Source organism: Cyanobacteria bacterium GSL.Bin1 (assembly GCA_009909085.1).
Taxonomy (GTDB): domain Bacteria; phylum Cyanobacteriota; class Cyanobacteriia; order Cyanobacteriales; family Rubidibacteraceae; genus Halothece.
This window is the reverse complement of the sequence record JAAANX010000093.1, coordinates 1-57671: the sequence shown is the minus strand read 5'-3', so window position 1 is coordinate 57671 and position 57671 is coordinate 1. Positions and strand designations below refer to the sequence as shown.

The following is a 57671-nucleotide window of genomic DNA, read 5'->3' as shown; positions in this document are numbered from 1 at the left end:
GACCTAAATTTTTCAAGACAGCCTACAGTCGGCTGAAAGTGCTACAAAAGCGTCTGTCGAGAAAGATGAAACGGGGGAAAAATTACGAGAAAGCTCGAATCAAAGTAGCTAAACAACATAACCACATAGCATTCAAGCGCACTGATTATCAATTCAAACTCGCTCATAAGCTTTGTGACATGGCAGACACAATCTATATAGAAGACTGCGACTTCCGTATTATGGCAAAAGGGATGCTGGGTAAACATACAGTTGATGCTGCTTTTGGAAAGCAACGAGACATCTTAGAGTATGTAGCCAAGAGAAGAGATGTCTTTGTTGGGCGCGTTGACCATCGTGGGACGAGTCAAGTATGTCCTAATTGCCGTGCTGAAGTTAGAAAAGATTTGAGCGTTCGGCTGAGCGAATGTCATGAGTGTGGGTATGTTGTAGATAGAGATATAGCCTCTGGTCAAGAAATATGTAATAGAGGCGAAGAAACGTATCGCGGGACTCGCGAAAAGCAAGAAATTGGCTCTCAAGTCGTACTGTCGGGCAACTTTGTTGTAGATAAGTGGCGCAATCTATCTTCGGGTAGGGTAGGAGAGCAAGATTCCATTGGCGACAGTGGAAGCCCGCTCTCTATCCGCTAGGATGAGAGTCGGGAGGAAGTCACTTCAATATCAACCTCACGGATCAGGAGTTAATTTTATGCCACGCACCCCAGATGAGTATGCCGTCTATTTATTTTTAACGGGTGGTCATCGCGAAGAAGTCCGTTTTCCCACGATTCAAGATTTCCAAAAATGGTACACCGGAGAACTGAAGCCTAAGGGAGAGTCAAATGACTTTATCAGTGTTCCGATTAAAAATATTCAGGGGGAATATATGGTGCTGCGCCCATCGAGTGTGTTGGCAATTCGAGTGGAACCCTTATTTGCGGGTAGTGTAGAACGGTTTTAATGATGAAATCTTTACTGGTGAGTCTGTCTGTCGGGTTGGGGGTTGCATTCTCGGCATTACCCGCCATGAGTTTCCCCTTAGAAAAAGTCTCATCCCAACAACTGCCGTCAGAATTGAACCTAGAGGCAAAATGGGAAGATAAAGCGGGTCTTTTAAGAGCCATTAACCACAGTTTGCAGTATCTGGAGCAGCCCAGTGCCGCCGAAGCTTATGCCGAGTATCCTGTTGCTGGCATTACGCGCGATCGCGCTTATCGCTCTTTAATTCGCTTTCGGCAACTCCTGCGCACGTCTCCCAGCCCAGAAGCCTTTGCCCATGCCGTTAAACAAGAATTTGCGTTGTATCAAGCCGTGGGACAGGATCAACAGGGAACGGTTCACTTTACCGGCTATTTTGAACCGGTTTATGCCGCAAGTCGCGTTCCCACTGCTGAATATCGTTATCCGATTTATCAACGACCGACGAACTTTGAACAGTGGTCTTCTCCCCATCCCACCCGCAGCGAACTTGAAGGGAGGCACGGAGAAGGGAAAAATAGTCCCCTAGCGGGTTTAGAAATTGCTTGGTTGCGCGATCGCCTAGAAGCCTTTTTAATCCACGTTCAAGGCTCAGCACGGCTGCAGTTAGGAGATGGCAGCATTTTAGCAATTGGCTATGCGGGAAAAACTGAGCATCCTTACACCAGCATTGGCGGTGAATTAGTTAAAGCTGGGATTTTTGAGCGGGATGAACTCTCTCTTCCCCGTTTAATGCAATATTTTGAGCAACACCCCGAACAACTCAGCACTTACCTACCGCGCAATAAAAGTTTTGTCTTCTTTCGAGAAACCCAAGGCGCACCGGCAACGGGCAGTTTAGGCGTTCCTGTCACAGCACAACGCAGCATTGCCACTGATAAATCTTTGATGCCACCAGGGGCATTAGCGCTACTGCATACCCAATTTCCTGAGATTACTGCTAACAATGAAATTCAAACGCCACTGGTCAGTCATTACGTTTTAGATCAAGATACGGGGAGCGCGATTCAAGGGGCAGGACGAGTGGATATCTTTATGGGCACGGGCGAAAATGCCGGACGGAAAGCAGGCATCGTGGATTGGACAGGGCAACTGTATTATCTATTCTTGAAAGAGTGAAATTTGTCATTCGTCATTCGTCATTCGTGAGTCGGGAATTAAATCTTCTCCTTGTCTTCCTTGTCTCTCCCCTCTCCCCATCTCCCCTTCACCACTAACCCCCCTCCCCAGCATTTCTACTTATTGGAAAATCCGTTAAGATAGCAAGGCGCTTACAACTCGCCTACAATCGAACTAGCGAGCAAGGAGTTTTGATTTTGACCCAAATCGTTTATTCACCATCAACCCAAAAAACGAAGATTGAACTACCCCCTTTACTGAAACAGCGTCCCTTGCTGTTAATTGGTCATGGCACGAAAGACGAACAAGGGCGACAAACTTTTATTGATTTCGCTGACGCTTATCAGCAGCTTGATCATTCTCGTCCTGTGATTCCTTGTTTCTTGGAATTAACCACGCCAACCATTGCCGAAGGTGTGGAAAAGGCTGTCCAACAAGGCTACACTGACTTTTCCGCATTACCGATTTTGTTATTCGCAGCAAGGCATAACAAATTTGATGTCACCAATGAATTAGACCGCGCCCGAGAAAATCATCCTGGCATTACCTTTAATTATGGGCGACACTTTGGCATTACCCCCAGCATTTTAGATCTGTGGCGCGATCGGCTTGCGGAACTCGATTCACCGGAAAACAATCCTCACAATATCCCTCGATCTGAAACCGTTTTACTGTTTGTCGGACGGGGTTCGAGTGACCCTGATGCCAATGGCGATGTTTGTAAACTCGCCCGTATGGTATGGGAAGGAAGTGGTTATAAAACAGTCGAAACCTGTTTCATTGGCATTACCCATCCCCGCCTCGAAGAAGGATTTAATCGCGCTCGTTTTTATCAACCGAAACGGATTATTGTCTTGCCTTATTTCTTGTTTACGGGGGTTTTAGTGAAGAAAATCTTTAATATCACTGCCCAGCAACAAGAACAGTATCCTGATATTTCCATGACTTGTTTACCGGAAATGGGAATTCATTCCAACCTCTTACAAGTCTTGAGAGAACGGGAAATTGAAACCCAAACCGGTGAAGTTAAAATGAACTGTGAAATGTGTAAGTTCCGCCTGGCAGCAGGGAATGGACATAGCCATGATCATGGACATCATCATCACCATCATCATGACCATAGCCATGAAGCGGTTGATCCCTACGCAGATGTCGAACAATATCATCATAAAATTTGGCAAGCCCCTTAGACAGTAGTAATCAGTGACCAGTGATGAGTAACCCGTATTTACTAGTCACTGGTTACTGTTTGCTACAAATTTAGTTAAGGTTATTAGTGACTAATGACGAAGGACAAATGACCAATGACAACTGACAAAACCTTTTCTGTGGGCGATAAAGTAAAACTCATTGAATCTCCCCCTTATATTAAAACGGCGGAACCGATGCCGATGTTACGCCCGCCGAATGTGGTAAAAGTGGGAGAAGAAGGGACGATTTTAGACCGTCGTCCGGGGGATTATTGGGCAGTTCGGTTTAATAAAGGAGCATTTTTATTAGAAAGTCGTTACTTACAATCTGTCAATGCAGATGAAGGATCATCTCATGTGGAGTCTCATGTTGATACCGATTGATTCTGTTCCCGTCGCCACCACGCCCGGACTAATTTAATCTGTTCGTAACTATATTCTTGTCCTAATGCTTCTCGAATGGTTTTTAAGGAATCATCTCCCACTTGGCTAATCGCTTGCCAAATGATTTTTTGCTCAGCGTCAGGAACAAATTGTTCTAATTTGACGGGTTGATTCATTTCAATTAATTCGCACAAATGATCATTAATCGTTCTGGTTCTCATCCCTCTGGTTTGAGCAATATCTTCAATACTATACCCTTGTTGAGCAAGACGGAGGGTTTTCATTTTGGTTTGGGAAGGAACGGGAATGGGTAATCGTTTTTCATGTAAAAAGGCTTGAATTTCTGAAATAAACGCTTCTCCATATTGATTTAATTTATGATCGGTTACGCCAGAACAATTAGCCAATTGATCGAGATGTTTGGGCTTGACTTGTGCCATTTCCCGAAGGGTTTGATCGGAAAAGATCATATAAGGGGCTGTACTTTGTGCATCTGCCAGCCATTTCCGTTTTTTACGCAGTCGAATCAATAATTGTTGCGTTTCAATATCAAGATTATTCTGACTTGTTCTTTTTTGTGAGGAGGAGGGAAGAACAGCAATATAAACCGTGCGTTTTTGCCGTAAAATTTCCCAACTGCGCTGATTGAGTTTCAAGACGCGATAGCCATCTGTGGTTTCCGTGAGGAACCCTTGATGCAGTAACGATCGCGCTAAGTTTCGCCATTCTTCTACGGGTTTGTCTTTGCCAATGCCATAAGTCGAGAGTAAATGGTGTCCGTTTTGCTCAATTTTTTTGTTCTTAGATTCCCGCAAAATGTCAATAATATGACTCATGCCAAATCGTTCTCGACAACGGGCAACACAAGATAAAAATTTTTGGGCTTCAATGGTCCAATCTTCAATGGGCTTCGGATTTAAACAGTTGTCACAGTTGCCACAATTCCCCGCAAAATGTTCCCCAAAATAACTCAGTTGAATAGTGCGCCGACAGTCGGTTCCTTCCGCATAATCAACCACTTTTCGCAGTTGTTGTCGCGCTAACCGTTGCGATTGTTCGTCTTCTTTTTGCGAGATTAAATATTCAATGGTATGGATATCTTTTGCCCCAAATAACAGCAAACATTGGGCGGGTTCACTATCTCTGCCAGCGCGTCCCGCTTCTTGATAGTAATTCTCTAAATTCCGGGGTAAATCATAATGAACCACAAAGCGAATATCCGGTTTATCAATTCCCATTCCAAAAGCAATGGTTGCTACCATTACCTGCACATCATCTCTTAAGAAACGGGTTTGATAATCACTGCGATTGCCATCACTCATTCCGGCATGATAAGGAAGTGCCGAAATTCCATCTTTTTTGAGGCGAAAGGCAACTTCTTCTACCCGACGACGACTGAGACAATAGACAATTCCAGAACCGGTTTGATGACGAATAAATTTGAAGAGTTGATTATAATGTTGTCGTTGTTTGGGTTGGACTTCGTAATATAAATTCGGGCGATCAAAGCTGGTAATTTGAACTTTGGGTTGGGTTAAAGTAAGCTGATGAATAATATCGCTACGAACACGCTCAGTTGCGGTTGCCGTCAGCGCGATCATCGGTACATTTGGAAAAAGAGACCGTAAGGTTTTTAACTGCCGATATTCAGGGCGAAAGTCGTGTCCCCACTCGGAAATACAGTGGGCTTCATCAATGGCAAAAAGGGATAATCCTTGCTTGTCTTGAACCGATTGGAGAAAGGTTTTACTGGCGGAACTCACTAGTTTTTCCGGGGCAAGATAGAGGAGTTTGATTTGTCCATCGAGAATGGCAAGACGGCGCGATCGCGCTTCCTCTGCAGTTAAACTACTATTTAAAAAGGTGGCAGGAATGCCATTTTTCTGTAAGGTTTCCACTTGATCCTGCATCAGTGCAATCAACGGCGAAACCACCACTGCTAACCCCGGTTTCAGCAAAGCCGGAAGCTGATAACACAAGGATTTTCCGCCACCTGTGGGCATCACCGCTAAAACATCTCGCTGTTGATCAACTGCCTCGATAATCGCCTTTTGTCCAGGGCGAAATGTTTCATAACCAAAGTATTGTTTTAAGGCAGTTTCCAATTCAGACATTACAGTTACCAGTGACCAAAGAACGAATGACTAATGACTAATGTAAAACAGTTTTACAAAGTTTTTTGTTATTAATCATTAAGGAAAAAAGCAGTTTGAATTAAATCAACTTCTTTAGCTTCAAAAACCACTTCTCCACAGTTTTCGCAAACCCATGCGGGAATGGCATTCCAAGTCATATGATAACCATTGCACTCAATGGAAAAGGGAGCCGTTTTCCATTGCATTTTTCCTTGACAAGATGGACATTCCATTAGTTCTTTCTCCTCCGAATTTAAAAAATAGCGCTTACCTTGTAGGGTGGGCAATGCCCACCCTACGACTAATGTAGAGATGTTCCATGGAACGTCTCTACCCAATGTTATGATCAATAGCATGAAATGTCATAGCTAGCGCGATCGCGAAAGAATAAAATGCAAGTGATACATAACAAATCTAAACGCTGGACCACTGCCGATCTCGAAGCATTAGAGTATGACGAATGGCATCGCTATGAGATTATTAATGGAGAATTATTTGTGACCAGAGCGCCCCATTGGAAACATCAGAAAACCTGTACTAATCTTGCCATTTGCCTCGGAAATTGGTCTAACACAACTGGCTTAGGCGAAGTTGTCACTACTCCTGGTATTATCTTCTCTGATGCTGATAATGTGATTCCTGATCTGGTTTGGGCGAGCACAGAAACCTTGGAAAACTATCTCGATGAAAAAGGTCATCTTGTCTCCGCACCTGAATTAATTATCGAAGTTCTTTCTGAAGGGAAAAGTAATGAAAAACGAGATAACAAAATTAAATTAGACTTGTATTCTGATCGCGGAGTTCGTGAATATTGGATTTGCGACTGGCGCGATCGAACAATCACGATTTATCGACAAGAAGAAAATATCCTCAAACCAGTGAAAACTTTGTCAGAAGAAGACACCTTAACCAGTCCATTATTACCAAGTTTTAGCGCAAATGTATCAGAGCTATTAGCAAGATAGCATCGTGTTGATCGCGCTAGAGAAGAGAAGGGTTACATCCCTTTAAGACTTAACTATTACTCAACTCTTGCTTCAACCGATAAATAATCGTATCCCCATCCACTTGCGCGAGAATATCTTTAATGACAGTACTCGGACCCAAGGGACCCCAACTACAGCCTTGTTTCAAGTATTCTTGGGCGGCTTGCCCGACCGTATAAGCCCCATAGCCCGCGATCGCGCCCTGAGTAGCAGCTAACCCCGCATAAGATAAAATTGCGCTGGGACTGCCCCAACTTGCGCCAATTAAAGCTGTACTTTTGCCTAAGCCAAATAAGGCACTGGTGCCAATTTCCCCAAATAACAGTGTTCCTGAACTAATCAATATTCGTCGCCAGAGTTTCCCCGCTTCATAACTGGTCATGGGTAAGCCATAAAGTCGTGCTAAACCCCGAATTAAAGCCAAATCGGCAAAGGTTCCGCCAATCAGGTCAAAAATGGCAATGGGATTAACGGCAACTGCAATTGCTTTATATTTAGCGTAATCCCAAATTAAAGTTTCGGCGTCCTCTTGACGCAAGCGGATGGTCTCTTCTGCCAAATGATTCTCTGCCGTTTGCGCTTGCACAAGGGCATTTAAAGCCAGCAGCGATCGTCCTTCCCGATTTAAAATATCTAAAATCCCTTCTTTGAGGGCTTCAATTTGCGGCGGTTGTTCTTCCCATTCGTAGGTAATTTCCCCGTCGGCTTGTTCGACACGCACCTGCATTGGTGCAGGTTCTGCGCAAACCATGACAATTTCTCGGGGCGATAAGAGTTCTTCTAAGGCTTCCTCTTCTTTGCCGGTTCCCAGTTGGCGCAGTTGTTCGTAAATGGTTTGTCGGTCTTTTTCCGGATAGAGATCCACCTTGTTGAACACCAATAAAATGGGTTTTTTCGCCTGTCTCAATTCACAGAGGGCTTGATATTCAGTGCGCGTGATATCTCCTGCGACAACAAAGAGAATTAAATCCGCTTGTTGCGCGATCGTTTCCGCCATTTGTGCCCGTTCTTCCCCTTCTACTTCATCTAAACCGGGCGTATCAATTAACTCAATTTGCACTTTACCACTCGATGGTGTCCAACGGATGGTTTGGGGCCACCGGGTCACACCATGAACGGGACCGGTGGTCATGACTTTTTTGCCAACTAACGCATTAATGACGGCTGACTTCCCGCGACTCACTAAGCCAAAAGTTGCAATCCGAATCACTGTTTCATCCAGCTTATCGTAGGCGGCTTTGATACTTTGTAAGTCTGCTTTCACCGCAGCTTGCAATTCACTATTGGGAGGAGACGAACCATGACGACGGACGTTACCATACCAAGATAGCGCTTGCGAAAGACTGGCTCGGGCTTGATTCAAATGAGTTTGTTGAGAAGAAGAATTTGCTGTCATTAGCAACAACGAATATCGTTAAATTTTAAAGATCGAAACGACGCTTTGAGAATGAACGTAAATAGCGAATTACTCTATTTTTGTAAGATTCAGCTTTAATTGTAACCAACTAGGAAAGCGCGGATAAGTGAGATTAAACCCAGACCGCTTGCGATGGGCTAGAGTGAGAAGTGTTCTGTCAACTTTGATGTTTCTCAACTTTAGCAAACGCGATCGCGCCGTTTGTCTCTATCCAGCAGCACGCTAATATATAGATATCTCAATTAATGTAACCGTTTCTATGACGGCCTTAACGTTAAATCTTTCCTCTCTGGTCGATAAGATTAGCGATCGCCAGTTAGAACATCTTTCCCGCGATAATCCTGATGCTCGATTGGAAACCAACTCAAGGGGGCAGTTAATTTTTATGTCTCCTACCGGTGGTGAAACGAGCGAAAAAAACTCTGAACTGATCTTTCAAGTTCAGTCTTGGAATAAACAAAGCAAGCTTGGCAAAGTTTTTGACTCTTCAGGAGGTTTTAAACTTTCTAATGAAGCCATTCGTTCTCCTGATGTCAGTTGGATCTCTATTTCTAAATGGAACACTCTGAGTCACAGATTACGCCTCCCTAAACGGGAGGCGCCTGCTGTAACCGTTGGTAAAGAACAAAGAAAAACTTTTCTTCCGGTTGAGCCCGATTTTGTGATTGAATTAATGTCTCCTACAGATGTTTTTAGTCAGCTACAGCAGAAGATGAAAGAATACATTAATTGTGGAGTCAAATTGGGTTGGTTGATTAATCCTGACGCTCGACAAGTGGAAATTTACCATCAGGGTAAGGAAAAAGAAGTTCTCGATCATCCTCAAACTCTATCTGGAGAAGATATTCTGCCTGGATTAGTTGTCGATCTAACAGAAATTTTTGATTGATTTTATTTTAGATACTTTCCTGCAAAATCTCCGTTCTCAACAACAAATAGTGGAAATTGAGCGGGCTGATCAACCCATAAAAAGGGTCATACTGTCAGCCCGTTAATCAGGGGGGAAGCGTCTGACCAGAGTTGATTTTAGCTTTCTAGAAATGACAACCAAAAACAAATTACTAATCTGCTTTTGATTTGAGTAACACTCCCTGAGCATCTTTAAGTTCAAAGCAACTGAGATCAGCAATGTCTAATCCGGGAGACGCGATCGCGCACTCCCATTGACTTAAGTCTAACTGTAACCAATCTCCAAGGGTAACTGTAATTGGGTCACCACCCATGTGAGTCACCATTGCAATTTGTTCCTCGTGGTGATTTGGGTTTGTGCGCAGTCCGTAAAATACCGTATGCGTCTCTTCACTAACTTTATTGAAGCGGTCGGTTCCTGGCACGAGATTATCATGCAACCAGCGATGTTGTTCTCGGAAACGCCGTAACCCCAGATTAAAGGCTGTTTTTTCTGGATTTAGGTCCTTCTCATAATGAGCAACATTACAAACGTCATAGCAATCTTCCATAAACCGCAACGCAAACTGCTTCAACTTGGGAATATCGAGTTCTCGTAAAAACGTGACCATTCCCGGACGATTAAGACGCATGAGTAAAGGGAACTCACAGCGATCTGTATTATCTCCTAAACAAGAATGACAAGCTTCGATGACAAAATTCAAGTCATAATCTTGTTCAATCATTGTTATTTGCAGTGCTTTCCCAAACTCGCGCAATTGTTCTAAGGTTTCAAATCCAAGGGACTTGAGACGGCGGAAAGACTGTTCCTGATTGTAGATATCTTCTGTAATTTGCCAATCTAAAAAACCAACTTCTTCCGAAACTACTTTCACACCATAGCGTTCATCGGTATTGCGGAAAAACATCCAAGGGGCGTGCATCAGGGAGTTAATAAAATCCATGGGAATGCCAGGACTAAAGCCATATACCCAAAGCGTTGTTGCCGGGTTATCGTAGGCATTTTTTAGCACTTCCGAGAGGGTATTGCCTAAGTTCCAATTAATTTTTTCTTCGGGGTCAATTTGATTGCCTCGGCGAACGGTGTCATGATTCGCACAGCCTGTAATCCAGCGCTCACCTTGATACATCACTTCCGAAACCCGTCGCCATTTCCGTTCCCAAAATCCGGCTAAAGTTGGCGTATTGTGGGCAAAAATCAGGGGTCCCCATTGGTAAGATTCGGGTTTAAGTTCAACTAAATCGCGATAGGTCGAAATTTCTTCCCACCCTTCAGCCGGCCAAGGACGACCATCTTCAAAGATCGTGAACATCAGGCGTTTATACTCGCCAATTTCCTGGATCACATTACTCATTTCCAACAGGTAAGCATCATCCTGTTCCACTCGCCCAGTTAAGGGGTTAAAGAAGCGAAAATCTTGTCCGCCATCAACCCGAATGCCATCAGCACCGGTATTCAGTTTCCGCCGTTGCATTTCTAAGAAAATTGCCCGAACCGTCGGGAGTTGGTGGTTTAAGTCTTGTCCATACATATTGGGTCCCTTGAGGAACTGGCGGTTAATGAGGAATTCCGCTTGGTTATCCGCATGACCATAAACCAAATCGTAAATAATTTGAATCGGACCTGTGGCAAAGTTATGGAGGGTGGCGACAAAATCAATCACTTCATCAGGGCGTAAACTGCCTAAAATCGCTGGATTTGTCGCACTTGAGCCTAAAATCGGCACATCATAGCCCCAATCTTGCGTACTCGGCTTTTTAAGGTGAATGTTAACTTCATCTGTAAGGGGAATGCTCGTGGAGTCAGGATGTTCGCTTTCGTTGTCGTCAAAATCAAAGAATTCGCTAATGGGGCTATAATCATCCCGATATTCAATCGTGGGTTCAACAGGAAGCAATTGCACTGCATCGTAACCAATATAGTTTTCTTCCCTGGGCGTCAGGGGTTCCCCTTGAGCCAGTTTATGGGAAATTGTTTGATAAATCCGGGTCAAGCCTTCAAATGTTCCTTCTGCTGAGGCGGTTCCCACATGTAGTTGCAAGATATTCTGGGGAGGAGGAACGCGAGGAATATTACCATCTGCATCGGGTTGTGAAGTTTGTTGGAAATAGGAGAAATCGGATCGCTGTTGCTGTAAATGATTGAAGTCGTAAACTTCTGCTGGACCAAATACGCCAAAGGGGAGAGAATAGGCAACGACATCGCGAACCGTTTGCAATTCTTCGCGAGGATCGACGTAGCGTAACCAGTAGAGGCTTCCCATTTGGTGGCGGGTTCCCGGCTGTATTCCGGAGTAAACGCCCCAGAAATATTCTCCTTCTTGACGCATCGGCACGCGATCGCGCTTAAATTTGACCGTTTGAGTTTGAGCTCGTAAATCAACCTCTCCTTGCGGGGTTAATACTTCCAAATAAATTGCCCGTGGACGCATCACTTCCCCCGTGAGTTCCGGTGTCCAAAAGCCGATTTCAGTCAGCCCATCTTCGCGATAATGGGCACCGAGACGGCGCGCCACGGCTTCTGATTTTTCGAGATAACTGAGTTCAGAGTGTTCCAGCGCGATCGCCCAATCTAAGAGCGCTTGCGTTGGTTTTTCCAGTAACTGAATTGTTTGTTCTGTTTGTACAACCACGTTTAACAATGAATCATTAACAATGAATAATTAATAATAAATATCGATCAGCTGATCGACAACATACTAGAAGATTGATTTTTCTATCTCCTACTATCGCTGGTTATAGTTCTCAATACCGAATTCGAGGATCAATGTAGGCGTTAATAATGTCAATTAGAATACTCGCTAAAACAACGATCGCGCCGAAAAAGACCATAATTCCTTGCACTGTCGGGTAATCTCGCAAGGAAATTGCCTCATATAACCGATTGCCTAATCCGGGCCAAGAAAAGGTAACTTCTGTCAATACTGCTCCGCTGAGAAGCGCCGCAAAGGTTAAGCCTAACACAGTAATCACTGGAATCATGGCATTACGCAAGGCATGAGCGAATAAAATCCGTCGTTCTGATAACCCTCTTGCTCTCGCTGCTTCCACGTAATCGGCTTTCAGGGTTTGTTTGAGGTTAACGCGGACAATGCGCTCGAAAATGCCACTGAGCAATAAGCCTAAGGTAAAACTCGGTAGTGCTAAATAATACAATGCCGTGAAAAATTGCCCTAAATTCCCTTGTAGCAAACTATCAATCGTATACAGTCCAGTCATATCGAACGGGGTGGGCTCACTGATCGGAAAGCGAGTGCCGAGGGGAAACCAGCCCAGTTGGACGGAAAACACGAGTTGTAAAAGCATTCCCACCCAAAATAAAGGCAGCGAGTAAGTGACTACCCCAAATAAACGTCCCAGGGCATCAATCATCGTGCCCGATTTAGCCGCAGCAATCATACCCACACCTAAACCAATCAACAGCGCGATCGTCATACTAAACAAGGAGAGTTCGACGGTGGCGGGAAAATAATCCTGAATCACTTGCCAAACCGGTAATCCCCGGCTGGTTAAAGAATTGCCTAAATCTAACTGTAATAAATCTCCTAAATAGTCAAAATATTGCAATAATAGCGGCTGATTCAGTCCAAGCTGTTCTCGGAGCGCTTCTTTGGCAGCCTCTGGTGCTCTTGCGCCTAAAATGGCATCGGCGGGATCACCGGGAGTTGCCCGTAACAACAGGAAAACAAGGGTAGTAATTGTCCATAACATCAGTGGGGCAAGCAGTAAGCGGACAAGAATGTAATAACGAAGGGCTCTAGCGCGGGACATATTGTTTTGAGATTTCCTATCTAAGAAAGTATATTCCCAATCCGAAAAAACAGAAAGGGCTTGTTTTAACTACTCTCTGATTGCTGTTAGTTCAACAGTAACGTCATCATCACCCAATCCCCCCATTTTGCCTCTCTAGTCTAGGTAATTTCATTGACTGACGCGATCTAAGTAGCATCCAACACTTCATTCTAAAACGCACTTTTAGTCGTAATAAGGCTAGATTTGAGTAGTGATTAGTAACTTTTAAGTACAAACGGCTTGCTTTTTATCAATAACCATGTAAAACTACTTTTCTATAGACAATAAACTATATTTTAAAGTAAACCATAAACTTTTGTCTATGACAATCATCGAGGTGAATGACGTCGTGATCCTCCGGCAGGTGGGTAGTGAAACTCAATCCAATCAAAAATTTGCTTCTTTCTCAAGGTAATCTCTAACTCAGTCACCGCTTTAATATCTTATTTATTTCGTGCCTTAAAGGTGCGATTGATTGAAAAACACGATAAACTAACCATTTTTTTTGCTTTATTGACCAATGAATGATAAACAATGAGAATAACAAACAGAATTCACTTTAGAAATATCAAAGGTGATATCTTCGGGGGAATCACCGCAGCAATTATTGCCTTACCCATGGCACTAACCTTCGGTGTCGCTTCCGGTGCTGGGGCATCTGCCGGCTTATGGGGGGCAATTTTAGTCGGCTTTTTTGCTGCCCTTTTTGGGGGAACTCCGACCTTAATTTCTGAACCAACAGGCCCGATGACGGTGGTCATGACTTCTGTTATTGCCACGCTGACGGCTGCCAATCCGGAAAATGGCTTAGCCATGGCATTTACTGTTGTCATGATGGCGGGGGTGTTCCAAATTATTTTTGGGGCACTGAAGTTAGGGCGCTATGTCACCCTCATGCCCTATACGGTGATTTCTGGTTTTATGTCAGGGATTGGGGTGATCTTAATTATTTTGCAGATTGCCCCTTTCTTAGGACAAGCCAGTCCGAAAGGAGGGGTAGTTGGTACGGTACAAAACCTACCGTTGCTCATTGGCAATATCAATCCCATCGAAACCTTACTCGCCGGTTTAACTGTCGCCATTCTTGTCTTCTATCCTCGTCAATTAAAGAAATACTTACCGCCGCAACTTTTAGCCCTCATTGTCGGAACCATCCTTTCCATTACCCTTTTTGCTAATAGCGACCTGCGTCGCATTGGTGAAATTAGCGTTGGTTTCCCGAGTTTGCAAGTTCCCACCTTTAGTGCGCCCCAACTGCAAACCATGTTAGTGGATGCCTTAGTATTAGCGATGTTGGGTTGTATTGATGCCTTATTAACCTCGCTAGTGGCGGATAGCTTAACTCGCACGGAACACGATTCTAATAAAGAGTTAATCGGTCAAGGTTTGGGTAACTTATTTTCCGGTTTGTTCGGCGGTATTGCCGGTGCTGGGGCAACCATGGGCACCGTGGCTAATATCCAAACCGGTGGACGCACTGCGCTTTCTGGTTTAACGCGGGCTTTTCTTTTACTTCTGGTTGTCTTAGGACTGAGTACTTATTTAACTGTCATTCCGATGGCAGTTTTAGCAGGTATCGCCTTTAAAGTGGGGCTTGATATTGTTGATTGGGGTTTCCTCAAACGCGCGCACAAAATTTCCCCGAAAGCGGCTTTTATTATGTATGGGGTGGTTGCCCTGACTGTTTTTGTTGATTTAATTGTTGCCGTTGGTGTCGGTGTTTTTGTTGCCAATATTCTCACCATTGAACGCTTATCCAATCATCGCGCGGATCAAGTCAAAGCAATCACTTACGATGATGAGGAAATTAATCTTAATGCCGAAGAAAAACGACTCTTAGAAGAAGCCAATGGTCGGGTCTTACTCTTCTATCTCAGTGGTCCAATGATTTTTGGCGTAGCAAAAGCCATTTCTCGCGAACATAACCTTATTAACAGTTATGAGGCGTTGGTTTTGGATTTATCAGAAGTGCCGATTTTAGGAGTAACTTCTTCTTTTGCCTTAGAAAATGCGATTAATGAAGCCCTAGAAAAAGGTCGTGAAGTGTTCTTAGTTGGCATCGGTGGACAAACGGAAAAACGCTTGAGAAAGCTCGGCATTATGGATAAAGTTCCGGCTGAAAACATCATGCCAAATCGTACATCTGCCTTGCGAGAAGCACTCAATCATGTGAAGGAAAGAACAATTGATTTTAATACTGAGACGCTTCCTCCACAAGAAATTGGCTAAAACATTATCTCCTCGAGGATCAATCGAATAGTTTTCTTCTTTTCTGATTGAAATAACAGTTTATTTGGAAAAAAAACAATGATATCTTTACCAGCAATCTTTCAGGAGGGCTTATCCCTCAATTTTGAATCGGGTCTGCCCTTGTTGGCGACAACCTCTGAGGAAACTTCCTCTAGTCCTGATACAGCACCGCTCATTCTAGCCGGCGTTTTACTCAGTCTGATCTTTATTTATCTCGCGAGTAAACTGGGCGGAGAATTATCGAAACTTGTTGATTTACCACCTGTTTTAGGGGAATTAGTCGCTGGGGTTGTCGTCGGCATTTCTGCCCTACACCTCTTAGTGTTTCCCGAAACTGGTGCCGTTGCCAGTGATTCTCTAGTCATTAGCATTTTGCAGCAAATTGCGGGTTTGCAACCGGAAAGTATTAGTGAAGTATTTGCCAGTCAAAGTGAAGTCATTTCTGTTTTAGCCGAGTTGGGAGTGATTATTCTCCTATTTGAAATCGGTTTAGAATCGGATTTGCGAGAGTTACAAAAAGTGGGGGCAAAGGCAGCGATTGTCGCGGTTGTTGGGGTTGTCGCCCCCTTTATTGGCGGAACCGCCGGACTCATGTTAATTTTCGGGATGCCCACGATTCCTGCCGTGTTTGCGGGTGCTGCGTTAACCGCAACCAGTATTGGCATTACTTCCAAAGTTCTTTCCGAGTTAGGACAACTCAAGTCCACGGAAGGGCAAATTATTGTCGGTGCGGCAGTAATTGATGATGTACTGGGGATTATTGTTTTAGCCGTTGTTGCCAGTCTGGCTAAAACCGGAGAAGTTGATGTCCTCAACTTAGTTTACTTAATCGGCAGTGCAACCGCTTTCTTGTTGGGGTCAATCTTTTTAGGGAAGTTTTTTAATAAAAGCTTTGTCGCGATCGCGCAAAAACTTCAAACCCGAGGAAATCTGGTTATCCCCGCTTTAATCTTTGCCTTCTTCATGGCATTTCTCGCCAATGCGATTCATTTAGAAGCGATTTTAGGAGCGTTCGCAGCCGGATTAGTGTTAGATGAAACCGATAAACGGAAAGAATTAGACCAACAGATTATCCCCATTGCCGATATCTTAGTTCCTATTTTCTTTGTTTCGGTCGGGGCAAGAGTGGATCTTAGTGTTCTTAATCCCACCAGTGCTGCGAATCGTGAAGGGTTAATTATTGCTGCTTTCTTAATTGTCGTTGCCATTATCGGCAAAGTCATGACGGGATGGTCGATTTTTGGTCAAGAAAAAGTCAACCGGTTGGCGATTGGCATTGGCATGGTGCCTCGTGGTGAAGTGGGGTTAGTGTTTGCCGGTATTGGTGCGGCGAGCGGCATTTTAGATAAGCCCTTACAAGCCGCGATTATTATTATGGTGATTTTAACCACCTTTATTGCCCCACCGTTATTACGTTTGGCCTTTAAGGAACAAGAAAAAGACGTCAAAGCAACCGATTTACCGGCAGGAAATTAAGTGATTAGGTTACTCATTTGTCCGTGGTCATTCGTCATTGGTGATTCGTTATTGACAGGCAAATCACTAAGGATAAATTGAGCAATTCCATCTTAAAAGGAGTTCTGACAACCTTTTGCGCTAATAGCTGTTCTGATTTTTATAAGTCAGACAGCTGTTAGTATACAATAAGAAAAATAACTTCTTGATCGTCAACTCTTTAAATCAAAGAGTAGTTTTTAGATCAAGGTCAATTTAAAACTTTTTGTGATTGGTTTTTATATTACCAGTCATTCCTTTTAAAAAGCGAGTTAACAATCCAATAATATGTTAGAAACGTTTGTATTTGCCACCGTTTTTTGTGGCTTTTTCGGCATCATTTTTAAGAAAAATCTGGTGATGAAGATTATTGCCATGGACATTATGAGTACGGGAGTGATTGCTTACTATGTCCTCGTTTCGTCCCGCAGTGGTTTGTTTACGCCAATTGTCACCAATACTGAAAAAGTGGCTTATGCGGATCCGGTTCCCCAGGCAGTGATTTTAACGGCAATTGTCATTGGTTTTTCTATTCAAGCCTTGATGCTAGTGGGAGTGATGAAATTAGCCAAAGATAACCCCACTTTAGAAACTAGTGCGATTGAGGAAAATAATCAACCATGACACAATTAACAATTGCTTTAATTGCTTTGTCATTTTTTATTGGGTTCGTGAGTTATCTCGTCCCCAAACTATCGCGCTGGCTAGCGCTGGGAGTTGCTTGTGCATCGGCAGTTTATGCAGCATTACTATTACTCGAACCCTCACCCGTCAAAATTCAGCTATTGGATAGTTTTGGGGTAACGTTAATTGCCGATCAACTGAGTAGCTTCTTCATCCTTACTAATGCTATTGTCACTCTTGCTGTCATTCTTTACTGTTGGCAAAGTGGGAAATCGGCATTCTTTTTCATGCAGCTGGTGATTTTGCATGGTAGCGTCAATGCCACCTTTATTTGTGCTGATTTTATTAGTCTCTATGTGGCGTTAGAGGTAATTAGTATTGCTGCCTTTTTATTGATTAGTTACCCTCGCCGAGACAAGACAATTTGGGTTGCCCTCCGTTACTTGTTTATCAGCAATACGGCGATGCTATTCTATCTAGTCGGGGCAGTACTGGTTTATCAAGTCAATCATTCCTTTAGTTTTGAGGGCTTAGGGAGTTCTCCGGCGGATGCCGTTGCACTCATTTTCCTAGGACTTTTGGTTAAAGGCGGTATTTTCGTCTCTGGCTTATGGTTACCCCTGACGCATTCCGAATCGGAAACGCCCGTCTCTGCCATGTTATCGGGGGTAGTGGTGAAAGCCGGGGTATTTCCCCTCGTCCGCTGTGCGCTGATGATTGAGGAACTCGACCCCATTGTTCGCTTCTTTGGAGTGAGTACAGCCCTGCTAGGGGTCGTATATGCCATCTTTGAGAAAGATACAAAGCGCACTCTCGCCTTTAGTACCATTTCCCAGTTGGGCTTTATCGTGGCTGCGCCAGTGGTGAGTGGTTTTTATGCCTTGACCCATGGTTTAGTGAAGTCCGCTTTGTTTTTGATTGCGGGGATACTACCGAGTCGCGATTTTAAACAATTACAGCAGCAGCCCATGCCGACTCAAGTTTGGATTGCTTTGGTGATTGCCAGTTTCTCCATCTCTGGCTTTCCTCTCCTATCGGGGTTTGGGGCAAAAGTTTTAACGAGTAAAAATCTTTTATCTTGGCAAGTCATTGCCATGAATATTGCTGCTTTAGGGACTGCCATTATCTTTAGCAAATTTATTTTTTTACCCCATCAAAGCACCCCAGAAAAAAGCCAATTACAACCTGGCTTTTGGGGGGCAATAGCGCTTTTACTCGGTGGTTTAGTTGCTGCCAATGTCTTTTACTACGAAGCTTACACCCTTGGCAATATCGTCAAACCTCTGGCAACTATTATTTTGGGCTGGCTGACTTATCTTTTGCTACTCAAAAAAATAGAGATCAAGCTACCGCGTATTTTTGAAAAATTTGATCATTTAGTCGGGGGAATGTCTTTGATGTTAATTTTACTTTTCTGGAGTGTCTGGACGAAATCTCCTCTTGTGCGATAAGTTTCAGCTTGGTCTGGTCTCCAACCGATGAGAGACAACATGTATAGAATTCATTCTGATTGATTAGAAAAATGATTGGCAAATATTGTCTTTCAATCCCAAAAAAGTATAGTGATGCCTATAGTATTGTACCTGTTAATTTTTCCCTGTCGTACCCGCAAATTTGTCCCTTTTTTTCCTCTAGCTAACCCTGTAGTAAGCGCAGGAAACTTGAAGAAACGTTGCTGATGACTGAAATTACGATTGCTTGGATTGCTTTATCTTTCTTTATTGGGTTCGTGATTTATCTCGTTCCCAGATTATCACGTTGGCTAGCAGCGGGAGTTGCTTTAGCATCAACTGTTTATGCAGCATTTTTATTCCTCGAACCGTCGCCGCTAGTTATTCAGTTACTAGACAGTTTCGGCGTTACCTTAATTGCCGATCAACTGAGTAGCTTTTTCATTCTCACCAATGCCATTGTTACCCTTGCCGTCATTTTTTACTGTTGGCCCAGTGAGAAATCGGCGTTCTTTTTTATGCAGTTGGTGATTCTGCATGGCAGCGTCAATGCGACGTTTATTTGTGCTGATTTTATCAGTCTCTATGTTGCCTTAGAGGTGATTAGTATTGCTGCCTTTTTGTTGATTGCCTATCCCCGCAGCGATCGCGCCGTTTGGGTGGGCTTACGCTATCTCTTTGTCAGTAATACCGCCATGCTGTTTTATTTGGTGGGGGCAGTACTGGTTTATCAAGTCCATCAGTCCTTTAGTTTTGCCGGTTTGGAGGGATCGCCGCCCGACGCGATCGCGCTGATTTTTCTCGGGCTTTTGGTCAAAGGCGGCATTTTTGTATCCGGCTTATGGTTACCCCTGACGCATTCCGAATCGGAAACGCCCGTCTCCGCGATGCTGTCAGGAGTCGTGGTCAAAGCGGGGGTATTTCCACTGGTGCGCTGTGCGCTGATGATTGAGGAACTCGATCCCATTGTCCGTTTTTTCGGCGTTGGCACTGCCCTTCTCGGGGTTGGTTATGCCGTTTTTGAAAAAGATAGCAAACGGATGCTTGCCTTCCATACCATTTCTCAGTTGGGTTTTGTCCTGGCTGCCCCTGCAGTGGGCGGGTTTTATGCCCTCACGCATGGGTTAGTGAAGTCCGCTTTATTTTTAATTGCGGGGCGTTTGCCGAGTCGAAACTTTAAAGCCTTACAGCAGCAGCCGATTCGCACTGAGATTTGGATTGCCTTGGTGATTGCCAGTTTCTCGATCTCTGGCTTTCCTCTCCTATCGGGTTTTGGGGCGAAGGTTTTAACTAGTAAAAATTTCTTACCCTGGCAAGTGATTGGGATGAATATTGCTGCTTTAGGCACTGCCATTTCCTTTGCCAAATTCATCTTCTTACCCCATCAACCGACATCCGAAACAAGCAACTTAAAATGGGGATTTTGGTCAGCAATGGTGGTTTTGTTGGGTGGGCTAGTGGCAGCCAATGTTTTTTATTACGAAGCGTATACGATCAAAAATATTATTAAACCCCTCCTGACCATTGTTCTCGGTTGGCTAGCCTATCTTTTTCTCTTTAAAAAATCAACGATTAAATTGTCCCATAAAATTGAGGCATTTGATCATCTAATTGGAATCATGGCTTTGATGTTAATTTTACTATTTTGGAGCTTATGGACGCGATCGCCTATCTTAATATAATTCTGCGTTTAGCGATTTGGTTTTTACTCACTGCCGATTTTAGTGTAGCCAATATTATGATCGGGATCGCGATCGCGGTGTTACTACCCTGTCGTTGGACCTCGCCGGAACCAATCAAAGAATGGTTGCGGGTATTGTGGGAAATTCTAATTGCGATTCCTCAAGCCTATTTTGAAGCCATTCAAATCATGTTACTCCCCCATGACGAAGAAGAAATTGTTAGAGAAAGAGTCAAACCCCAACGCACCCCCGGACTAATTTTTCTGGACATTTTTCTCATCACCTTTACGCCCAAAACCATTGTTTTGAAATATCATCAACGAGGCTGGTATGAAGTTCACCGAATTCGACGGAAACGTCTTCGTTAACTCCCATCAAAGGGTAATTATAAATAACAAATGACCAATAACAGAAGACAAAGGACTAATCAAAAATGGATTCGATTTTAATTGCGATGATCTTAGCTTTACTAATTCCCATTTATGAAGCTTGCCAAGATCAAGATATCTGGCAAAAAATGCTTGCCTTCGCCAGCATTGCCACCAAAACCTCCATTATGATTTTATTTGTTTCCGTTTTGCGCGATGACTGGTCGATTGGCGTTGTTGCCGTCATTATCCTCAGTGTTGGTAACGCCGGGTTAATGCTACTTGCCCATTTAATCAAACGGTTAAACACAATATGATAGATTTCTTGAGTTATTCCCTAATTTTGGTCGGTATTGTCTTTTGGTTTTGGGGAACCTTCCCCCTGATTGGCAATCGTTCCGTTTTATTTAAACTGCACAGTCTCTCTGTTGCCGATACCTTGGGGTCAATGAGTATTATCATCGGCTTACTCCTCAAAATCCCCGGCGAATGGCCTCTGTTACTCCTAGCTATTATTTCCTTGGCAATTTGGAATACAGTACTGGGTTATGTTTTAGCGTACTGTTCTAGTGATGAGGGCAATCAAGATGGATAATTATATTTACATCATTGTCGCGTTACTCCCGTTAGCTGCCTTGACATTAGTCTTGCAAGTTAATCCTTATCAAGCTTTGGTCATACGCGCAATTTTAGGGGCAGTCGCCGCTTTGGTTTATGCGGTGTTAGGGGCGGCGGATGTGGCGTTAACCGAAGCATTAGTGGGGACAATGTTGGCGATTACATTGTATGTCGTGGCAGTTCGTTCTTCTTTGGTCATGCGCCTCGGAATCTTGCAAGGTGAGGGGGAAACCGAGGATTATTTCCCAGAACTCATTGCCAAAATGAGAAAGGTCATTCATCGCTATCATTTGCGTTTAGAAATTTTTGAGTATCCCCATCTGGAAGCGTTAGAAGCCGCCTTACAAGAAAAAGAAGTTCACGCGACTTGTACCACTCGTCAACAGGAAGAAAGTCGGTATCAGAATCGAACAGCAGTTCTCGATATGAAGCAAACTTATTATACGGCTGTACGTGTGCGTCGCCTCTTTGAAATCATCCAAGAAGAATTGGTCTTTCCAGATACAACTGTCACCTATATCCCTGTTGTCAACGAAGAGGAGAAGCACTAATGAAATGGGTTTATGCTGTCGCGGGATTCGCGATCTTTATCAAGATGCTGGTGATGCCTAATCCAGCAGCAGAATGGGAAGAAATGGCAATTGTCGAATCGATTGTTGCCGAAAGTGGGGTCTCGAATACCGTGTCTGGGATTATTTTTAGAAATCGGCTTTATGACACAATTTTTGAAGTTGTGGTGTTCACCATCGCGATTTTAGGAGCACGTTTTCTCCTCGCCAATGAACAGCCCACGGAAACCGTTGATCAATTTAACGATCACCCCTCAGTTGTCTTAGCCCGTCTCGGCGCTACCATTGCTGCTTTAGTGAGTATTGAACTGGCAATTCGCGGTCATCTCAGCCCGGGTGGCGGATTTGCAGCAGGAGTGGCTGGCGGAACGGCAATTGGTTTAGTTGCAATTACTTCCAATTCTCAGTGGATGGAAGCCATTTATCAACAATGGCGCGCGGCAACCTTGGAAAAGGTCTCAGTGCTGATTTTTATTGGATTAGCCGTCCTCACATTAGTGGGTTGGGAACTCCCGCAAGGAGAAGTGGGAATGCTTTTGAGTGGGGGTGTTATTCCTTTACTCAATATCTTGGTTGCCTTGAAAGTGGCACTCGGTTCTTGGGCTGTTGTTTTACTGTTTATTCGGTATCGGGGTTTACTATAAAGTCAAGTAACGTTGATCGCCAATCAACCAATCTGCCTTGTTTGTTCCTCACTGCCATCTATCAATATCCCTAGTGGGCAAGGAACCTCTGGTAAAGGGCATAATCCGTTTCACTAAAACAGCAGAAAATCACTCTCTTCTAAGCTCCCCTACTATTTTGAGTCAAAGGCAATGAAAAAACGCTTTGCACCACAGTATTTTTTCCTGATTTTCCTCCAAGCTTTTGTTTTTACGGTCTGCTTACATACGGGAAAACAACTTGCTCAAACCCTTGCCCTCAGTGAAAACTTGATTCATTTAAACTCCAAGCAGGGGGAAACTTATCTTTTCAAGAGTGAGGCGAGAACAGATTATCTTCCTCTGATGTTGCATTTTGTGACTCAGGATAATCTCGCCTATTGCGGTGTGGCGAGTATAGTGATGGTTCTCAATGCTTTGGAGCTTTCTGCTCCCATTGCTCCAGAGTATGGTAGTTTTCGTCTGTTTACCCAAGACAACTTCTTTGATCATCCCAATACAGAAGCAGTCATCACTGCCGAAACCGTTTCCAGAATGGGCATGACGCTCAAACAGTTGGCACAACTCCTTGAAAGTTATCCGGTCCAAGCACAAGTGCATCATGGTGAAGACCTAACGTTAGCAGAGTTTCGTCGGCTGATTGTAGAAAATTTGGAACAAGAGAATAACTTTGTTCTGGTCAATTATTTAAGAAGTACGATTGAGCAAGAACGAGGAGGACATATTTCTCCCCTTGCTGCCTATCATCAAAGCAGCGATCGCGTGCTCATTTTAGACGTGGCTCGCTATAAATACCCTCCGGTTTGGGTTGAGGTGGAAGAGCTTTGGCGTGCGACTCAGACCATAGATCGGGTTTCTGGGAAAACGCGGGGGTTAGTTTTAGTCAACCCTTCCCATCAGTCAGTACGGTAAGAACTTTATTTTTTCAGTCCCACTAATAAAGCCTCGCGACATATTCCTGATAGCCGTTATAGAGTTGGGTTTCTTTAATCTCCCAAGATAAATCGGGTCCTTCACTAATAAACTTCTCAGTTGCTTGTGACCAACGGGGATGAGGAACATTGGGGTTCACATTAGCAATAAACCCGTATTCATCAGGAACCAGTTGATTCCAATAAGTTTTTGGTTGTTCGGCAAGAAAGTCAACTTTTACAATGGATTTTGCCCCCTTAAATCCATACTTCCAGGGTAAAACGGCTCGGATCGGTGCGCCATGTTGTTTGGGGAGTTCTTCCCCATAAATCCCAATCGCAAAGAAAGCAAGTTCATTCGCCATTTCTTCTATCCGTAATCCCTCAGTATAGGGCCAGGGTAACGCGCCAAAATGCAAAGTTGGACCCGGCATTACATTTTCATCATAAAAAGATGTAAAGCGTACAAACTTCGCTTGAGAAGTTGGTTCAACCGCTTTGATCAATTCTTTCATCGGGAATCCCACCCAAGGGAGTACCATTGACCAGGCTTCAACACAGCGAAAGCGATAGATCCGTTCTTCAATAGGAAAACGCTTTTTGATGTCATCGAGGTCATAGGTTTGCGGATTTTTAACTAAGCCTGTTACTTCTACTTTCCAGTTTTCTGTTGGTAACTTTTGGGCATTTGACCAAATCGATTTATTCCCACCAAATTCGTAAAAATTGTTATAACTTCCCGCTAGAGTTTCATCAGTAATTGGACGTTCTACCGAAGCAAACTTGGGATTTTTAGTTAAGGGAGAAATCTTCGGTTGATTTAAAGTTTCTTGCAATCCTTTTTGTGATTTAGAGTTTTGACAACCTGCTAGAGAAAGGCTGGTTGCACCTAAGCTAACGCCAATCAAACTTTTAATAAAATGACGTCGATTAAAATATAACGGTTTTGAGGTGATTGGGGTCTTTTCATTATGCCAAGGCTTCGGAGTACGAATAATCATCAATTAATTGTTAATTGCTATTCTGCTTTTTTCTTGCGAGTTGTTTTAGTTGAAGGACTAGAAGTTTTGCTAGTAGAAGCTTTGCTACTCGTACTTTTTTTAGTTGCTGTTGTTTTCTTAGTTGCTGTTTTAGTTTTACGGGTCGTTTTACTACTGCTACTTGTGCTTTTGGTTTTACTCTTGCTTTTTTCAGCGAGAAGTTCTACAGCTCGTTCTAAGGTTATATTATTGGGGGATTCTCCTTCGGGAAGACCGACGTTTTTCCGACCATGATTGATGTAGGGACCATGAGGTCCCTTATATAATTTAACAGGCTTCTCGTTATCAGGATGATTCCCTAATTCTTTAATCAACTCTTTTTGACTTCCCCGACGCCCTTTCTTAGGTTGAGAAAGAAGCTCGATCGCGCGATCGAGCCCAATCGTTAACACATCATCCTCTTTTTTCAAAGAACGATAGTCTTTCCCTTCTTTCCCTTGGTCATGCACGACATAAGGACCAAAGGGACCAATGGCAGCTTTCACGGGGGCCCCCGTACTAGGATGTTCTCCCAACAACCGCGGCAGAGATAATAATTTCACTGCCATATCGAGGGTGACATCTTCCGGTTTAGTTCCTTTCGGGAGAGAACACCGTTTAGGTTTCTTATTCCCTTCCGTTTCTTCTCCCAATTCCACATAAGGACCATAGCGACCAATTTTAATAAAAATCGGATCCCCGGTTTCGGGGTGAATTCCTACTTGATCCGGTCCCTCAGTTTTTTGGCGCAGTAAGACTTCCACCTGTTCCGGATTGAGATCGGCAGGGGTTAAATCTTGGGGAATTGACGCTTTCACTACCCCATCATCATTTTCAGTTTCTAAGTAAGGACCGAAATACCCAATTTTGATGCGGGCGTCAATATTATCTAAGTTGACCGCTTTGGCACTGTCGGGATCAATCTCGTCTTCTTTTTCTTGAACGAGGGTATTCAGTCCTTTATCTCCGGAATAAAATTGTTCTAAATAAGGTGTGGAATCGGTTTCTCCCGTTGCAATATGGTCAAGGGTTTCTTCCATGCGGGCAGTAAAATGAGGATCAACTAATTCAGCAAAGTACTGTTCTAAGAGACTCGTAACAGCAAATGCGGTAAAGGTTGGCGTCAGGGCATTCCCTCGCATTTGCACATAGCCCCGGTCCATAATCGTACTAATAATACTGGCATAGGTACTGGGTCGCCCAATCCCTTCACTTTCAAGCGTTTTCACTAAAGAAGCTTCTGTATAGCGAGCAGGTGGTTGGGTTTCGTGCCCGAGAGACTCTAGTTTTTTACAGTCAGGATGATCCCCTTCTTGCAAATTCGGTAGGATGACTTCTTGGTTTTCTAAAGCCGCTTCGGGATCATCGGACCCTTCGACATAAGCCCTAAAGAATCCAGGAAAATCAATCCGTTTTCCACTAGAACGAAATTCTGCATCTTCTACTGTCAACTGAACCGTAATTTGGGTTAACTTGGCATTCGCCATTTGGCACGCCACGGTGCGCTTCCAAATCAGGTCGTAAAGGGCAAGTTCTCGTCCTTGCAGCCCTGTTTCTTGGGGAGAGCGAAAGCTTTCTCCTGCTGGACGAATCGCTTCGTGGGCTTCTTGAGCCCCTTTACTTTTGGTGCTGTATTGACGCGGTTTCGGACTCAAGTATTCTTTGCCATACTTTTCGGTGACACAATTCCTAGCGGCACTAATCGCTTGTTCTGATAAGTGTACCGAGTCTGTCCGCATATAGGTAATATAGCCGTTTTCATACAGACTTTGCGCTGTCCGCATGGTATCCCGCGCCGAAATTTTTAGCTTCCGGTTCGCTTCTTGTTGTAGGGTAGAAGTGGTAAACGGAGGAGAAGGTTTCCGCGTAGTGGGACGTTCTTCAACTTGTTTGACGGTCCATTGCTTATCATTAAGACGGTCTCTGAGAGCATTCGCATCCGCCTCGTTGAGTAAAACCACATCCCGTCCTTTCGCAATTTTTCCAGTTTTTGGGTCAAAGTCACTACCCGTTGCCAGTTTTTTCCCGCCGAGAGTCGTCAGTTTGGCTTCGAACTGGCTCTTTTCTTTTTCTAAAGTGGCTTTTAAATCCCAGTAGCTTCCACTTTTGAAGGCACGACGTTCCCGTTCTTTCTCAACAATCAGGCGCACGGCAACAGATTGGACGCGTCCGGCAGAGAGTCCACGCGCAACTTTTTTCCAGAGTAAGGGGGAGAGGGTATAACCATATAAGCGGTCAAGAATACGTCGGGTTTCTTGCGCTTCTACTAGATCATTGTTGACCTCCCGACAATGCTGTAGGGCTTCTTGAATGGCTTCTCGAGTAATTTCATGAAATACCATTCGCTTTGTCGGTACTTTCGGATTCAGCAGTTCTTTCAAGTGCCAAGAAATGCTTTCTCCTTCTCGATCTTCGTCTGTAGCCAGAATCAGTTCATCGGCTTCTTTGAGCGCTGCTTTCAGCTCTTTAACCACTTTTTTCTTGTCGCTAGGAACCACATAAACCGGTTTAAATCCTTCTTCAACATTGACACCTAAGCGCGCCCAGCTTTCGCCTTTAATTTTTGCCGGGACTTCTTTAGCAGAGGAAGGTAAGTCCCGCACATGACCCATCGATGCCTCAACACGATAGTCGTTTGGTAGGTATTTACGGATGGTACGAGCTTTGGTTGGTGATTCAACGATGACAAGGGTAGACATTGCAGTTGAGGAAGAATAACAGTTGTTGGATGATCTTAAATGCTTAAGGTAAACCGTTAGTGATTGGTCTAAGTAAATCGCTTCTTCTAGTAATATCAGATTAAGTCAAATTTAGCATCGCCCAGTATTAAATTTGAAATTAAACCCTGTCTTAACCTGAGACCCATAGTTTTCTCAACTTCAGTCTTTTGGTCGTTTTGAACCAATAACCCATAAATGATTCATCTAACCAAGGTATGGAGAGTTGAGCGTCGGTTTGCTTGGTTCATGCATGGGATATAGATGATTAGTTAGAGATTATAAACTGCTACCAGAAACCTCCGAAACATTTATTAACGCATCCAAGGGCTTGTAAATAACCCACAAACGGCTCTCGAATTCAGGAAGTTGAGCATTTACATCTCTCATATCAACTGTATAAATTTGAGAAGTTCCATCGTAATAATGACTGAGAATGGATGAAGAGCTGGGTATGCTTGAAGCGAGGGCGATAACATCATCAGTTCACCGAGACTTAACTCTTATGGCAACCGGTTTTGCTGCACTCCCCCCCTCCTCTCCTTCCTCCACGGCTAAGAAGTTGAAACAGATCCTGAGAGAGCAGTTTAAGGCTTTGGAGGACCCAAGAGTGAAACGCAAACCCGAGCATTCACTGGTCAATATTGTCGCGATCGCCATCCTAGCCGTACTATCTGGTGCCAACGATCTGGTGGCAGTTGAAACTTATGGCAAAGCGAAGCAAACCTGGTTAGAGACCTTTTTGGAATTGCCCAACGGCATACCGTCCCACGATACCTTTTCGAGAGTCTTAGCCTTGCTCAACCCGCAGCAGTTGCATGAGTGTTTCTTAAGTTGGGTGGCTCAGCTTGCTGACGAGCTAGCGATTAAGCTAATCAACATTGATGGTCAAACGAGAACGACGCCTCTGGAACCAAACAACCACCGAGGTGTGTTTCTACATCACCAGTTTAGCGGCTGACGCTACCCGGTTGGCACCGGCAATCCGCTCCCATTGGGGCATTGAAAATAGCCTGCCTTGGATATTAGACGTCACCTTTAGAGAAGACTAAAGTCGGATTCGCAACGGTCATGGACCTGAAAATCTAGGACGGCGGCGCCGCTTGTCGCTCAATTTACTCAAACGTGAACCGTCCCAGCAAAGTCTGACCCAGAAACGGGATCGAGCCGCCATGGACAATGACTTTGTTGTGAAGGTGTTGCTCGGTCATGAGGCTACCACATCTCCACTGTGAGATTTGACCGCAGAATGGGGTGACTCGCAAGCCTGCCGACCCAGCTGGAAAGCGTCCTGGAGCGAGGAGCGAAGCGACGCAGTGAAGATGCCTTCCGCACCCGGAATTCAATTCCGGGGAACGAGTCACCCCAAGCTTGGAGGAAACCACAACGACATCAACTTCAACCCATCCCTACGATCCGATTATTCCAAAGTTGTTGGAATGACCCTTTGAGCAGCCAAAAATGAGGAGTTTTACGGAAAAATTGCCTTAGATTTTGCCCACTATGTCAACCCAATTTAAGTGCGATTGCCCTGGTCCAGGGGAGTATTTATTTTTACATGATAAACACATGATTAAAATGAAAATTATTATAAATTCAAATCACGCAAAAATAACTTTTTGATACTAATGACAGAATTAACGAGTTAACCGGAGTCTTAAATTAATCCTCCAAAATCCTAATGAAGTCTTGTATTAAACTGGATGAATTTGGCAACACATCTTTACCTTTCTCAAAAAGCAAAGAGATGACGAGTGGGAAATTGAAAAGACTGTCGTCATTTTTTCAATGGGATTGTGCAGCTAAACCCTACTGGTGGTTAATAGGAAGAATTACCAAAACAAGACAAGTTATGTAGGATGACACTCGCGATCATGACAATTGTGTCTAATCAAAGAGGTGTGGTTACAATTTGGCTCAATGCTCGTATTTCTCTCAATCTTTATCGGCTACAAAAATGACAGCATGGTTGGCAAAATAAGTGAGAATCTCTGTACAGTGCGCGATCGCGCTCAGGTGAGCAATTTCATAACCGTGGGTATTATCAGTAGGAAAGCCCAAACAGGCAGCACGAGAGACATGACCCATTTTCATCGCGATTGAGCCATCACTGCCAAAGCCATCAATAATTGCCCGTTGCAGGGGAACTTGTGCGCCTTGCGCCGCTTGCACGATCTCTTGGTTCAAACCGTCATCATATAAACCATATTTATCTTGAGAGAGTAACACGGGTGCGACTCCCGCCTGGAAAGTATATTCTGCTGCAAGGGGAATAATTTCTAAGGCAATTAAAGCTCCTAAGCGTTGATTTTGAGTAAAGTATAAAGCACCGATCGCGCCAATTTCTTCTTTAGCCGAAGCAATGAGATAAACATCTTGGGGCGGATTTTTAATGTGTTGCGCTAAATCGAGGAGAATCGTCAGAGATGCCTTATTATCTAGGGTATAACTAGCAATATAATTTTCATTGAGGCGAAAGGGTTGTTTGCGGTGTTTGCCAATCACGACTCTTGTGCCTGGGCGCACACCAGCCGTTTCTAGTTCCTCGATACTGCACTTGGTTTCCACCCAAGCATTTTCCCAAAATAAGGGTTGGTCTTCTTGTTGCGATTTTTGGGGCGATTCATGAGAAACATGACGAGAACCGAAAGAAAGAATCCCGGAAAGAGTAGCGCGATCGCCGAGAATATCCATGACTCCTTCCCCATAAACCCAAGGAAAAGAACCGCCGAGACGGCGGACTTCTAAAGTGCCATCTTCTCGAATTCGTTTCACAATCGTTCCGATTTCGTCTTTGTGGGCTGTAATGGCAAGGGGAGAATCTGATGTTTCACCAGGGATGCGAGCAATCACATTTCCGGCTTCATCCTGCCAATTTTCAACACCAATTGCCGTAAATTTTTCCAGGAGAGTGCGATCAATTTCTTGTTCGGCACCGCTAGGGGAATGACAGAGCACTAACTCTGCAATCCTGTTAAATAATGAACTAAACTCAGACATAAAAAATAGGATTTTTGAAAATTAGATAGAATTAATTTCAAATTTGTGACCCAACCTTTAATTGTAAGAGATTTCAGTTTGCTTCAACTGAGCCATAAATCCAAGATGCTCCTCTGATTGAGTATTTCACCAAATCACACTTCAACTCCTCACTTGAAGCAGAAAAATCAGATAAAAACTGTATCCAAATCTTCCTTTAGAGGGATGAAAAGAAATTTCTAGCCATTTTTTCCATTAGGATTTTCAGGCAATTGCTGAGACATAACTTCCTAAAAATTTCGACCAATGACGATGCATTTTATTCAATCCTTTGCTATGAAAGCGCAAAAAATCCCCTGGGGGGGATAGGGATTACATTAACAAAAATTTTGACTTACCATCGTCCCTAGAACAGATTTTTTCTTAACTGAGGACGAACCAATCATGGGATATGAACTACCCCCACTCCCTTACGATTACACTGCTTTAGAACCGGCAATTTCCAAATCCACACTCGAATTTCATCACGATAAACATCATGCGGGGTATGTCAGTAAATATAATGCTGCGGTTGAAGGAACAGAATTAGACAATAAACCCATTGAAGACGTGATTAAAATGGTTGCCGGTGATGAAAGTAAAACACCAATCTTTAATACCGGTGCCCAAGCTTGGAATCATACGTTTTATTGGAACTCCATGAAACCCAATGGTGGAGGTAAACCAACTGGGGAATTAGCCCAAAAAATTGATGCCGATTTTGGTAGCTTTGAAAAATTCAAAGAAGCATTTAAAGCGGCAGGAACCGGTCAATTTGGTAGTGGTTGGGCTTGGCTGGTACTGGATCAAGGTAAACTCCAAGTTACGAAAACTCTCAATGCTGATAATCCGCTTACCAAAGGACAAACCCCTCTCCTCACCATGGATGTTTGGGAACATGCCTACTATTTAGACTATCAAAATCAGCGGGGCACTTATATTGACGCCTTTTTAGACCAGGTAGTCAATTGGGAATTTGCTGCCGAAAATTTTGCTAAGGCAAAATAGGTTTAAGTCAACAGATTACACTTTTTTAAACTCCGGAATGGGGTTGAATCTTGCTGCTGAAATTGGGTAACCAAAAATTTCAAGCGGCTTGCGATTGAGTGTTAGTCATTTCCAATAGAAATGGCTGCCTGTGAAGGTAGGGTGTGCTCAATACACACACCCTACATCAATTTAATTTAGATATTTCGTAAAATAATGACCATTATTCTTGATCCCCACTACCCTAAAAAAGTGCTTGCGTTTGCCTATCATGGTTTTACCATCGAAATTTGTATTGATGAAGAAGAAGATCTGATTACGTATTCAGCCTGGGTGGGATATGAGTATGGTTGGGCAATGACAACACCAGCGGCTAAAAGCCGAGTGCAAGCGATACGAGAAGCAAAAAAATGGGTTGATCTCAAGCGAAAAGCTCGTGAGTAAAAATTCCAATCGCGTAACCCACAACACAAGTTAATAATAAAATAGTTAAGGCTTGCCAACGCCGAAATTTTGCCCGTTGTAAATCTAAACGAAATAAGGTTCCTGCCGCTAGTAACACCAGCACCCGGGCAAAAATATGAATCCAAGTAATGGCGAAAACAAACCCAAAGGCAAAGATTAAAACCGTCACAAATGCTCGTTTATCAGAGGTTAACCAACTGCCAAAAAAGATTTCAATTAAGGTTAAAGGAGCGGTTAATCCAGCATCCATGAGTAATAAAAAACTGCCGGCAATGAGCCAAACCCAAAAAGCTTCAGTGGCAGTGGAAAGAACCCAGCCAAAAACGGCACAAGCCAGTAGGAGTAAAATAAAAGAAACCAAAGGAATTTTGCGCATATTGATCGAGCCAGTTTCTGAACAAAAAAGAGACGCACTCGTGACGAATGCGTCTCCTGATCAGGATTGATAATTCCTTAAGACATCGCTTGGATAATATAGTCGAAGTAGGGACCCGCTTCTTGTGCTTCTTCGTCACTGAGTAAGCCGAGAGACGCCTCTTTGAGACACTTAATCGCATCTGCCATACCAGGAACCGGAACATCAAGGGCATTATACATTTCCCGGACTCCCACTAAACCAATACTTTCGATGGGCTGTTTATCCCCAGCAATAATGCCATAAGTGATGAGACGCAAATACCAACCGTAATCTCGGATGCAAAGGGAACGTTCCCGAGATCCAAAAGCATTTCCACCTGGGGCAATATATTCGGGATGCAGTTTCCAGAGTTGTTTACTGGCTTGGTCAACAATTTTCTTTTCGTTTTCAGCTAAAGTTTGCGCGATTTGTACTCTTTGTTCACCAGTTTTGAGGAATTCTTCGATTCCTTTCAGTTCGCCACTGGTGGGATAACGCAGTTCGTCGTCAGCTTTGAGGATAACTTCGCTAATTACACTCATGATTTTATGATCGTATTAAATTATGTCGGGTAAGTCTAGGATATCACCACCAGAGTGCTCTTCTTATGTAGAAAAATTGCGTTTTAAGCTGGTGGTGAAGGGGGAGAGAAGATTAAGTGGCCGGGGTTAAACCACTGTGTCTTAATAAGGGTTCCGTTTGCGGTTCGCGACCACGGAATTCTTTGAAAACAGACATAGGATGAAGGGATCCGCCTAAGGCTAAAACGGTATCACGGAATTGTTTCCCGACTTTGGCAAGTGCCATATCATCATCGAGACCAGCTTCTTCAAAGGCAGCAAAAGCATCGGCACTGAGGACTTCTGCCCATTTATAGCTATAATACCCGGCTGCATAGCCACCGGCAAAGATATGACCAAAGCTACATAAGAAAGCATCTTCGGGAAGGGGACGCATGATAGTGGTGGTCTCGGCAACGCGATCGCGCACATCAAAAGCAGTTTCGTTACCATCTGGATCATAATGGGCGTGCAGTTCCAAATCGAGGAAACTAAAGTGCAGTTGTCGTAACATCATGGAACCACTGCGATAAGTCCGCGCTGCCAACAGTTTCTGATAATATTCTTCCGGTAACGGTTCGCCCGTTTCGTAATGTTTCGCCATCGAGAATAATGTCGGGCGATGATAACACCAGTTTTCCATAAACTGACTCGGTAACTCCACTGCATCCCATTCCACATTATTAATCCCAGCAGCGCCCGGATAATCCACTTGCGTCAACATATGCTGCAAGCCATGTCCAAACTCATGGAAGAGGGTTTCCACTTCTTCAAATGTCATTAAACTGGGTTGACCATCCACCGGTGGGGTTTGGTTGCAAGTGAGATATGCAACCGGTAGACGGGTGCTTTCATCCCCATTACTCGCTTTCATTTTCCGACGGTTGATACATTCATCCATCCACGCGCCACCGCGTTTTTCCGCAGGGCGAGAAAAGGGATCAAGATAGAAATGGGCAATGGGGTGTCCGTTGTCATCTTGAATGCGAAAATAGCGGACATCCTCATGCCAAACTGGGGCTTCTCCATCCGCAGCAGTAATCGTCACACCAAAGAGATGTTGCGTAATGCTAAACAAGCCATTTAACACTTGCGGTAACGGGAAATAAGGACGTAACTCTTCCGCGTTAAACGCAAACTTTTCTTCCCGTTGACGTTCCGCCCAATACTGCATATCCCAATGTTTCAAGTCATCGGCTTCGGCTGCACCCTTACTTTTAGCAAAGGCTTTCAATTCTTCATGTTCAGCAACCGCTGCATCGTAACTCGCCTGACGCAACTCCTCTAGCAGTTTTTCCACCGCTTCCACACTCGGTGCCATTTTTCGTGCTAAACTCAAGCGGGCATAGTTTTCAAAACCGAGAATATGGGCTTTCTCTTTCCGTAACGTCAGAATGCGCTGAATAATCGGTTGGTTGTCTAAGTCACCACTAGAAGCGCGAGTAATAAACGCCCGATAGACTTTTTCCCGCAAGTCTCGCCGTTGGCTATGTTTGAGAAAAGGCACAAAACTAGGAAAATCAAGGGTAATCACCCAAGGACCCTTTTCCGCCGTTGCCTTCTCTTCTCCCTCTTGACGGGCGGTTTGTGCGGCTAAATTAAGCGCACTTTGGGGTAAACCTGCCACTTCTTCGGGGGTCGTCAGTTTCAGCTTAAAGGCTTTCGTGGCATCCAGCACATGATTGGAGAATTGGGTAGAAAGGTCTGCTAACTCCAATTGAATCGCATTAAACCGTTCCTTGGTTTTCCCTTCTAAGCCCACACCAGAGAGTTCTGCATCTTGCAAAGAAGACTCCACAATCCGTTTTTGAGCATCATCCAGACGATTCCACTCTTCACTATGGCGCAGCGCCTTAAATGCCTCATAAATGGGCTTACTTTGATTCAGCTTATTAATAAAGCGCACCACCTCAGGTTGCACCGTTTCGTAGGCTTCCCGCAAGTCTTGGCTATTTTTCACGCCCATGAGGTGGCTAACAATGCCCCAACTCCAAGTTAAGCGTTCTTCAATTTCCGTCAGGGGGTCAACTACGCCTTCCCAAGTGGGTTGAACGGTTTGTTCTAATTCCGTCAGTTGGGTATCGAGTTCCGCTAACAGTTGTTGGATCCCACTCACCACATGCTGCGGTTCAATTTCGGGGAAGGGGGGTAATCCTTCGCCAATCAGTAGAGGATTGGGTTTTGTCGCTGTCGTTGTCATACCGTTATTGACTGCTTACTTGTTCTTTATTTTTCACGATAGCGCGGTTGTCATAGGTTGGGAAACGGCAATCTGATGATATAGAGACTGTGCTTGCCTTTAATGACTAATATCAGTTTAAATTATTTTTTAAGTCACAACAAATTGTTAAGCAAATATCTCCTCAGTAAAAAATTGGATTATTTTAGGATTGTGAATTGAAAAGGGGTTAGAAAAATGATTCCTGATGAGTTTTCTTTTGATGCTTTTGAAACTGCTTTAATGGGTAGTCTTAAATATCAGCTTCTTCTAGAAGATATCTTAAAGACTTCTAATGAGGATAAAAAGGGTAAAAAGCGGGATTGGCGTTATCAATGGGTTAGTCACTATAATAATTTGCTTAAATCTTCTGAAGGTCATTCAAGCTACACAGTTAAAACAACTTTTCAAGAACTTAGAGCAGATCTGGATAAATTCCGTGAAAATCAATTATTCTTTACTAAATCTCGGATAATGATTTTGGAACTTATTAGTTTTATTCCATATACACCTTTTCCAGATTCTACCCAAGCCCAAAAAGATAGATGGAAAGGCTTAAAAGTTAATAAATCTGATTGGGAAAGTGAACTCTGTGATATAGGTACAATGTTAGGTTTGGGCGCAGAAAAAACGTTGCATTATAAGAAGTGCCTGAAGTCCGCTTTCGAGAATATATATAATGCTTCTGGCAATAAACAGAAATCTCTAATGTTAGCTTTAGGTGGTGCTGCTGCTATTGCGGTAACTGGAGGGTTTGCTGCTACTGCTATCGCTCCTATCTTTGCAGCAGCGGGTTTAAGTGGGGCTGCTGCCGTAAGCTCTGGTTTAGCAGCACTAGGAGGTGGAGCTCTTGCTGCAGGAGGTTTTGGAATGGCTGGTGGCTTTACAGTTATTGTAGGAGGCGGTGCAATTTTGGGAGGGGCTAGTGGATTAGGAATAGCTTCTTTAATTCAAAATCCTGAGGTCGTTCTTTATGAATGTGCAAAAATACAAGTTATTTCAATAAACATATTCATAAAAGAGCAAGCAAAGATTAATCAAGCTAAGGAAATCGTTAACTCTCTTAAACAAAGCATACGCGAATTTGAAGACCAAGCAGATACTGAAGTGTCGAAAGAAAAAGTTAAAAATTTACAGAAATTAATCAAGTATTATCAAAAAACTAAAGATAATATTTTGCAGCATATCAAAAGCAATTAGCGATCTAATAGTAGGGTGGGTTGAGAGAACGAAACCCAACCTAGGATAGAATAGGAGTTTCAGAAGTTATGTCAGTCAACCAGTATTACTACCATATTTTGAAGAAGCACTAAAATTAGAACATACAAGAGATGAGGTTGCAGAAAAATTTAACTTACCGAAAAAGTTAGTGGGTGACTGGTTGAAAGAAGCAGAAAAACTGGGAAAGATTCAAAAGTCTTCCCGTCGTCCTATTAAATATATTGCAACACAATCAATGACAAGTGAACAACTCGAATGTAATCTTGGAATATAAAGTGACGATAAAGTTTTTCTTTTATTGTTCAAGTTTGCACTTACTGGAATTTAACGAATAAAATGAATCTGACAGATATTGAGGGGAATAATCGGTTCAAACTCTTTGCGGTCAGAAGTTAGCAGAGTTGCACTTTCTTGATTAGCTAAAGTGAGAGCAAAGCAATCAGCAAGAGAAATCCTTTTAATTACTGCTTTATATTGACCAGCTTGTTGCCAAAAGTCAATTGTTAAATCATTACGAATTATTACTCCAAGTCCTTGTAAATCTCGAACCATACTTTGTGCTGCCTCTTCTCCACTCATTCGCAAAAAATCATAATATACCTCACATAAATTGATGCTATGAATTAGACAAGTTGATCGTTCATCCAGAAAAGAATCTTCTACAATTTCAGCACCAACTTCATCCCGAAAGAAGGCAATTACAGCACAAGCATCTAAAACAACATTCATCTGTTGCGATTTTCCCAATCAATTTCTCGTTCTTTTCTAGCAGCAAACTCATCACTACTAGTCGTTACATCAGCATATTTTCCCCGTAAAGAATGAATGAGTGAATATTTCTGAGTGGGATTTCGTCTCTGACGTAAAATTTCCAATAAGATGTCTTGCTCTTCTTCAGATAAAGTTTCTAGGGATTGAAGAATCTCTTGTAACGTCATTCCTAAAGACTCATTAATAAATGAATGGCTGCTTACAATATATTATGGCAAAGGAGCAGATCAGTTGGCTTAGCTAAATAGAGCGCGATTGTTCATTATTCTAGCTATCTGTTACCAGTGGGAGGTGACGCATACGAACTCGACTCAGTTCCACTGTTATCACAACACCTTGTTCTAGATATTCGACAAACTCACTAATCACCGTTAAGAGCAAATTGGTTAATTCTTGAGCACGTAATCTTTCAATTCGGATGCGAATTACAGAAGGAGAATCGGCGCCACTGAGAGCTAATAGAGCATGAAAGTCTGCATCAAGGGTAATAACAACTCGATTATCATCTTTTGCTTTCTGGAGGATGTCTTGATCATCTGCTGCTGACAAACCGATTTCAGCAACATGAATTGTATTGATTCCAGCTTCAGAGAGTTGAGTTGCAGCAGAGCGAGGTAAGCCCTGATCAAGCAGCAGTCTCATTACTTTTAGGTAATTCCATAATATAATCATCCAAGTAGGAAGAGGCAAAAATGAGTGCTTGTTGGATGTCTTCCTCTTCTAACTCAGGAAACTCTTGAAACAGTTCTTGACGGTCAGGGTAGGTTGCAATTAATTCCAGCACTCGGCGCACCGTTAGGCGGAGATGACGAATGCAAGGTTGACCGTTCATACGGTTAGGATCGCTAGTAATACGGTCTAGTGTCATAAAAGTAATGCACTTGGATCAAGCAGTGATGCTGGAAAGTAGCGTTTTATTCTAAACTTTTTAAAATTATAACGAGTTGATCGAAAAAGGTCTGAACAGGGAATGAAATGCGCGATTGAGGGAAACTCAGCAACGCCCTTCCTCTTTAAATCTCAGTAATTATGAATGCCTGTTTACAATTATTATCCGAGATTAGAAGATACATCAATTCCTTCAACCGTAACTCGTTGCAAATCAGTATTCGTGCTCGCGTGTTCAAAAGTAATTGCACAAATATTTCCTTGAGAATCCAGATCGAGAAGTGTATTTTCATCAAGGTTTTTCGTTTCTACGATATCATTGCTCCGAAACTCAATGTAGAGCGTATCTGTGTCTTCAAAATATTGCATCTTCATGGCTTAAATTTACGATCAGAAAAAGCGTTACTTGAAAAGATTTTTTTACAAAATCAAAATAAACGCTATGGATGGAAAAAAAATTATATAGCAATTCTTATTCTCATGAAGTACATCCTTTATTCCCTGTTCCCTATTCCCTATTCCCGAAACCGATAATTTTGTACCTCACCCGCTTAGGAACTGCTATACTTCAGAATTGGGATAGAAGATCCGAACGAAGGAATGTGTAGATTGATCAAATCTCCTATAAATATCAAAGTCGCTATCTAAAGTTACGATCTGATAAATATCAAGCCGTTCAGAAATAACAACCAGTGATAAATCAGCAAAATCAGCAGGAACATTATTATATCTTTGGAATAAATCAGCGATTCTTAAAAAATCTTCCTGTATTAAAGGTTCTCGATGCCAAATTTCTTTATTAATATGTCGAGAAAATTGAGCTTGTAGCTGATGAGACTGTCCCTTAATTTGCCCTAAGCTATACATTACTTCAGCAATGCAAGCATCTGTTGTAACTAGCTGAGTAATAGAGGTATCTCGAAAAAATTCGATAATCTGCTTGTGATATTTGTCCCGCTTGTTATAAAAAGAAATTAACGGACCCGCGTCTATTAATGCTAATTGATCCATTCACATTAATCGGATCGATGACGTTTGTTCACCGCTTTATGAGCATTTGCTTTGCGCGTTTCACGTTCTGATAAATTAATATCTCCTTCCCCAAAGATAATCTCTTCCTCTGCTAAACGTTCACCAATTGTTTTAGTTTTTTGCTTCTTGCTTAGCTTGTTACTCATCTTTAAATAACATTTAATTCTAACCTTCCTAAATTATAACGAATTGATCGAAAAAGTTATGAATAGTAAATAGAAGGCGCGATTGAGCAAAGCTCAGCGACGCTCCGCGTCGATCGCGCTTCCTCTTCTTCCTTCAATGATAGGCTAGAGAAAATAACCTGTTACTGTTAACTCAATGATGTCTGCTACGACTGATATTGGTACATTAGTTACAACTTCCTCAGATGTTGGTAAAGGTCGCCCGATGATTACAGGGACAAAAACATCTGTCCGTCGAGTAGTGGTTCTCTACAAACAAGGTGCAAGTGCTGAAGAAATTGCTCGTCGTTTGAGTCATCTTACCCTTGCTCAAGTGTATGCTGCTTTAGCCTATTATCACGCCAATCGTAATAAAATTGAAGCGGATTTAGATGCAGAAGATGCTGAATATTGGAAACTATCCCAGTCAGTTTAATCCTGCGCGATTAGAATATGATCTAATGGTTATGGTTTCAAAGTAGCGGGTGCATTACATAGTCTCTGTATTGCTCAATAAAGCGCGATCGCGTCTGTCACTAACTTAAGATAAATAGATTTGATCACGGGTCAGTTTTGTCTTTAACGTTAAGGTAATCTGAAAATATAGTTTAGTGTCTCAAACTTGCTGATTAATGAGTTATCTTCCTCTTTTTGGTCGCATTTGTCTGTGCTTAATTTTCTTTAATGGTGCAATTGGCAACCTGAGTACCTTTAGTGAAACCCAAGCCAGAATGGCAGAAATGGGCTTACCCATTCCAACTGTCTTACTAGCAGGAAACATTATTTTCCAATTAGTGGGTGCTATTTCCCTTTTACTGGGATTTAAGGTGCAATGGGGAGCCGTTATTCTCCTTATTTTTCTCATTCCCACAACCCTGATTTTTCATGACTTTTGGGTTAATCCAGAAGAGAGCATTGCTTTCTTTAAAAATTTAGGGTTAATTGGTGGGTTACTCTTACTCATCGCAAGCGGTGCTGGTGCCGTTAGTCTTGATAGTGAATAAAGAAGTGTGTTTATGAGAAAAACAATCTGGAAACCAATCATGCTGTAGGTTAAGTCATGAAACTTAACCTACTTTTTTTGCTCAAGCCACAAAAGTTATAAAAATTTAGCATCATATTAAAAAATATTACAATTTAAAAAACTCTTAAAATGTATTTTTGAGGTAGCAAGCAATACTGCTAATGCCGTGACAGTCATCAAAATGCTTGTCTAAAAATGTACTGGTTTCAAAGGGAACCTATGATAAAAATTTGCTTCTATTAATTCAATCAAGTCAATTAAAATTACTGAGTGGATTAGTAATGAAGCAAATACCGCAATTAAAAATTGATTTGCGAGATTTACAAGTTTTAGCATTAACTGGATTCTTAAGTTTAGGACTAATCAGCTATAGCTTTGACTTCGCCATAAACTTGCCCATTATAATGACTGCTCTTACGGTTAGTTTGAGTGTACAATATCTTGCCAATTTCTTAATTAAAAAGCAGGAAAATGTAGAAGTCATTTCTCGTAGTTCCTTAATTACTGGCTTAGGATTATGTTTGTTGCTAAGAACGAACTCTCTAGGAGTAATGGGGGTTGCTGCTACTTGCGCCATCCTAAGTAAATTCCTGATTAAATATCGCGGTAAACATATCTTTAATCCGGCTAATTTTGGCATTATTGCTGTTTTAGGATTGACCAATCAAGCATGGATTTCACCAGGACAATGGGGTGAGTCTTTTGTCTTAGCATTATTATTTGTTAGTATTGGCGGTTTGATTTTGAGTTGGCTGGGACGTTGGGAAACTACCGCAGTTTTTTTGCTGGTTTATAGCATGGGAATTCTCATTCGTAATATGTGGCTGGGGTTTGGTGCAGATATTTTTTGGCATGAACTAAATAGTGGCAGTTTATTATTATTTGCCTTTTTCATGCTCAGTGATCCCCGTTCCATTCCTGATGGAAAATGGGGACGAGTGATTTGGGCAAGCGCGATCGCGCTGTTGACCCTAATCCTAAAGTATCAATTCTTTCTCACGACGGCTCCTTTTGTTGCCCTATTTTTCTGCTCTTTATTAACGCCAATTGTGGATACGATTTGGCAAGGAAAACGATTTAATTGGGCTTGGACAATTTATCAATTGGGAGGGACTAAAAATGAAACAGTATAGCTTTAAATTTTTGGCGATTTTAATGAGCGCGATCGCAGCGTTTCTTTTTAATGTTAATGCTGCTTTTGCTTTTTGTGGCTTCTATGTTGCCCAAGCTGACGGCGATTTATATAATCAAGCCTCACAGGTTATTATTGCCCGCGATGGTAAGCGAATGGTCTTAACCATGGCAAACGATTATCAAGGAGAACTTGAAAATTTTGCCCTTGTTGTTCCTGTTCCCGTTATTTTAAAAGAGGAACAAGTGCAAGTTCAAGACCCTAAAATTATTGAACGGATCGATAGTTTTAGCGCACCGCGTTTAGTAGAGTATTTTGATGATAATCCCTGTCGCCCGGTCCGTCCCTTTGCTTTAGAATCTCAACAATCAAGTGCTCCGAATGCGATGGGAAGTCCATCGGCAGATGCTTTGGGTGTCACTGTAGAAGAACAGTTTAATGTGGGAGAATATTCCATCGTTATTCTCAGTGCAACCGAATCAAACGGGTTAGAAACCTGGTTACAAACAAACAACTACAATATTCCTGATGGTGCCAGCAAACTGTTACAACCCTACATTCGTCAAAACTTAAAATTCTTCGTCGCAAAAGTCAATTTAGACAACTATAATCCAGACAAATTCTCTGCACTACGTCCCTTACAAATGGCATTTGAATCCTCTCGTTTTATGTTACCGATTCGTTTAGGAACATTGAACGCACAGGGGAATCAAGACTTATTGGTTTACTTACTTTCTCCCAAAGGTCAAACGGAAGTAACGAACTATCGCACCGTCAAAATTCCCTCGGATGTGGATATTCCCGTCTATATCAAAGAAGAAGAAAAATTTCCTGACTTTTACCAAGCGATGTTTGAAAAAAGTTGGGAGCAAAATCAGGGAAAAGCGATCTTTTTAGAATATGCTTGGGATATGGGAAATTGTGACCCTTGTTCAGCCCGCCCGCTCAATCAAGAAGAGTTAAGAAAAGCAGGTGTTTTTTGGGATGATGCTTCAGTGTTTATGACCCGTCTGCATGTGCGCTATAACCGTAATTTATATCCTCAAGATTTACGCTTTCAAGAAACCCCAAACCGCGAATTTTTTCAAGGACGATATGTGATTCGTCATCCTTATGAAGGAGAAGCCGATTGTCGCGAAGCAAGAGACTATTATCAACAGGTGCGCGATCGTCAAGAACGCAGTGCCCAAACCCTTTCTAATTTAACGGGCTGGAATTTAGAGCAAGTGAAGCGTTCCATTGATTTTGTCGATCCAGGAGAGGAGGCTTCAGAACCGTGGTGGCAACGCGTTTTCAATTAACATAGTAAGTAGCGGTCGGTTTTCCCTACTACCGGTAGGGAAGTTCCGACTAGGAAAGCAGACAGAGGTTGGAGTAAGGTCGATGTTGGAAAGATTAAATTAAAATAAAAACTCCGAAGATTAGGAATTGCAAACATTCGATTGTTCGTTTCAGGAGGTTTGTAATGAGAATTGCTCAAATTGCGCCCCTCTGGGAAAAAGTGCCTCCTCCCACTTACGGCGGAACAGAATTAGTAGTCAGTTTACTCACAGATGAATTAGTGCGACGGGGTCACGAGGTCACTCTATTTGCCACAGGTGACTCAGAAACTCTCGCCACATTAGACCCTTGCTGTGAAAAACCCCTACGATCCTTAGGCTTTTCTCTGGCTGAGTATCATGTTTATGAGCAAATGCAACTCAGCAAAGTATTTTCCCAAGCCCAAAAATTTGATCTGATTCACTCCCATATCGGCTACACCGCGTTTCCCTATGCGAATCTAACCAAAACCCCAGTCGTCCACACCTTACATGGGATCATTCCCAGTTGGATGGCACCGATTTTCCAGCAACATAGTCAGCAACATTTTGTCAGCATTTCTAATTCGCAACGCCGACCGGAATTAGGATTAAATTATGTCGCGACCGTTTACAACGCGATCGCGTATCAACAATTCCAGTTTTATCCCCAACCCCAAGATCCGCCTTATCTCGCGTTTCTGGGGCGGATGTCACCAGAAAAAGGACCGCATCTCGCCATTGAGATTGCCAAACAAACCCAATATCCCCTCAAAATGGCGGGTAAAATCGATGCTGTGGATCAAACCTTCTTTGACCAAGAAATTGCCCCTCATCTCGATGGCAAACAGATTCAATTTCTGGGAGAAGCCGACCACGAACAGAAAAATGCCCTGATGGGCGGCGCGATCGCGACCCTCTTCCCCATTACTTGGCGCGAACCCTTTGGACTAGTCATCATTGAATCTCTCGCTTGTGGCACACCGGTGATAGCGATGGCGATGGGATCAACCCCCGAGATCATGACTCACGGTGAAACCGGTTTTATTTGCCAGACAGTTAAAGAATGTGTAACAGCCGTTTCGCAAATCCAGCATCTCTCCCGTCACCGTTGTCGCACCGACGTTGAAGAAAACTTTAACCTCAAACGCATGACCGATGGCTACGAAGCAGTTTATCGAACCAGTCTTGAGGAAAAGCGACAAGGTAATGATTGTTTGCAAGCCCCGGCATTACTTATGAAGTAGGAGGAAACGTCATGTCCCAAGAAACCCTTGATATCATTGAATTTGATGGTAGAACCTTTGCCGAAGCTGAACAACTCCCGATTCCAGAGTGGCACTGTAGTCGCACGGAACGGTTACAACCCACTCTCACCTTAAAAGAAGACGACCTTTTCCTAATTACGGATACCATTGGCAACATTAACTGTCACAATGAACAAGTGGATGCGAGCTTGGGATTTTTCTGCAAAGATACCCGTTTTCTCAATCGCCTGGAACTACAAATCGAAGGACACGCCCCGATTCTCCTCAGTAGCACCGCTCAACAAGGGTTTGCCCTGTCTGTCCTCTGCTCAAATCCTTACTTCCCGGATCACTTGAAAGCTGAAACCATTGGCATTCAACGGGATATTGTCCTTCAGGGGGCACTCTTTGAAGAACTCACCATTACCAATTACAACACTGATCCTGTTCAGTTTCAAATCAGTCTTAGTTTCAATGCTGATTTTGCCGACCTATTTCAAATTCGCGGACGAAAGCGTTCACAAGTCGGACATTTGATGCGACAAGTTTTACCGCAAAAAGCCAACGGTCATAACATTCAATCTTTAGTAGAAGAAACCGGAGAATTGATCTTGGCGTATCAAGGCTTGGACGAAGCGTTAATGGAGTCACGGATTCAATTTAGCCATCAACTCCCCAGTAGCTTCCAAGGCTATACAGCGCTTTGGGATTTGAGTTTAAACGCCCACGAAACGCAAAAGATTGGGTATCGCTTACAGCCGATGCTTAGCAATAAACCCGCCTCAATCGTCAGTGCGCCTATGACATTGAAACAAGCCCATGGTTCTGAAGTCAATGAACAACAACAATGGCAAAAGGAAATTACTCATATTTGCACCGATAACCGAGCCTTAAATCAAATTATTGAACGGGCGGAAAAAGATATTTATTTACTCGGTCAAACCTCCGGTGAAGGCAAAATTCTCTCGGCGGGGATTCCTTGGTTTGCTACCTTGTTTGGTCGCGACTCCATTATTTCGGCTTGGCAAACTTTAATTTTAGATTCCAGTATTGCTCGACAAACTCTCCTCACCTTAGCCGAATATCAGGGTCAGGTAGATGATTCCTGGCGAGAGGAAGCACCCGGCAAAATTCTCCATGAACTGCGCTCTGGGGAAATGGCACGGTGTGGAGAAATTCCCCATACCCCCTATTATGGAACAGTCGATGCCACCCCATTGTGGTTAATTCTCTACTCCGAATATTACACCTGGACTCATGATGAATACTTATTTAACCAATTGTGGGACAATGCCCTCGCCGCGATGGCTTGGATTGACCGCACCCGTGAAAAAACCGGCTACTTGTATTATCATTGCGAATCGCCCGGGGGCTTACAGAATCAAGGGTGGAAAGACTCTGGCGACTGTATTGTTGACCGCAAAGGGAAATTAGCCACCGGCGCGATCGCGCTGTGTGAAGTGCAAGGGTATATCTATGCCGCGAAAATGCGCCTTAGTCAACTTGCCCGTCTCAAAAAACGCCTCGATCTAGCGGATCGCTGGCACGAAGAAGCCCAAACCCTCAAAGCCCAATTCAACAAAGACTTTTGGCTTCCCGAGCAAGGCTATTATGCCCTTGCCATCAATGAACAGAAACAACCCATTGATAGTATCACCTCCAACCCCGGTCACTGTCTTGGCTTAGATATTTTAGATCCCGATAAAGCCCATAGCGTTGCCGAACGCTTGCAAGCCCCTGATTTATTTAGTGGTTGGGGCATTCGTACCCTCAGTAGTCTTTCTCCGGCTTATAACCCCATGGGCTATCATTTAGGAACAGTTTGGCCCCATGATAACGGCATTATTGCTGCCGGCTTACGAGCGCTGGGCTTTGTCGAACAAGCCTTAGAATTGAGTCAAGCGATTATCGAGATGTGTAGCGAACAGCCCTATCATCGCCCGCCAGAACTCTTTTGCGGTTATGAACGCACCCCCAATCGTTCCCCCGTTCGCTATCCGGTCGCATGTTCTCCGCAAGCTTGGGCAACCGGAACCGTCTTTCAGTTGCTACAACTGATGATTAACTTACAACCCGATGCTGCCAACAATTGTTTACGGATTATTCATCCCACCCTCCCCTCATCCATTCAGTCTCTCTCTCTAGATAACCTGAAAATTGGTGAAACGGTCCTCGATTTAGAGTTTGAACAGTCGGATGGGGCAACGGCTTGTCGGGTTGTTCGTAAACGAGGTAACTTGCGAGTTGTGATTGAAGCTTAGGAGAACGGATATCTAACTGGCATATGATAGATTAAAACGACTTAGATAAACATCGGTTTATACCTTGCAACAAGTACTTTTTTTTTCAATTGATGCTGATGTGAACGCGAGGTATAAGAGTCCTCTTTTTCGTTGAAAACTTTAATTGCCATTTAACTATGCGTATCGCCAGTAATATCACCGAACTCATTGGTCGCACTCCCCTCGTCCAACTGAACCGCATTCCAACAAGTGAAGGCTGTGTGGGTAAGATTGTTCTCAAACTCGAAGGCATGAATCCTTCTGCCTCTGTAAAAGACCGCATCGGCATTAACATGATTAACAGCGCCGAAGCGAAAGGAATTATTGAACCAGGGAAAACCGTTTTAGTTGAACCCACCTCTGGCAATACAGGAATTGCCCTGGCTATGACCGCTGCTGCTAAGGGGTATAAACTGATTCTCACCATGCCAGAAACCATGAGTAATGAGCGTCGAGCCATGTTAAGAGCCTATGGCGCGCAATTAGAACTGACACCAGGGATACAAGGAATGGGTGGCTGTATTCAACGAGCACAAGAAATTGTTGATACTACCCCCAATGCCTATATGTTACAACAATTTAATAATCCAGCTAACCCAGAAATCCATCGTCAAACCACTGCCGAAGAAATTTGGGAAGATACTGATGGAGAAATTGATATTTTTGTCGCTGGTATTGGCACGGGTGGAACCATTACTGGGGTTGCGGAAGTCATTAAAGAACGCAAGCCAGAATTGCAAGTGGTTGCAGTGGAACCGAGTGGTAGCCCCATTTTGTCCGGCGGACAACCCGGTCCCCACAAAATCCAAGGGTTAGGTGCTGGATTTATTCCCAAAGTCTTAAATGTAGAAATCCTCGATGAAGTCGTAACAGTAACCGATGAAGAAGCCATTTTTTATGGTCGTCGCTTAGCCAATGAAGAAGGAATTCTCTCGGGAATTTCTACGGGGGCTGCGCTTTGCGCTGCCGTTCAAGTCGCTCAGCGTCCTGAAAATAAAGGAAAGCTCATTGTTATGGTACAACCCAGTTATGGGGAACGCTATCTCAGTACACCGCTTTTCCAAGATTTAGCACCCGCTGCAGATGCAGTAACGGTGAATTCCTAATCGTTATCGGGACGTATCCCATGCGTCCCCTTTTCCTCAGGTCATTGTCAAATTCTCTTTCCTCGGTTGGAAGTGAGTGAAAAAAATGAGTTTTTAAACTCTGTAAGAGATGAGATGCGCTCGCTTAAAGAGAGGTTAATTATGGCAAATTTCACAAACGGGTTTGGACTCACTCTAACGGCAGGATTAGCATTAGCGCTCCTAACCCAAAGCCTAATTCGTAGAGAATCTCGCCGATTAAACTTTCCTCTTTTCGTAGCAAGTATTACCTTATTCACTTGGGGAAGTTTTGGACTCATGAACTCTCCTACTGCCCTCAGTGCTCCTGAAATCTCAGAAAAACCGGCACCCGAACAAGAACTGCAAGCAACGACCAGTTCTGGTCAATATATTGGGTTAGAGTACGTTCAGGGTTCAAATTCTGGAAACCGCAAAGGGGATCAAGAAATTATCAACACCGTTAAAGATCTCAATGACGAGTTAGTGGTTCAATCGTCTAATGGTTCTGTTTTGCTATCAGGTCAAGTAAATGACCGTCAAACGGCTCGTTCTCTAGTTGATAGTATCAAAGAAATTCCGGGTGTCATTCAAGTATCATATGAACTAAGTTTAGAAGAAAACTAACGACTCGATCGCAACAGTTGAATTCTTCTCATTTCAGTTGGGGAAAATGGACAATGTGACAGTGGGGGTGTGAATGTGGTTTGGAAGATGATTTTCATCAATTTCAATTACCATATCAACCCCCTGTTGACTTTCAATTAACGGTGTAATAAATAACTCTGGATGCAGCGCTCGCCAAAAGTATTCCACAAACTGATTAATTTCTGTTTCAGTCATTCCTGATTTTCCCTGGGCAACCATTTTTTGCTCTGCTTCTTTACGCCACTGTTGAACAACGGTCAAAGCAGGCACCTTCCTAATTTGACTCAATCGATAATCAACCGGAGATAAAATAATTAAACCATCTAACCGATTCCATAAGGGAAGATAAGCCTCTAAACGACGGTTGTTATCCCTTGCAAACTGACGATCAGCTATGGTTATAATTGGTGGCGGTGGAGACTGAAAAACACTTTCCGGTATCGGTTGAACGCCAACAAACCAACCTTCAAATAATAAGATATCAACTTTATTATTAATCACTTCTGGGGTGGCGCGATCGCCCATTCCGTGAAAGGCTGACTTATCAAATCTCGGAATAGAAAGGGGGGTTTTCCCGTTCCGGATTTGGTCTAATAATTCAATTCCTAAGTTAACATCATGGGTTCCAGGGGGACCGCGCCAAATCAAGCGGGGGTCATCTCTTTGCAGTTGTTGACGGTCAGTATACGTTTTATATAAATCATCAATGGACAGGGTAATAGTATGATAACCTAAATTATTTAAAAGTAGACTCAAGAGAGTTGATAAAGTTGTTTTTCCGGTTCCTTGAAGCCCTAAAATGCCTTGGATAATTGCAGAGGATCGCTCATTTTTTTTACCAACAATTTGCAAGGCTAAAGGAAGCCACAATCGCCATAATAATTCTAAGCTGTTTGTTTCAGATAAGCCAACATGAGAACAGTAATTTTGGATCGTGGAGTAGGCAGTCGGAAAGAAATCAAGTTGTGTTTTCAGTGAATAATTGTCATCTAGCTTAGGGAAAGGGAAGCGTGATCGCGCTAATAGAGTTTTCTCATTTTCTGTAATGACTTGCTTATTTATAACCTTATTTAAAGTGAGACTTAGGTCATTATTTGGCATCATAATAATTTAAGATGAGAATCAATCAAAACAGAAAACTACTTTAAAGATCCTCTGTGCTTCTCTGTGACTCTGTGGTTAGTTTTTTAGCAATTCTGTATAGAAATCGTATTAAATTGTAGTTATCTCTTGGTGGTTTGAAATCATAAAAAGCATTACAAGTAGCATGATAAAGGAGAGAGAAAGTTTTCATTTCTTCCCCTCTCCTCATTAACATTGAATCAATGATGCTTATTTAGCAACGGCTGATGCCGGTTCTTCTTGCTGGAAGAAAGCGGATAGAACTTGTTCTGCAATTTGAGAACTATTTAATCCTAAATGAGCTTGTGCTTCTTCTGGTTTAGCATGATCAACTAACTGATCCGGAACGCCAAAGCGTTTGACCGGAACTAAGATGTTATTGTCCATAAAGGCTTCTGTTACCGCAGAACCAAAGCCACCCATTAAACACCCTTCTTCGAGGGTAGCGACACGTCCAATTTTCTGCGCCAGAGGGAAGATTAACTCAGTATCTAATGGCTTGACGAAACGGGTATTAATCACAGTCGCTTCAATGCCATGTTCACTGAGAATTTCCGCCGCTTGCATTGCAGTGGGAACCATTGCCCCATAGCCTAACAACAGAATATCATCCCCATTACGAAGGATTTCGCCTTTGCCAATTTCCACAGGTTCCCAACCTTCTTCCATCAGGGGAACACCGATACCATTGCCACGGGGATAGCGCATCGCGATCGGGCCATCAGTATAATTAATGCCAGTGACGGTCATCCGTTGTAATTCGGCTTCATCTTTCGGCGCCATAATCACCATATTGGGGAGACACCGTAGATAGGCAATATCATACATGCCTTGGTGAGTGGGACCATCTGCACCGACAATTCCTGCGCGATCTAAACAGAAGAAGACGGGTAAGTTTTGAATGCAGACATCGTGAATGATTTGGTCATATGCCCGTTGTAAGAACGTAGAGTAGATCGCAGCGACAGGGCGCATTCCTTCGCAGGCTAAGCCCGCAGCAAGGGTAACCGCATGTTGTTCGGCAATACCGACATCCACATACTGATCGGGGAGTTTTTGCTGCAGTTTATCTAAACCGGTTCCCGTTGCCATCGCAGCAGTAATCCCAATAATTTTCGGATTGTCTTCAGCAAGTTTCGTTAGGGTGTGGGCAAAAACTTTGCAGTATTTCGGGGGTTTCGGTTTGCTAGAGGGTTTCGCTTTTCCCGTGGCGATGTTGAAGGCACTTTGAGCATGATAGCCGACCTGGTCTTGTTCTGCGATCTCATAACCTTTGCCTTTTGTCGTTGCGACATGGACTAAAACGGGACCGGTTACTTGCTCAGCTTGTCTAAAGGTATGAATCAATTCACTTAAGTTATGGCCATCAATGGGACCAAAATACTTAAAGCCTAATTCTTCAATCACAGCCCCAACCTTGGGTACTGCTAGTCGCTTCATGCCTTCTTTCACCCGTTCCATTTCTGGGGTTAAAGATTCGCCAAAGAAGGGTAAATGTTTAAATTGTTCTTCTAAATTGTCACTTAAAAACTGCATCGGTGGCGATAAACGCACCTTATTCAGATAGCGAGAAATCGCGCCCACATTGGGGGAAATTGACATCTCATTATCATTGAGAACCACCATTAAATTGGTATTGGGTAAATGTCCGGCATGGTTAATTGCTTCTAAGGCCATACCGCCTGTTAAAGCACCATCACCAATGACAGAAACAACTTTAAAGTCTTCTCCTTTGGCATCTCGCGCCAACGCCATTCCTAAGCCAGCAGAAATACTTGTGGAGGCGTGTCCTGCCCCAAAATGGTCAAATGGGCTTTCACAGCGTTTGAGGTAGCCAGCAATACCATCTTTTTGACGTAGGGTATGGAAGCGATGATACCGTCCAGTAATCATCTTATGGGGATAAGCTTGGTGTCCTACATCCCAAATTACTTTATCACGGTCTAAATCTAAGGTTTGATACAAGCCGAGAGTAAGTTCAACTACTCCTAAACCGGGTCCAAGGTGTCCGCCGCTAGTGGAAACTGTTTCGAGATGTTTTTCTCGAATTTGTCGGGCAAGGGTTTCCAATTGACGAATAGATAGCCCGTGCAACTGGTTGGGATGGGTAATTTCGCTAATGTGCATAGGTTGCGTTACTTTACAAGTGCTACCGTTTGGTTTTGCCTATTTTCTCTACTGTAAAGGATTTAAACCAATTCATTCTGCTACTTTGTTGCAAAATGCAATATCGCGATTGGGTCAAGTACTTGAATTCAACGAAGAAAATACTATTTTTTGGCCTTTTGGCGGATACTAAGATTTTCCTTTAGTGCGTGATGATGATCGAGAACCAAAATTGGGAACACTAAAAGAAGATAGTGTTCTAGGTAAGATTTAAAATGGGTTCAGTCATCTCTCAGCCGAACATAACCTTTGCCGTAGAAGAAGCGACTTGTGTCGTTCAAACTTGGGAACTGAAAAAAGTCTATCGAACCGGATTCTGGTTAAATCAGACGGTTGAATCGCTCAAAGGGTGTAGTCTGACCGTGTATGAAGGAGAAACATTTGGTTTACTCGGACCCAATGGTGCCGGAAAAACAACGCTACTCAAAATTTTACTTGGCATTGTTCGAGCCAGTTCAGGACGGGCGGTTTTGTTAGGAAGACCCATCGGCGATCGCGCTATCAAAGAACGGGTCGGCTATCTTCCAGAAAATCCTTATCTCTATGACTATCTAACCGCTTGGGAATTTCTTGAGTTTACCGCAGGACTCTTTCAACTTCCTCGGGCGGTCCAAAAGCAACGCATTCCCCAACTGCTTGATATGGTTGGACTAGACCGCAACACGGCGCAGAAGAAACAACTGCGTCAGTATTCTAAAGGGATGTTACAACGGGTTGGCATGGCACAAGCGCTGATCAATGACCCAGAAGTGGTTTTCTTAGACGAACCCATGTCGGGTTTGGATCCCATTGGACGTTATCAAATGCGTCAGATTATCTTAGACCTGAAAGCACAAGGGAAAACGATCTTTTTTAATTCTCATGTCTTAGGCGATGTGGAACAAATCTGCGATCGCGTTGCGATTTTAGCGCAAGGAGAAATTATTGGTTCGGGTTCTCTCGATGAATTATTAGGTAACCAAAACACTTATCATGTTGTTGGCAGAGGCGGCAATCCTGAGCACTTAAAACAGTGGGTCACTCATCTCGACTTTGAAGACAATCGTTGGTCGGGTCAACTTGCCACTCGCCATGATCCGAAAGCTTTTTTAAGTCAACTGGTTGATCTCGATGCTGAAATTTTGGAGTTGAAACGAGCGCGAATCTCTTTAGAAGAATTTTTCCTACAAGAACTGCGCAAGAAAGGATTGAAACTTTCCCGCTAAGCTCTAACCGTCCGTTAGTGTTGAAAGGATGGGTCGCGGTGGGATACGCCAGACAAGGGGGACAAGATCAGCACACTCATCCTTCAATCCAAAATTGATCCCCCACTAACTCAAGAGTGAGGCAGACACTCGGCAAGATGAATTTTCCTCTCCCTCTCTGTTTCAAAACCAGCGTTTCAGAAGCTGACCCAACAGCAGAGGGACAAAACTCGCCACCAGAATTAATCCCCAGCCTTCTAAGCCGGGATGAACCAGTGATAAGACTGTTGAGACACCAGGGGTATAAGTAGCTAGCAACAGTAAGCCCGTACAAATTCCTAAGGCTCCCCAAATATAAGGATTAACGCTGATCTCGTTACGGAATAAGCCAGAGCCAGTATCGCGCATATTGAAAACGTGCCACAAGCGACCAAATGCTAAGGTGAGAAAAGAGATTGTCACTGCTTGTTCTAGGGGGAAGGCAAAGACTTGCAGAGCAATCGCAAAGATGCCCAGGATCGTAACAGCAATAATCACCCCATACAGACTAATCATGAGCCAATAGTAACGGGTTAACAAGGCTTCCTGGGGATCGCGAGGGGGACGTTGCATAACAGCATCATTCCCTTCACCTGCTCCTAAAGCAAGAGCGGGAAAGACATCGTTGACTGCGTTGAGAAAGAGAATTTGTAACGGGAGAATCGGGAGAGGCGCACCCAGGAAAGAGGTAATGGCAACAGCAATAATTTCACCGACATTCCCTGAGAGTAAATAGAGGGTAAATTGACGAATATTATTAAAAATAGTGCGTCCTTGGGCAATGGCAAAAACAATTGTCGAGAAGGCATCATCTTGCAAGACCATGTCTGCGGAATCCTTCGCTACTTGTGTGCCGCGCTCGCCCATAGCAATTCCAATATCTGCTTTCTTCAAAGCTGGCGCATCGTTAATGCCATCACCCGTCATCGCAATAATGGCTTGGTGACGCTGATGAAGGGTAATCAGATTCAGCTTTTGTTCTGGGGTCACTCGGGCAAAGATCGGCACTTGTAATAACTGTTGTTGCTCTGATACTGAAAGTTGGTCGAGATGCTCTAAGGCGTCTCCTTGTCTAACTTGGCTACTTTCGTCTGCAATCAACCCGACCGCTATACCGATCTTACGCGCCGTTACGGATTGATCTCCGGTGAGCATGATGACGCGAATGCCAGCTTGATGACAATCTTGAATCGCTTCCTTCACTGATAATCGCGGTGGATCGAGCAAACCGACAACCCCTAACCAAACCAGATTTTCATACGGATCCTTTTCCGGGTCATCCACCACTTTGTAAGCCATACTGAGAACGCGTAGTCCCTCCGCTGCCATCTCAATTGCGCGATCGCGCCACTGTTTGCGGACTTTATTGGTTAGGGATCGTTCTTCGCGATCAATCAGTTGATGGGAACACAGGGGAAGCACTGATTCTAATGCGCCTTTGACGGCTACTAGATAAGAGGCTTCAGTACTTTCGATTCCTCCGAAGAATGGATGGTGCCAATTGTCGGCTTCATGAATCGTTGCCATGCGCTTACTCTCCGAATCGAAGGCAACTTCCTGAACTTCTGGCAACTTTTCTAATAATTGATGACGATCGAGACCTGCTTTTGCCCCTGCCACCAAAAGGGCAACTTCAGTGGGATCGCCAATTAAATTTTGGTCATTCGCATTTGGCAGCGTCGCATTGTTACAAAGGACAGCAACAGTCAGTAAAGCTTGGAGGGGATTATGTTGACTCGGGTCGATCCGTTCCTGATTGAGAATAAAATCTCCTTGCTGGGCAAGTCCTTGACCGGTCACCGCAAAATCTCCGTCTGCCAGAGCAATTTGGGTTAAGGTCATTCGGTTTTCTGTGAGCGTACCGGTTTTATCGGTACAGATAATATTTGTCGCGCCCAGAGTTTCTACTGCAGAGAGGCGATTCATTAACGCATTCCGCTTCGCCATGCGCCACATTCCCCGGGCCAAAGCAACAGTCGCAACAATCGGGAGACCTTCTGGAATCACTGCTACTGCCAGCGCGATCGCGGTTTCCACCATCAGTAAGAGGTCTTGTCCCCCTAAAATGCCAGAAACAGCCACAAAAACGGCTAGCACCAGCGTAAACCAAATTAACCGACGACTGAGTTGTTCCAATCGTTTTTCGAGGGGCGTCACCTCCGCTTCCGCTTCTGCCATCAACTTGGAAATTTTCCCCAATTCGGTCCGCATGCCAGTGGCAATCACTACCCCAGTTCCGCTGCCGCGAGTAACCGCTGTGCCTTTGAACAAGAGATTTTTTTGTTCGGCTAAGGGTAAATTGGCTTCGAGAGAGGCGACTCCCTTACTCACCGGAACCGATTCCCCGGTCAATGCTGATTCATCCGCTTGCAGTTTCGAGCATTCCAGGACCCGCAAATCTGCCGGAACCAGATCTCCTCCTTCCAGGAGAACAATATCTCCGGGGACCAGTTCTTCTGTATTAACTGACACCACTCGACCCTCGCGGCGCAGTGTCGCATACGTTTGACTCAGCTTTTGCAGAGCTTCCATTGAGCGCACCGCCTTGATTTCGGTGACAAAACCAATTCCGGCATTGAGCGCGATCGCGATTAAAATGGCAATCCCTTCGATCCATTCTCGAAAGGCAAAGGAAAGAACGGCTGCGATGCCCAAGAGTCCAATAATCGGACTTTTAAACTGATCGACAAAGATTTGCCACGGGGAACGCCCTTTCACTTTTTGCAGTTGATTGAGACCGTAGGTTTGTTGCCGTTTTTGGACTTGCGCGATCGTCAACCCCTGCTTGGGATCAACAGAGAGGCTTGCCAAAACCTCAGCTATGGATTGGGCACTGGCTTGACGGGCTTGTCTCTCAATCTCCAATCTCAGCCTCCCTACACCGGAAATCCGGAAATGATGTTACTAATTTCATCCTACAAACCAGCATACAGTCCTTACTTCTTCATGGAGATGGTTTTCAACGAATTGAGGCAGGCAACAGAATCCAACCTCAATCACATTATATTGAGGGATTAATTGTGGGTCGTTGACATGGCACCAAATCTGAGAAACTATCATAGAGTGTCCACCATTTTGATTAATTTTGTTTGCAATGACCTCTCAAATGGCGAAGCGATTAGACGGAAAAGCCCTTGCTCAACAGATTCAAGGGGAACTCAAACAACGTGTTGAACAACTCCAAGCTCAAGTCGGACGTCCACCCGGCTTAGCTGTCATTATGGTGGGAGATGATCCGGCGAGTGGGGTTTATGTCCGCAATAAAGAACGGGCCTGTGAAAAATTGGGGATTACTTCCTTTGGAGAACATTTTCCGAGTACCACAACCCAAGTGGAGTTGGAAGCAAAAATTATTGAACTCAATGAAGACCCACGAGTCGATGGAATTTTAGTGCAACTGCCGCTTCCGGAACATTTAGATGCCATTCAAGCCCTGTACAAAATTGCACCGGAAAAAGATGTTGATGGTTTACATCCCACTAATCTCGGGCGTTTAATTCGGGGCGAACCGGGATTAAGGAGTTGTACGCCGGCTGGGGTAATGCGTTTGTTAGATACCTATCACCTCCCGATCGCGAGCAAAAACGCACTGGTCATTGGACGGAGTATCTTGGTGGGAAAACCCTTAGCCTTAATGCTATTGGCAGCCAATGCTACCGTGACCATTGCCCATGGGGAAACCCCTCCCGATCAGTTACGAGCTTTAGCCCAACAAGCTGATATTTTATCTGTCGCGGTGGGTCAACCGAATTTGATTACTGCTGATATGGTTAAACCAGGAGCAATTGTCGTGGATGTGGGGATTAATCGCATTCAAGATGAAACGGGAAAAAACCGGCTGATTGGGGATGTTAACCACGAACAAGTCGCAACAGTCGCCAGCTACCTCACCCCGGTTCCGGGTGGGATTGGACCGATGACGGTAACCATGCTTTTAGAAAACACCGTTAAAAGTTTTGAACAGCGTTTTTTGTCAATGGTTCCTCATTGACCCGTAAAATATAAAATCGAGTTGCAACCCCAGAAATATCCTTCACCGAAACCCAAAACATGAGCATGAGTGATCAATCGATTTGTAAGCAACCCCTAGCCTTCGATCTCGATAGCTACCTCCAAGCCCGAAAAGCAGTGGTGGAAAAAGCGTTGGATCAATCCTTGACCATGGGCGAGCCCCCTGTTATTTACGATGCGATGCGCTACTCGCTGTTAGCCGGTGGAAAACGCTTACGCCCGATTTTGTGTTTAGCCACTTGCGAGTTGGTAGGAGGAACCATTGAAATGGCAATGCCGACCGCTTGTGCATTAGAGATGATTCACACCATGTCATTGATTCATGATGATTTACCCGCGATGGACAATGATGACTATCGGCGAGGACAACTCACGAATCATAAGAAGTTTGGTGAGGATATTGCAATTTTAGCGGGAGATGGTTTGTTAGCTTATGCGTTTGAGTATATTGCTGCCCAGACGCAAGGGGTTAATCCCTCAGCGGTGTTACAAGTAATTGCCAAATTAGGTCATGCCGTCGGTGCAACTGGTTTAGTGGGGGGTCAAGTGGTGGATTTGGCATCAGAGGGCAATCCCGATATTGGTTTAGAAACCCTCAACTACATTCATACGCATAAAACAGGAGCCTTATTGGAAGCCTGTGTTGTAACTGGAGCCATGTTAGGGGAAGCGAGTGCAGAAGACTTAGGTCGCTTGTCTCGCTATGCTTATGACATTGGTTTGGCGTTCCAGATTGTTGACGATATTCTTGATATTACAGCAACCCAAGAAGAACTGGGGAAAACCGCCGGTAAGGATGTCGAAGCCAATAAAGCCACTTATCCTCGATTATTAGGGTTAGAAGCGTCGAAAACGAAAGCCGATGAGTTAACGCAAGCTGCGTGTGCAGAACTCTCCGGTTATGGAGATGCCGCTCTTCCGTTACAGGCGATCGCGCAGTTAATTGCTACTCGCAAGAATTAATTATGGATAATTTTGCCAGTATTGTGGAGAATCATCTGCTTTGGGTGTCCCTGATTGCGTGTTTGGTTGCTCAGGGATTGAAATTAGTGATTGAATTCTTTCGGGAGGGCAAATTTAATCTGCGATCGCTCTTCACAACTGGAGGAATGCCCAGTGCTCATTCGGCTTTGGTCGCTTCTCTTGCGACAGGGGTTGGGATTCGCGAAGGCTGGGAAAGTACCGATTTCGCGATCGCGCTTCTGTTTGCGATTATTGTCATGTTTGATGCTGCTGGGGTGCGACAAGCAGCGGGAAAGCAAGCGCGGTTGCTGAATCAAATTGTTGATGAATTATTTCAAGAACACAAGGATTTTAATGAGGAAAAACTGAAAGAACTTCTTGGACATACCCCCTTACAAGTCATTGTTGGCGTCATTTTGGGGGTCGCGATCGCGCTACTGGCTCAATCTTGGCTGTAATTGCTGATTGAAACTAG

54 protein-coding genes and 1 pseudogene (1 of these 55 running past the window's edge) are annotated in these 57671 nt (G+C 43.7%); 34 read left to right on the top strand and 21 right to left on the bottom strand.

Annotated elements, in window-relative coordinates:
• The 5 genes from GVY04_12425 to GVY04_12405 form a co-directional block, all read left to right on the top strand.
• A protein-coding gene (locus GVY04_12425; protein ID NBD16907.1) for a transposase crosses the window boundary here: on the top strand, positions 1-632 show its 3' portion. It extends 649 nt beyond the left edge of the window; the window shows 632 of its 1281 coding nt (coding positions 650-1281); its start codon lies beyond the left edge, outside the window; it ends in the stop codon at positions 630-632.
• A gap of 58 nt (positions 633-690) precedes the next feature.
• The gene (locus GVY04_12420) at positions 691-942 is read left to right on the top strand and encodes a hypothetical protein (GenBank protein ID NBD16906.1); all 252 of its coding nucleotides are present in this window, start codon (positions 691-693) and stop codon (positions 940-942) included.
• A 2-nt stretch (positions 943-944) separates the two neighbouring features.
• Positions 945-2078, top strand: a complete 1134-nt coding sequence (locus tag GVY04_12415) for a murein transglycosylase (protein ID NBD16905.1) — start codon at positions 945-947, stop codon at positions 2076-2078.
• Between the two features lie 197 nt (positions 2079-2275).
• Complete coding sequence (locus GVY04_12410; protein NBD16904.1) at positions 2276-3268, top strand: sirohydrochlorin chelatase; 993 nt, start codon at positions 2276-2278, stop codon at positions 3266-3268.
• Between the two features lie 114 nt (positions 3269-3382).
• Positions 3383-3652: a DUF3148 domain-containing protein gene (locus GVY04_12405; GenBank protein NBD16903.1), complete on the top strand. Its 270-nt coding sequence runs from the start codon at positions 3383-3385 to the stop codon at positions 3650-3652.
• Here GVY04_12405 and recQ read toward each other — a convergent pair.
• Both recQ and GVY04_12395 read right to left on the bottom strand, forming a co-directional pair.
• Positions 3634-5766: a DNA helicase RecQ gene (recQ, locus tag GVY04_12400; protein NBD16902.1), complete on the bottom strand. Its 2133-nt coding sequence runs from the start codon at positions 5764-5766 to the stop codon at positions 3634-3636. The two genes, GVY04_12405 and recQ, sit on opposite strands and share 19 nt — an antisense overlap.
• 71 nt (positions 5767-5837) lie before the next feature.
• On the bottom strand, positions 5838-6020 hold the full coding sequence (locus tag GVY04_12395; GenBank protein NBD16901.1) for a YgiT-type zinc finger protein: 183 nt from the start codon (positions 6018-6020) through the stop codon (positions 5838-5840).
• A 159-nt stretch (positions 6021-6179) separates the two neighbouring features.
• Between GVY04_12395 and GVY04_12390 the strand changes: the two genes are divergently transcribed.
• Complete coding sequence (locus GVY04_12390) at positions 6180-6752, top strand: Uma2 family endonuclease (protein NBD16900.1); 573 nt, start codon at positions 6180-6182, stop codon at positions 6750-6752.
• A 49-nt stretch (positions 6753-6801) separates the two neighbouring features.
• On the opposite strand, the gene GVY04_12385 is transcribed toward GVY04_12390, so the two are convergent.
• Positions 6802-8169 (bottom strand): DUF697 domain-containing protein, encoded by a 1368-nt coding sequence (locus GVY04_12385; GenBank protein NBD16899.1) that lies wholly within the window; start codon positions 8167-8169, stop codon positions 6802-6804.
• A gap of 280 nt (positions 8170-8449) precedes the next feature.
• Here GVY04_12385 and GVY04_12380 point away from each other — a divergent pair, with 280 nt between their 5' ends.
• Positions 8450-9079 (top strand): Uma2 family endonuclease, encoded by a 630-nt coding sequence (locus GVY04_12380; GenBank protein ID NBD16898.1) that lies wholly within the window; start codon positions 8450-8452, stop codon positions 9077-9079.
• 172 nt (positions 9080-9251) lie between these two features.
• Here the strand turns inward: GVY04_12380 and GVY04_12375 are convergent, their stop codons facing one another.
• Complete coding sequence (locus tag GVY04_12375) at positions 9252-11732, bottom strand: alpha-amylase (GenBank protein ID NBD16897.1); 2481 nt, start codon at positions 11730-11732, stop codon at positions 9252-9254.
• 112 nt (positions 11733-11844) lie between these two features.
• Positions 11845-12870: an ABC transporter permease subunit gene (locus GVY04_12370; GenBank protein ID NBD16896.1), complete on the bottom strand. Its 1026-nt coding sequence runs from the start codon at positions 12868-12870 to the stop codon at positions 11845-11847.
• 555 nt (positions 12871-13425) lie between these two features.
• Between GVY04_12370 and GVY04_12365 the strand changes: the two genes are divergently transcribed.
• The 11 genes from GVY04_12365 to GVY04_12315 all read left to right on the top strand — a co-directional run bounded on the left by GVY04_12365 (position 13426) and on the right by GVY04_12315 (position 23521).
• A complete protein-coding gene (locus GVY04_12365; GenBank protein NBD16895.1) occupies positions 13426-15120 on the top strand; it encodes an STAS domain-containing protein in 1695 nt (564 codons plus the stop codon).
• A gap of 78 nt (positions 15121-15198) precedes the next feature.
• On the top strand, positions 15199-16617 hold the full coding sequence (locus tag GVY04_12360) for a cation:proton antiporter (protein ID NBD16894.1): 1419 nt from the start codon (positions 15199-15201) through the stop codon (positions 16615-16617).
• Between the two features lie 306 nt (positions 16618-16923).
• Positions 16924-17259 carry a cation:proton antiporter gene (locus tag GVY04_12355; GenBank protein NBD16893.1) on the top strand — a complete coding sequence of 112 codons (336 nt, stop codon included), beginning with the start codon at positions 16924-16926 and terminating at the stop codon, positions 17257-17259.
• Positions 17256-18710, top strand: coding sequence for a cation:proton antiporter (locus GVY04_12350; protein NBD16892.1), 1455 nt, complete (start codon positions 17256-17258; stop codon positions 18708-18710). The genes GVY04_12355 and GVY04_12350 overlap by 4 nt, the downstream gene beginning before the upstream one ends.
• 227 nt (positions 18711-18937) lie before the next feature.
• Positions 18938-20392, top strand: coding sequence for a cation:proton antiporter (locus tag GVY04_12345; GenBank protein NBD16891.1), 1455 nt, complete (start codon positions 18938-18940; stop codon positions 20390-20392).
• On the top strand, positions 20365-20760 hold the full coding sequence (locus tag GVY04_12340) for a cation:proton antiporter (GenBank protein NBD16890.1): 396 nt from the start codon (positions 20365-20367) through the stop codon (positions 20758-20760). Before GVY04_12345 ends, GVY04_12340 begins: the two co-directional genes overlap by 28 nt.
• Before the next feature lie 65 nt (positions 20761-20825).
• Complete coding sequence (locus GVY04_12335) at positions 20826-21077, top strand: hypothetical protein (GenBank protein ID NBD16889.1); 252 nt, start codon at positions 20826-20828, stop codon at positions 21075-21077.
• Positions 21074-21355: a sodium:proton antiporter gene (locus GVY04_12330; protein NBD16888.1), complete on the top strand. Its 282-nt coding sequence runs from the start codon at positions 21074-21076 to the stop codon at positions 21353-21355. The genes GVY04_12335 and GVY04_12330 overlap by 4 nt, the downstream gene beginning before the upstream one ends.
• Entirely contained in the window at positions 21348-21929 is a 582-nt protein-coding gene (locus GVY04_12325) for a DUF4040 domain-containing protein (GenBank protein ID NBD16887.1), read from the top strand. Before GVY04_12330 ends, GVY04_12325 begins: the two co-directional genes overlap by 8 nt.
• A complete protein-coding gene (locus tag GVY04_12320; GenBank protein ID NBD16886.1) occupies positions 21929-22591 on the top strand; it encodes a cation:proton antiporter in 663 nt (220 codons plus the stop codon). The genes GVY04_12325 and GVY04_12320 overlap by 1 nt, the downstream gene beginning before the upstream one ends.
• Positions 22592-22762: 171 nt before the next feature.
• On the top strand, positions 22763-23521 hold the full coding sequence (locus GVY04_12315) for a glutathione gamma-glutamylcysteinyltransferase (GenBank protein ID NBD16885.1): 759 nt from the start codon (positions 22763-22765) through the stop codon (positions 23519-23521).
• 22 nt (positions 23522-23543) lie between these two features.
• Here the strand turns inward: GVY04_12315 and msrP are convergent, their stop codons facing one another.
• Positions 23544-24521, bottom strand: a complete 978-nt coding sequence (gene msrP / locus GVY04_12310; GenBank protein ID NBD16884.1) for a protein-methionine-sulfoxide reductase catalytic subunit MsrP — start codon at positions 24519-24521, stop codon at positions 23544-23546.
• Positions 24522-24538: 17 nt separating this feature from the next.
• Positions 24539-27238 (bottom strand): type I DNA topoisomerase, encoded by a 2700-nt coding sequence (gene topA / locus GVY04_12305; GenBank protein NBD16883.1) that lies wholly within the window; start codon positions 27236-27238, stop codon positions 24539-24541.
• 580 nt (positions 27239-27818) lie between these two features.
• On the opposite strand from topA, the pseudogene GVY04_12300 reads away from it, so the two are divergent.
• A pseudogene (locus GVY04_12300) lies at positions 27819-28491 on the top strand (ISAs1 family transposase).
• 700 nt (positions 28492-29191) lie between these two features.
• On the opposite strand, the gene GVY04_12295 reads toward GVY04_12300, so the two are convergent.
• On the bottom strand, positions 29192-30256 hold the full coding sequence (locus GVY04_12295) for a M42 family peptidase (GenBank protein NBD16882.1): 1065 nt from the start codon (positions 30254-30256) through the stop codon (positions 29192-29194).
• Between the two features lie 423 nt (positions 30257-30679).
• Here GVY04_12295 and GVY04_12290 point away from each other — a divergent pair, with 423 nt between their 5' ends.
• Positions 30680-31282 (top strand): superoxide dismutase [Fe], encoded by a 603-nt coding sequence (locus GVY04_12290; GenBank protein ID NBD16881.1) that lies wholly within the window; start codon positions 30680-30682, stop codon positions 31280-31282.
• A gap of 195 nt (positions 31283-31477) precedes the next feature.
• On the top strand, positions 31478-31705 hold the full coding sequence (locus tag GVY04_12285) for a hypothetical protein (GenBank protein ID NBD16880.1): 228 nt from the start codon (positions 31478-31480) through the stop codon (positions 31703-31705).
• On the opposite strand, the gene GVY04_12280 is transcribed toward GVY04_12285, so the two are convergent.
• The 3 genes from GVY04_12280 to GVY04_12270 form a co-directional block, all read right to left on the bottom strand.
• Entirely contained in the window at positions 31683-32102 is a 420-nt protein-coding gene (locus GVY04_12280) for a hypothetical protein (GenBank protein ID NBD16879.1), read from the bottom strand. The two genes, GVY04_12285 and GVY04_12280, sit on opposite strands and share 23 nt — an antisense overlap.
• Before the next feature lie 77 nt (positions 32103-32179).
• A complete protein-coding gene (locus GVY04_12275) occupies positions 32180-32665 on the bottom strand; it encodes an allophycocyanin (protein NBD16878.1) in 486 nt (161 codons plus the stop codon).
• Between the two features lie 112 nt (positions 32666-32777).
• Positions 32778-34883 carry a M3 family peptidase gene (locus GVY04_12270; GenBank protein ID NBD16877.1) on the bottom strand — a complete coding sequence of 702 codons (2106 nt, stop codon included), beginning with the start codon at positions 34881-34883 and terminating at the stop codon, positions 32778-32780.
• 216 nt (positions 34884-35099) lie between these two features.
• Between GVY04_12270 and GVY04_12265 the strand changes: the two genes are divergently transcribed.
• Positions 35100-36101: a hypothetical protein gene (locus GVY04_12265; protein ID NBD16876.1), complete on the top strand. Its 1002-nt coding sequence runs from the start codon at positions 35100-35102 to the stop codon at positions 36099-36101.
• A 345-nt stretch (positions 36102-36446) separates the two neighbouring features.
• Here GVY04_12265 and GVY04_12260 read toward each other — a convergent pair whose 3' ends face one another.
• From GVY04_12260 to GVY04_12230, 7 genes are all read right to left on the bottom strand, one after another.
• A complete protein-coding gene (locus tag GVY04_12260; protein NBD16875.1) occupies positions 36447-36851 on the bottom strand; it encodes a PIN domain-containing protein in 405 nt (134 codons plus the stop codon).
• Entirely contained in the window at positions 36848-37060 is a 213-nt protein-coding gene (locus tag GVY04_12255) for a hypothetical protein (protein NBD16874.1), read from the bottom strand. The genes GVY04_12260 and GVY04_12255 overlap by 4 nt, the downstream gene beginning before the upstream one ends.
• 100 nt (positions 37061-37160) lie before the next feature.
• Complete coding sequence (locus GVY04_12250; protein ID NBD16873.1) at positions 37161-37535, bottom strand: hypothetical protein; 375 nt, start codon at positions 37533-37535, stop codon at positions 37161-37163.
• On the bottom strand, positions 37519-37761 hold the full coding sequence (locus tag GVY04_12245) for a DUF433 domain-containing protein (GenBank protein ID NBD16872.1): 243 nt from the start codon (positions 37759-37761) through the stop codon (positions 37519-37521). The genes GVY04_12250 and GVY04_12245 overlap by 17 nt, the downstream gene beginning before the upstream one ends.
• 182 nt (positions 37762-37943) lie before the next feature.
• Entirely contained in the window at positions 37944-38156 is a 213-nt protein-coding gene (locus GVY04_12240; protein NBD16871.1) for a DUF2283 domain-containing protein, read from the bottom strand.
• Positions 38157-38342: 186 nt separating this feature from the next.
• Entirely contained in the window at positions 38343-38792 is a 450-nt protein-coding gene (locus tag GVY04_12235; GenBank protein ID NBD16870.1) for a PIN domain-containing protein, read from the bottom strand.
• A 5-nt stretch (positions 38793-38797) separates the two neighbouring features.
• Positions 38798-38959 (bottom strand): hypothetical protein, encoded by a 162-nt coding sequence (locus GVY04_12230; protein NBD16869.1) that lies wholly within the window; start codon positions 38957-38959, stop codon positions 38798-38800.
• Between the two features lie 178 nt (positions 38960-39137).
• Between GVY04_12230 and GVY04_12225 the strand changes: the two genes are divergently transcribed.
• The 8 genes from GVY04_12225 (at position 39138) to GVY04_12190 (ending at position 47690) form a co-directional block, all read left to right on the top strand.
• Positions 39138-39413: a DUF433 domain-containing protein gene (locus GVY04_12225; GenBank protein ID NBD16868.1), complete on the top strand. Its 276-nt coding sequence runs from the start codon at positions 39138-39140 to the stop codon at positions 39411-39413.
• Positions 39414-39609: 196 nt separating this feature from the next.
• The gene (locus GVY04_12220; protein ID NBD16867.1) at positions 39610-39981 is read left to right on the top strand and encodes a DoxX family membrane protein; all 372 of its coding nucleotides are present in this window, start codon (positions 39610-39612) and stop codon (positions 39979-39981) included.
• 301 nt (positions 39982-40282) lie between these two features.
• Positions 40283-41134 (top strand): Na+-transporting NADH:ubiquinone oxidoreductase, subunit NqrB, encoded by an 852-nt coding sequence (locus GVY04_12215; protein NBD16866.1) that lies wholly within the window; start codon positions 40283-40285, stop codon positions 41132-41134.
• Entirely contained in the window at positions 41121-42434 is a 1314-nt protein-coding gene (locus GVY04_12210; GenBank protein ID NBD16865.1) for a DUF2330 domain-containing protein, read from the top strand. Before GVY04_12215 ends, GVY04_12210 begins: the two co-directional genes overlap by 14 nt.
• A gap of 164 nt (positions 42435-42598) precedes the next feature.
• Entirely contained in the window at positions 42599-43678 is a 1080-nt protein-coding gene (locus tag GVY04_12205) for a glycosyltransferase (protein ID NBD16864.1), read from the top strand.
• Between the two features lie 11 nt (positions 43679-43689).
• A complete protein-coding gene (locus GVY04_12200; GenBank protein NBD16863.1) occupies positions 43690-45939 on the top strand; it encodes an amylo-alpha-1,6-glucosidase in 2250 nt (749 codons plus the stop codon).
• A gap of 158 nt (positions 45940-46097) precedes the next feature.
• Positions 46098-47066: a cysteine synthase A gene (cysK, locus tag GVY04_12195; protein NBD16862.1), complete on the top strand. Its 969-nt coding sequence runs from the start codon at positions 46098-46100 to the stop codon at positions 47064-47066.
• Between the two features lie 141 nt (positions 47067-47207).
• Positions 47208-47690, top strand: a complete 483-nt coding sequence (locus GVY04_12190) for a BON domain-containing protein (GenBank protein NBD16861.1) — start codon at positions 47208-47210, stop codon at positions 47688-47690.
• A gap of 33 nt (positions 47691-47723) precedes the next feature.
• Here the strand turns inward: GVY04_12190 and GVY04_12185 are convergent, their stop codons facing one another.
• Both GVY04_12185 and GVY04_12180 read right to left on the bottom strand, forming a co-directional pair.
• A complete protein-coding gene (locus GVY04_12185) occupies positions 47724-48815 on the bottom strand; it encodes a glycerate kinase (protein NBD16860.1) in 1092 nt (363 codons plus the stop codon).
• A gap of 228 nt (positions 48816-49043) precedes the next feature.
• Positions 49044-50960 carry a 1-deoxy-D-xylulose-5-phosphate synthase gene (locus tag GVY04_12180; GenBank protein NBD16859.1) on the bottom strand — a complete coding sequence of 639 codons (1917 nt, stop codon included), beginning with the start codon at positions 50958-50960 and terminating at the stop codon, positions 49044-49046.
• Positions 50961-51214: 254 nt separating this feature from the next.
• Between GVY04_12180 and GVY04_12175 the strand changes: the two genes are divergently transcribed.
• Complete coding sequence (locus tag GVY04_12175; protein NBD16858.1) at positions 51215-52204, top strand: ATP-binding cassette domain-containing protein; 990 nt, start codon at positions 51215-51217, stop codon at positions 52202-52204.
• Positions 52205-52366: 162 nt separating this feature from the next.
• Here the strand turns inward: GVY04_12175 and GVY04_12170 are convergent, their stop codons facing one another.
• On the bottom strand, positions 52367-55087 hold the full coding sequence (locus tag GVY04_12170; protein NBD16857.1) for an HAD-IC family P-type ATPase: 2721 nt from the start codon (positions 55085-55087) through the stop codon (positions 52367-52369).
• Positions 55088-55307: 220 nt separating this feature from the next.
• Here GVY04_12170 and folD point away from each other — a divergent pair, with 220 nt between their 5' ends.
• Genes folD through GVY04_12155 form a run of 3 tightly spaced genes read left to right on the top strand, consistent with a single transcriptional unit; the run spans position 55308 to position 57654 of the window.
• On the top strand, positions 55308-56213 hold the full coding sequence (gene folD / locus GVY04_12165; protein ID NBD16856.1) for a bifunctional methylenetetrahydrofolate dehydrogenase/methenyltetrahydrofolate cyclohydrolase FolD: 906 nt from the start codon (positions 55308-55310) through the stop codon (positions 56211-56213).
• Between the two features lie 59 nt (positions 56214-56272).
• A complete protein-coding gene (locus tag GVY04_12160; protein ID NBD16855.1) occupies positions 56273-57196 on the top strand; it encodes a polyprenyl synthetase family protein in 924 nt (307 codons plus the stop codon).
• A 2-nt stretch (positions 57197-57198) separates the two neighbouring features.
• Complete coding sequence (locus GVY04_12155) at positions 57199-57654, top strand: divergent PAP2 family protein (protein NBD16854.1); 456 nt, start codon at positions 57199-57201, stop codon at positions 57652-57654.
• The last annotated feature ends 17 nt before the right edge of the window (positions 57655-57671 follow it).

Coding starts and splice junctions, on each gene's coding strand:
- GVY04_12340 (NBD16890.1), top strand. CDS start 20,365: ATGGACGCGATCGCCTATCTTAATATAATTCTGCGTTTAGCGATTTGG.
- GVY04_12160 (NBD16855.1), top strand. CDS start 56,273: ATGAGCATGAGTGATCAATCGATTTGTAAGCAACCCCTAGCCTTCGAT.
- GVY04_12270 (NBD16877.1), bottom strand. CDS start 34,883: ATGACAACGACAGCGACAAAACCCAATCCTCTACTGATTGGCGAAGGA.
- GVY04_12320 (NBD16886.1), top strand. CDS start 21,929: ATGAAATGGGTTTATGCTGTCGCGGGATTCGCGATCTTTATCAAGATG.
- GVY04_12230 (NBD16869.1), bottom strand. CDS start 38,959: ATGAGTAACAAGCTAAGCAAGAAGCAAAAAACTAAAACAATTGGTGAA.
- GVY04_12360 (NBD16894.1), top strand. CDS start 15,199: ATGATATCTTTACCAGCAATCTTTCAGGAGGGCTTATCCCTCAATTTT.
- cysK (NBD16862.1), top strand. CDS start 46,098: ATGCGTATCGCCAGTAATATCACCGAACTCATTGGTCGCACTCCCCTC.
- GVY04_12190 (NBD16861.1), top strand. CDS start 47,208: ATGGCAAATTTCACAAACGGGTTTGGACTCACTCTAACGGCAGGATTA.
- GVY04_12395 (NBD16901.1), bottom strand. CDS start 6,020: ATGGAATGTCCATCTTGTCAAGGAAAAATGCAATGGAAAACGGCTCCC.
- GVY04_12240 (NBD16871.1), bottom strand. CDS start 38,156: ATGAAGATGCAATATTTTGAAGACACAGATACGCTCTACATTGAGTTT.
- msrP (NBD16884.1), bottom strand. CDS start 24,521: ATGATTATTCGTACTCCGAAGCCTTGGCATAATGAAAAGACCCCAATC.
- GVY04_12380 (NBD16898.1), top strand. CDS start 8,450: ATGACGGCCTTAACGTTAAATCTTTCCTCTCTGGTCGATAAGATTAGC.
- GVY04_12235 (NBD16870.1), bottom strand. CDS start 38,792: ATGGATCAATTAGCATTAATAGACGCGGGTCCGTTAATTTCTTTTTAT.
- GVY04_12405 (NBD16903.1), top strand. CDS start 3,383: ATGACAACTGACAAAACCTTTTCTGTGGGCGATAAAGTAAAACTCATT.
- GVY04_12205 (NBD16864.1), top strand. CDS start 42,599: ATGAGAATTGCTCAAATTGCGCCCCTCTGGGAAAAAGTGCCTCCTCCC.
- GVY04_12250 (NBD16873.1), bottom strand. CDS start 37,535: ATGAGACTGCTGCTTGATCAGGGCTTACCTCGCTCTGCTGCAACTCAA.
- topA (NBD16883.1), bottom strand. CDS start 27,238: ATGTCTACCCTTGTCATCGTTGAATCACCAACCAAAGCTCGTACCATC.
- GVY04_12260 (NBD16875.1), bottom strand. CDS start 36,851: ATGAATGTTGTTTTAGATGCTTGTGCTGTAATTGCCTTCTTTCGGGAT.
- GVY04_12325 (NBD16887.1), top strand. CDS start 21,348: ATGGATAATTATATTTACATCATTGTCGCGTTACTCCCGTTAGCTGCC.
- GVY04_12415 (NBD16905.1), top strand. CDS start 945: ATGAAATCTTTACTGGTGAGTCTGTCTGTCGGGTTGGGGGTTGCATTC.
- GVY04_12285 (NBD16880.1), top strand. CDS start 31,478: ATGACCATTATTCTTGATCCCCACTACCCTAAAAAAGTGCTTGCGTTT.
- GVY04_12350 (NBD16892.1), top strand. CDS start 17,256: ATGACACAATTAACAATTGCTTTAATTGCTTTGTCATTTTTTATTGGG.
- GVY04_12385 (NBD16899.1), bottom strand. CDS start 8,169: ATGACAGCAAATTCTTCTTCTCAACAAACTCATTTGAATCAAGCCCGA.
- GVY04_12335 (NBD16889.1), top strand. CDS start 20,826: ATGGATTCGATTTTAATTGCGATGATCTTAGCTTTACTAATTCCCATT.
- GVY04_12315 (NBD16885.1), top strand. CDS start 22,763: ATGAAAAAACGCTTTGCACCACAGTATTTTTTCCTGATTTTCCTCCAA.
- recQ (NBD16902.1), bottom strand. CDS start 5,766: ATGTCTGAATTGGAAACTGCCTTAAAACAATACTTTGGTTATGAAACA.
- GVY04_12155 (NBD16854.1), top strand. CDS start 57,199: ATGGATAATTTTGCCAGTATTGTGGAGAATCATCTGCTTTGGGTGTCC.
- GVY04_12245 (NBD16872.1), bottom strand. CDS start 37,761: ATGACACTAGACCGTATTACTAGCGATCCTAACCGTATGAACGGTCAA.
- GVY04_12255 (NBD16874.1), bottom strand. CDS start 37,060: ATGACGTTACAAGAGATTCTTCAATCCCTAGAAACTTTATCTGAAGAA.
- GVY04_12275 (NBD16878.1), bottom strand. CDS start 32,665: ATGAGTGTAATTAGCGAAGTTATCCTCAAAGCTGACGACGAACTGCGT.
- GVY04_12370 (NBD16896.1), bottom strand. CDS start 12,870: ATGTCCCGCGCTAGAGCCCTTCGTTATTACATTCTTGTCCGCTTACTG.
- GVY04_12355 (NBD16893.1), top strand. CDS start 16,924: ATGTTAGAAACGTTTGTATTTGCCACCGTTTTTTGTGGCTTTTTCGGC.
- GVY04_12420 (NBD16906.1), top strand. CDS start 691: ATGCCACGCACCCCAGATGAGTATGCCGTCTATTTATTTTTAACGGGT.
- GVY04_12200 (NBD16863.1), top strand. CDS start 43,690: ATGTCCCAAGAAACCCTTGATATCATTGAATTTGATGGTAGAACCTTT.
- GVY04_12345 (NBD16891.1), top strand. CDS start 18,938: ATGACTGAAATTACGATTGCTTGGATTGCTTTATCTTTCTTTATTGGG.
- GVY04_12330 (NBD16888.1), top strand. CDS start 21,074: ATGATAGATTTCTTGAGTTATTCCCTAATTTTGGTCGGTATTGTCTTT.
- GVY04_12210 (NBD16865.1), top strand. CDS start 41,121: ATGAAACAGTATAGCTTTAAATTTTTGGCGATTTTAATGAGCGCGATC.
- GVY04_12180 (NBD16859.1), bottom strand. CDS start 50,960: ATGCACATTAGCGAAATTACCCATCCCAACCAGTTGCACGGGCTATCT.
- GVY04_12280 (NBD16879.1), bottom strand. CDS start 32,102: ATGCGCAAAATTCCTTTGGTTTCTTTTATTTTACTCCTACTGGCTTGT.
- GVY04_12265 (NBD16876.1), top strand. CDS start 35,100: ATGATTCCTGATGAGTTTTCTTTTGATGCTTTTGAAACTGCTTTAATG.
- GVY04_12220 (NBD16867.1), top strand. CDS start 39,610: ATGAGTTATCTTCCTCTTTTTGGTCGCATTTGTCTGTGCTTAATTTTC.
- GVY04_12390 (NBD16900.1), top strand. CDS start 6,180: ATGCAAGTGATACATAACAAATCTAAACGCTGGACCACTGCCGATCTC.
- GVY04_12290 (NBD16881.1), top strand. CDS start 30,680: ATGGGATATGAACTACCCCCACTCCCTTACGATTACACTGCTTTAGAA.
- GVY04_12295 (NBD16882.1), bottom strand. CDS start 30,256: ATGTCTGAGTTTAGTTCATTATTTAACAGGATTGCAGAGTTAGTGCTC.
- GVY04_12215 (NBD16866.1), top strand. CDS start 40,283: ATGAAGCAAATACCGCAATTAAAAATTGATTTGCGAGATTTACAAGTT.
- GVY04_12225 (NBD16868.1), top strand. CDS start 39,138: ATGTCTGCTACGACTGATATTGGTACATTAGTTACAACTTCCTCAGAT.
- GVY04_12185 (NBD16860.1), bottom strand. CDS start 48,815: ATGATGCCAAATAATGACCTAAGTCTCACTTTAAATAAGGTTATAAAT.
- GVY04_12365 (NBD16895.1), top strand. CDS start 13,426: ATGAGAATAACAAACAGAATTCACTTTAGAAATATCAAAGGTGATATC.
- GVY04_12175 (NBD16858.1), top strand. CDS start 51,215: ATGGGTTCAGTCATCTCTCAGCCGAACATAACCTTTGCCGTAGAAGAA.